The sequence below is a fragment of the Streptococcus sp. HMSC074B11 genome, assembly GCF_001808705.1.
Taxonomy (GTDB): Bacteria; Bacillota; Bacilli; order Lactobacillales; family Streptococcaceae; genus Streptococcus.
In genome coordinates this window covers 25066-81972 of record NZ_KV794288.1, presented here as the reverse complement: position 1 = coordinate 81972, position 56907 = coordinate 25066, and the positions used below count along the sequence as shown (strand labels likewise).

Genomic DNA, 56907 nt, shown 5'->3' with positions numbered 1-56907 from the left:
GCACAAAGCGTAAAAGATCCAGTTTCAGCGACTGTTACTTTCTTTATAGCCGTCCTGTTGGTAATTGTTGCGACCTACCTCTTATTCAATGCGGGTATTACAGTTTTCTTACACTTACTCAAGAAAAACAAGCGTTATTACTACCAACCAAATAACCTCATCTCTGTTTCTAACCTTATCTTCCGTATGAAGAAAAACGCTGTCGGTTTAGCAACCATTGCCATCCTCTCCACCATGGTTTTGGTTACTATGTCAGCAGCAACCAGTATCTACAACGGTTCTGAAAATATAAAAAATATCATGTATCCTCATGATTTCGATGTTAAGGCTAAGGGAAATAATATTGAAGTTGAGAATTTAGACCAACTATTGACTCAATATGCCAGTGAAAAGAACTTGACGATTAGCAATAAAGACGTTCTTAGCTATGCTAGCTTTGGCCTTTCTAGTCAAGATGGAACTAAATTAACCATCATGACTAAAGAACAAATCACGGAATTACCTAAGACAGTTTTTCTAGTATTTGATCAAAAAGACTATGAAAAAATGACTGGACAAAAGCTAAATCTTACTGGTAATGAAGTAGGTCTTTGGGCTAAAAATAACCAACTAAAAGGTCAGAAATCATTTAGTCTTAACAGTCAGGAGTATAGTATCAAGCAAGAAATCCAGCAAGATTTTTTAGCTAACCATGTTTCCAATCTCTATATCCTTTTAGTTTCAGATTTTAACTACCTAGTTGTACCAGATCTTCAAAGCTTTTTGGATCAGTACCAAGATTCTGCTGTCTACACTCAGTTCTACGGTGGTATGGATGTCACCGCAAGTCTAGAGGAACAATTAAAGCTATCTGATGATTTTGATGCGTATGTAAATAATTTTAGCCATAATCTCAAGAGTGAAGATGCTATGGTTTACGGGGGTAATGGTTCAAGTGATGCAATTGCCCAAATGAATGCTCTCTATGGAGGTGTCCTCTTTATTGGTATTTTCCTCTCTATCATCTTTATGATAGGTACTGTGCTGGTTATCTACTATAAACAAATCTCAGAAGGTTATGAAGACCGTGAACGCTTTGTCATCCTGCAAAAGGTTGGTTTGGATCAAAAACAAATCAAGCAAACCATTAACAAGCAGATCTTGACTGTCTTCTTCCTCCCTGTAATCTTTGCCTTCCTTCATCTAGCATTTGCATATCGTATGTTAAGCTTGATCCTCAAGGTCATTGGTGTAGTAGATACAGCTATGATGTTAAGCGTAACTCTTACCATTTGTGGTATCTTTGCTTTAGTCTATGTACTAATCTTTATAATTACTTCAAGAAGTTATCGTAGAATTGTTCAAATATAATAAAAAATATTTGTCAAGGAGTCTTAGTATTAACCCCAACGAATATTTGGGGAACGTTAAAGTTCACGATAAAAAGATTATAGATAGACATTTCAAGAAAAAATCTTGAAACAATTTTCGCTTAAATGCATATTGAGATTATTATAGATTTTAAAAATAATTTATGAAAACAAGAGAGCCGATTATAAGATGGGGTCTTTTGTAATATGGTAAGTGCTTATGAAATTAAAATTATGTATCATTGGATTCTTCTTTTGTTTGATTGCTGCAATTGGTTTGGTCACTATCAGTGATACTGAAACCCCCATACCTTTACCAATTGATGGTGCTTTTTCTATTCAAGGGAAAAGCAATCTTTCTAATAACGAAATATACGAAATGCTTCGTGACTTATCAAAAACGGAAAAAGTTATCATTTACAAGCCAATCGTTCAGAGTTCGGGTCAGTTTAAGTATGTAAATTTCGATGATGAAAACAGTGAACAGTTAAAGTCAGTACCGATAATAGGGATGTATTACACCCTTGGGAAAATGGATGTAGACACTTTGAAACCACTTACGATGACAGGGCTGCAAACAGTATATATGTCTTATCCTTGGTATATAGGAGGAATGTTACAATTCACTGGAACTTTAAGAATACTGTTAATGAGCTCCATTTACTTAACTTTATTAGTTGTGTTATTTGTAGTTAGAACGAGGCAGATTAAAGAGGGAGTGATACGACGTTCTTTGGGATTGCCTGTATACGATCTAAGAAGAGAGTATGGCATTTCTCTTATTTTTGAACTGATTATGATGGCTTTATTGATGGTTTTTTACAGTTCTTTTTTGGGAAATGGTTTCTTAACCTATAGTTCTAAGTTATTTTTCTCTCTGCTTTTAACGAATTTTATATTATTTCAAATCATTGATCTCATTACCTTTGTTTTATTTTGGTTGACGATTCAGATTGAAAAGCCCATTGAAATTATCAAAAACAAGGCGAAAAACAAGCTTATTTTTGTCGTATGGCTTGCCATTATTTCGATTATTATCGTTGTATCAGGAATTTTTTTACAAGAAACAAAGAGTAGTCAATCCAGTATCAACATCCAGATACAGAATTTAGTACCATGGGACACAGTAAAAGACTGGAGAAGGATTGAGTTCCTTGGAATTGAAAATAACTCTGCTAAAAATGGAGAAGTAAGTGATTCGGATGGTCAGTATCTACAGATAGCTGCTTCCTTAAAAAACTTAGATTATTTATATATAGAACGATCCTCGGCCTATGTTCCAGATTTTATGAAAACATCTCATGCTTTAGAAGACTTTTCTAAACAATTAGAAAATGACGGAATAACGAATCCAGAAATAAATAAAGAGTTGATTTATATCAATCAAGCAGGTGCTAACCTACAAAATAAAGTGAATGGAACAAACTATCATCTTTTAGATAATAAGATAGCAACCATCTATATTCCTGAAAAATGGAAAGAAAACCAGAAATCCATTGAGAATACAGTTGTAGCAGAACAATTTATTGGAACAAACTATACAAAAGAAGAGCTTGCAGTACAAATAATTCCTGATGGTAATAAAATTTTTTATTTCAATGAGGATGCTGATATCGATCATAAAAATAAAGATTTTTTACCAATGGCAAGTCTAGCAGATAGTAAAGATAACATTGTTGTTGTGTTAGATACAGACAAAATGATCGAAAACAACAAGTTTACTTTGGCTAGTAATATAACTAATAAGTCTCTTTTTAGTCCTGAGGCGGTAAAGAAAATAAATGAGATGGCTACCCAGTTGAATGTTTCAATGAATCCAGTAGATGTTTATCAAATTGTGAAATTAAAGATCCTGTCCTTAGAGCACCAAATTCTACTTTCACAAATCTTGCAGAAGATAATTTACAGTATTGTCTTTATACTCATTTATCAATATGTCCAACTTTATATTGCCCTAAAACAGAATGAATATGTGAAAAAAATCATTTTGGGTCTGTCAAAAACATATATAGCAATTTCAAGTCTCAAGTATTTTATGATTATTATTACAATGGTTATCCTATTTACATTTCTTATGACAGGTCAAATAGAGTTGCTGTATATTGGTCTTGCTTCTATACTAGTTTTGATGTTGTCAATCATAATGAGTTTTAGAAAATTATCTGAAAGCTACACTAAAATTTTAAAAGGAGATGAAACATGACAATTGACCTTTTGAACGTTTCAAAAAGTTTTGGATCAAAAAAGATTTTTACAGACTTAAATTTAAAATTTGAATCTGGAAAAAGCTATGCATTGATTGGAGGTTCTGGCTCTGGTAAGAGTACTCTTCTTAATATTATAGGAAGATTAGAAAAAATTGATAGTGGGAACGTTTTAGTTGATAAACAGGATATTTGGAAGATAAAAGAAAGAACCTTCTTTAAAAATACTGTTGGATATGTATTTCAGAATTATTCTTTAATCGAAAACAAAACAGTATATGATAATTTGAAACTTATCACTAAAGACAAAAAAATAATAACTGATGTACTTGAAAAAGTAGGACTGTCGAGCGACCATTTACATCAAAAAATATATGAATTGTCTGGAGGGCAGGCTCAACGTGTAGCTATTGCCAGAATGTTAATGAAACCACGTAAAATTATCTTAGCAGATGAACCCACAGGAGCTTTAGATGGTGAGATTGGAAAAGAAATTATTCGTTTATTATTAAATGAAAGAGATGAAGACAAATATGTTATAATAGCGACGCATGATCCAGCTGTCTATAACAAAGTTGATGTGATCATTGATATGAAAGATATAGGGGATAATGTATGAAAAAGATAATTTATATCGCTTTGATCTTTGTAGCTGGGCTACTTGCTATTTTCTTCTTTGGAAAACAAATGATCATAAAAGAAAATACCAATAAACCAACACTGGAGTTAACAGTTTATACGGTTTCTTCTAGTGATACAGAAAAATGGAATAAAGTGAAAAAAGTAGAAACAGAAGAAGCTACATACTTCATAACTGTAAAAGAAGTAGCGTCTTCAGAAGAAGTATTTTCAAACATCATTGCAAATGGAGCTGCTATGGGGTTCGGAGTTCGTGAAGAAGAGGTGAAGCAATTTAATAATAATTTAGGAGACACTATTGAGGACTCTAAGCATAATAAACTCATTGGAATAGAATTTTTTACTTTTTCTAATGCTGACGAGGGATTTGTAGTAGCAAATTTTGACTACGGTAATGAAGAGTTGAATTCTCAGAAAAAAGATATAAAAGTGGTATATAAAAAAATATATGAATCTTTTAAAGAAAAAAGTAAGTGATTGCGATTTATTTGCCTGTTTTGATAGAAAAAAGTCAATTTTTAATTCTAATATCTTATCTTGATGATTGCGTCTTTAAGTTGGTAATGGTTACAGATTATACCATAAATCAGTTAAGTTTGGAAGTAATTCTGTTCTGTGATATTCTAACAACTCATGAATATTAAATGATTAGTTTATTTGTTGACAGTATCCCAAGTCAAATGTTTCTATAGGAAAATTCTCATACTGGTTACCCTAGATTTCATCCAACTATGCTTATGAAGATGCACTGTTCGCCTATGCTCTTTAAGTGTTCTATGGACATAAAATCGTACAAATGAACCCTGAAAATGGTAGAGCATAGATTATTTGTTGCTTTAGAAGAGTGCGTGTTAGGAACAAACAAGTCGTCGAAACAGAGATAGGATTCACCTTCGTGACTATGAATCTCACAAAATTAGTCAAGAGTCCAGCCTCTAAAATATCTACTATTCAAAAACCACACAGTATTTCTTTCTTCTTGATGGAATTCAAGACTGAAATCACTGTGTGGTTTTATTTTATACTCAATGAAAATCAAAGAGCAAACTAGGAAGCTAGCCGAAGGCTGTACTTGCGTACGGCAAGGCGAAGCTGACGTGGTTTGAAGAGATTTTTGAAGAGCATTAAAGCTAGTTTTTGCCCAGTATCATTTTGTCTCTTAAATACTAAACAACTGACCAAATAGGTAGGTAACTCCCATTGTTAAAAGACCGATAAAAAGGTTACGAATCATAGCTGTTTTGGTTGGGGCTTTTCCGAGTTTAGCACTGGTGTAACCTGTAATCAATAGAGAAATTGCTACGATAAAGACAGTTGCAGGAATTCTGAATTCGCTTGGGAAAATAATAATTGAAAGCATTGGTGGTAGGCTACCAAGTACGAAGGCAATAAAGCTAGATGTAGCAGCATGCCAAGGATTAGTAAACTCTTCATACTCGATTCCGTATTTTTCCTCAACTAAGGCTTTAAGTGGATTTTTTAAAAAGGCTTTGTTGACTAAAAGTTGAGCTGAAGTGTCACACTCACCATTTTGAAGATAAGCAGCATAGAGGGATTTCTTTGCAGCTTCGATATCCTTATCCAAGAGTAGTTGTTCACGGGCTACAGCGGCTTCCTCAGTGTCTTTTTGAGTTGATACTGATACATACTCGCCTCCAGCCATTGAGAAGGCTCCTGCTAAGATTGCTGCTAAACCTGAGAGAAAGATAATCCAGATATTACTGGTTGCACTGGCAACCCCGATAACAACTCCAGCGATGGAAATGATACCGTCATTGGCTCCAAGCACACCAGCACGCAAGATATTTAAACGCCCTGCAAAGTTTGAATCAATTTCATGAGTAATTTCTGTCATAGTCTTCTCCTTCATATTCATTATAAAGTATGGGAGAAGTGAAAACAAATATTTTAAACTATCTGAAAAAAGTTCTACAATTCTAATAAAAGATTGCTATTTTTCTTAATCAGGCATAGCCATAGCTATTGCTTATGCCAATATATAACAAAGTTGTATTTGTAACTGACTGTCATAGATGATACAATTAATTTAATGAAATCTTTGGAGGTCTGATGATGACTCGCGAATTTAAATTTGAAACTCTTCAATTGCATGCAGGACAAGTGGTAGACGCTACTACCAAGTCTCGTGCTGTACCAATTTACCAAACAACATCCTTTGTCTTTGAAGATACACAAGAAGGTGCAGAACTTTTTGCACTTCAGAAGGCTGGTAATATCTATACTCGTATCACAAACCCAACAACTTCAGCCTTTGAAGAGCGTATTGCAGCTCTTGAAGGTGGTGTTGGTGCTCTTGCCACAGCATCTGGGATGGCGGCTCTTACTTATACTATCCTTGGACTTGCTCATGCAGGAGACCACGTGGTTGCAGCTTCAACTATCTACGGTGGTACCTTTAACCTCTTGAAAGAAACTCTTCCTCGCTATGGAATCACCACAACTTTTGTTGATATTAACAATTTAGAAGAAGTAGAGGCAGCAATAAAAGATAATACCAAACTTGTTTTGATTGAAACCTTGGGTAATCCGGTTATCAATATTCCAGATATCGAAAAGATTGCTGAAATTGCTCACAAACATCAGATTCCTTTGGTTGCTGACAATACCTTCGCAACACCTTATCTCATCAATGTCTTTTCTCACGGTGTAGATATCGCAGTTCACTCAGCAACTAAGTTTATCGGTGGACACGGTACAACTATTGGCGGTGTTATCGTTGATAGTGGCAAATTTGACTGGGCTGCTTCAGGAAAATTCCCTCAATTAGTCGAAGAAGATCCAAGCTACCACAATATCAGCTATACTCGTGATGTTGGTGCTGCAGCTTTTATCGTGGCTGCTCGCGTGCAATTGCTTCGCGATATGGGAGCTGCCCTTTCACCATTTAACTCATTCTTGCTCTTACAAGGTCTTGAAACACTTTCTCTTCGTGTTGAACGTCATGTTCAAAATGCTGAGAAAATCGTTGATTTCCTTGTGAACCATCCAAGAGTTGAAAAGGTCAACTATCCAAAACTTCCAGATAGTCCATACCATGCCTTGGCTGAAAAATACTTACCAAAAGGTGTTGGTTCAATCTTTACCTTCCACGTTAAAGGTGGAGAAGCAGAAGCTCGTAAGGTGATTGACAACTTAGAAATCTTTTCAAACTTAGCCAATGTAGCAGATGCTAAATCATTGGTCGTTCATCCCGCGACTACAACACATGCTCAGTTGTCTGACTCAGATCTAGAAGCAGCAGGAGTAACTAAAAATCAAATCCGTCTCTCAATCGGGCTTGAAAATGCTGATGATTTGATTGAAGATTTACGACTAGCGCTTGAAAAAATCTAAAAATAACTAGTTTTTATCGAATTAAGCATCCTTCTCACGAATAATAAAGTGAGGAGGATTTTTATGTACAGTATTTCATTTCAAGAAGATTCGCTCTTGCCAAGGGAACGCTTGGTGACAGAAGGAGTAGAGAGTTTGAGTAATCAGGAATTACTAGCCATTTTATTACGAACAGGAACTCGTCAATCTACTGTTTTTGAAATTGCACAGAAAGTATTGTCTCAATTAAACAGTTTAACTGAGTTAAAAAAAATGACCTTGCAAGAACTGCAGAGTTTATCAGGAATCGGGAGAGTAAAAGCTATTGAACTGCAAGCTATGATTGAGCTTGGAAGTCGTATTCACAAACATGAAACCATTGAGGCAGAGAGCATTCTGAGTAGTCAAAGACTGGCTAAAAAGATGCAACAAGAATTGGGAGATAAAAAACAAGAGCACCTAGTGGCGCTCTATCTGAATACACAAAATCAAATTATTCATCAGCAAACCATTTTTATTGGATCTGCTACTAGAAGTATTGCGGAACCAAGGGAAATTCTCCATTATGCCTTAAAGCATATGGCAACATCCGTGATTCTGGTTCATAATCATCCATCTGGTGCTGTTATGCCAAGTAGAAATGATGACCATGTTACGAAACTTGTTAAAGAAGCCTGCGAATTAATGGGGTTGGTCTTATTGGATCATCTTATCGTCTCACATTCCGATTATTTTAGTTACCGTGAGAAGACGGATCTGGTGTAAAAAACCTGTATATGATACAGGTTTTACAATTCATTGACGACATAGTCGAAAAGTGTTTTATCTTTGGGGCGATTTTCAAAGAGAAATTCTGGATGCCATTGAACACCGAGGTAAGGGAAACCATCCGTTGTTGTAACAGCCTCGATAATTCCATCTTTAGGATCATGAGCTACAACCTTGAGATTTGGAGCTAGATCCTTAATACTCTGATGGTGGAAAGAGTTGATATGGGAGATTTCTCCATAGATTTCTCGAAGAATAGTATCAGGCTCGGTGACTAAACGTTGAGTTGTATACTCGGCTGAAGTATCCTGCCAATGGTCTTCAATATCTTGATAAAGAGACCCACCCATAGCCACATTAAAGAGCTGGGTGCCTCGACAAACAGAAAAAATTGGTTTCTTCTGTCTAATGGCTTCTTTTATAAGAGCTAACTCAAAAATATCTCTCTGAAGGTTGTAGTCATCGCTATCGATCGTTTTTGATTCATCATAGAACTTTGGATCGACATTTTGTCCACCAGTTAAAATGAGTTTATCAATCAAGCCAATGTAGTAACTAGCCATTTCTTGATCACCAATTGGTAGGATAATGGGAATTCCCCCAGCTTCCTTGACTCCTTCAACAAAGCCTTTCGCAGCATAGCTCATCATAAGCTCATCATCAGGATGAGCATTTTCGTTTCCTGTAATCCCAATAACTGGTTTTTTCATAAATGCTTTCGCTTTCTAATCCTCTTTTCTCATGAAATAGAGGAGAGTTTGCAATTCACTAGTTAAATCTACATACTGAGCTACCACATCTTTTGGTAGTTGGAGATGAACGGGTGAAAAGCTTAAAATTCCTTTAATACCTGCTTCGACAAGGAGATTAGCTACTTCTTGTGATTTGACACTCGGAACTGTTAAGATTGCAGTTTTAACATCTGCATTCTTTATTTTATCCTTGATTTGGGAAATTCCATAAATTGGGATTCCATCAGGAGTTTTTGTCCCAACTTCAGGATGATCATCCAAATCAAAAGCCATAATGATTTTCATTTTGTTTCGTTCGTGGAAACGATAGTGAAGGAGTGCATGCCCCATATTACCAATACCCACCAACATAACATTTGTAATAGAATTATCATTTAGAAGATCTGCAAAAAACGTCATTAGTTTTTTGACATCGTAGCCAAATCCACGGCGGCCAAGTTCACCAAAGTAGGAAAAATCTCGTCTAACAGTAGCAGAGTCAATACCAATGGCCTCGGCAATTTGTTTTGAGTTGGCTCTTTCAATTTTTTCTGCATGAAATCTTTTAAAGATACGATAATAAAGAGAAAGTCTCTTTGCTGTTGCTTTTGGAATAGCAGACTGTTTTTCTTTCACAAAATCACAACCTTTCTAAATACTATTTTATAGAAAGATTGTGAAAAAATCAACAAAAACAAGAAAAAACTAAGAAAAATCTTAGCTTATCTTCGTAAAATCATAGTGAGATAGAAAACGATAGAGATTTCCCAGAAGCCCCTGATAGATTTCTTTTCCATTATAGGTCAGAGAAGTAATGACAGTAGTATCTGGAAGAGTCACACAGCCTGAAAGTGATAGCATGAGTGCTTCATAATCTTCGTATTCTAAAACGCGATCGACTTGATAGGTGTCTTTGTAAGTTAATCGAAACATGATTGCCTTCTATCTTTCGCTTTTAGTAAAGACATCACGTTCAACAAGACTATCCATCAAGAAGTAAAATTTCTCTTGGTGGATATGAGTTTCTTCTGACTTAAAGATATCGACTAAACGTAGACCAAATTTATCAGTGATGTTGATTTTTGCACCTGTTAAGTCTTTGTTGATGATAATCTTAAGTTGGAAACCTTCCCCACTATTTGGAACTTTTTCAAGAAGACGTGTTAGTTCATAGTTACCAACCTTAGTTTCAAAAAAAGTGTTATCTTTTAGAGTGAACTTTTTGACGGTTGGGCTAAGTGTGTAATCATAACGGCAATTTTTAAGACTAATGGTTTTTTCGAATGCCATTGAGTTAACCTCCAATGATTTCTTTTAGAGTTTGTGCGAGAGTGATTATTTCTTGCTCTGTATTTTGAGGTGAAATGCTGACGCGAACGGATTCGTGTAAGCGAGGAGAGTCTTCACCGTAGAAAGCCTGAAGAACATGACTAACCTGAACGACACCTGCAGTACAAGCAGAGCCAGTTGAAATAGAAATACCTTCAAGATCTAGACGAAGGAGTAGTAGATCATTACGTTGACCTGGGAATCCAATATTAAGGACATAAGGTAGCTGGTCTTTCCCTTGATTGAGATAATAGTCTGTGTCAGCCATTTCCTTTAAGAATGTTTCTTTTAGTTTTTGAACCTTTTTAAAGTTTTGTTCCTGGTTTTCAAGATCATCATTTAGAGCTGCTACCATTCCCACAATGGCAGGAAGATTTTCTGTTCCTGCTCTTTTTTTCTGCTCTTGATCGCCACCATGAAGGTAGGAGTCAAAATCTGTAGATGCAGCATAGAGAAAACCAACTCCTTTTGGACCATAAAATTTGTGTGCAGAAGCGCTAAGAAAATCAATTCCCAATTTTTCGGGAAGAATCTCTAATTTACCAACTGCCTGAACCGCATCGACATGATAGACGGCTGGATGATTTTTTAGAACTTCACCAATTTCAGCAATAGGTAAAAGTGTACCAGTTTCATTATTTGCAAACATAGTAGAAACAAGAATGGTATCTTCACGCAGTGCATTTTTGACCTGGTCTGCAGTAATTTCTTGATTTTCAGGCTGTAAAATAGTCACTTCAAAACCGAAATTTTCAACCAAGTATTTGATGGGTTCTAGAACAGCATGGTGCTCAATCGCAGTAGTGATAATGTGCTTTCCACGATTTTGATGGCGGAGGCAGTAGCCGATGATAGCAGTATTATTGCTTTCAGTACCACCAGTGGTAAAGAATATATGTTGTGGCTTTGTTCCTAGTAAACTTGCTAGTTCTTGACGAGCTTCTCGTAATAGTTTACCTGCTTGGCGCCCATGTCCATGAATACTAGAAGGGTTGCCATAAGTTTCTTGCATGACTTGAGTCATTGCTGAGATAGCTACTGAAGACATCGGAGTCGTTGCAGCATTATCCAAATAAATCAAAAACTCACCTAATTTCTATTTAAATAGTGGACTAACTGGTTTTCTTTCATGAATTCGAACCATAGCATCACCAATCAATTCGCTAGCAGTGATATATTGTACGTTTTTAGGTTTTCTACTTTCTGTCAATACAGAATCTGTAACCAAGATTTCCTTGATATTTGCTGCATCTAATAACTCTGCTGCACCGTTAACGAATAGTCCATGACTTGAAACCGCATAGATTTCAGTTGCACCGTCACGTTCTAAGATTTTAGCAGCTTCAGAGAAGGTACGGCCAGTGTTCAGAATGTCATCGATCAAGATTGCCTTTTTACCTTCGACATCTCCGATGATGTAACCTTGGCTGCGTTCAGAATCATCTTGTGCATAATCAATGATGGCAATTGGAGCATCTAGGTATTCTGCAAGACTACGCGCACGTTTTACACCAGAGTTTTTAGGACTGACAACAACCACATCTGAACCAGTCAAACCTTTATCGCAGTAATGTTTTGCAAAAAGTGGAATTGTATAGAGGTTATCTACAGGAATGTCAAAGAATCCTTGAACCTGAACGGCATGGAGGTCAAGAGTCAATACACGACTAACTCCAGCTTTGACCAACATATTTGCAACCAGTTTTGCTGTAAGTGGTTCGCGTGAAGAAGCGATACGGTCTTGGCGAGCGTAGCCGAAGTATGGAAGTACAACGTTAATGGTATTAGCGCTAGCACGAACACAAGCATCAACCATAATCAAAAGTTCCATCAAGTGGTTATTTACTGGATAACTAGTTGATTGGATAATATAAACATCGTATCCACGAACACTTTCCTCAATATTAACCTGGATCTCACCATCTGAAAATTGGCGTGATGATACTTTTCCAAGTGGAACACCTGCAGCATCTGCAATTCTTTGAGCAATTTCCTGGTTGGAAGATAGTGCGAAAAGTTTCATGTTTTTTGTATCTGACATCGATAAACCGTCCTCTTTAAACTAAGTGAATAGCTGTAGTGAAACACTTTTAGTGATAAATGCTCTCTACAACAGATTCCATTATTTTTCATCCCTTTTATTTTATCAAAAAAAGAAGATTATTTCAGTATTTTTTCATATTTTCTATAAAACGAACCAATTTGGAAGGAGCTTTTTTGTAATGGATTTCATTGGCTTGTAAAAATTCTTGGAAATCAAGACTTCCTTGGTTGCCATCTTCCACTTCTAATTCAAGCTCATAGTCAACAATATCAAAGTATTGGCTTTGATCAAGAGCCATGAGTCCGATAGGAGTTTGCTTTTCGTAACGAACTGTAGTTAGGCAACCTAGAACTACCCAGCCACTGGTTGAAAGTCCATGGCTAGTCAATTCGTCAAGAATCATTCCTTGTGGAAGTTTACATTCTTTAAGACAATGGTTTGCTTCCTCAAGGCTGAGATCTTGATTATACTCCATATTTCCAACTTTTTGTGGGATTTTTATGGTCAATTCAGCGCTATTTTCAAAAGTACGAATGCGCATAGCGATTTTATGTTGGCGAAGGTAAAAATCAGGCGTGTCTAGGTAGTAATTTTTTTGTGTAATAGGTGTGACTCCTGAAAAGTGCTCCTGCAATCTTTGATATTCATCCTTGTTTAGAAGTGTTTTCATTTCAATTTCTAAATGTTTCATTTTTTTTACTTTTTCCTTATCTTTGAAAGTGATTGTATGGTATAATAAGCATTGTATTTATTGTATAAGATTTTTCCTAGAAAATCAAAAACTAGATAAATCGAAGTGTATAGAGAATTGGATGAAAAAGATATATGATTACAGAATGGGAAGAATTTTTAGATCCTTACATTCAGGCTGTCGGAGAGCTGAAGATAAAACTCCGAGGTATTCGAAAACAATATCGCAAACAAAATAAACATTCTCCAATTGAGTTTGTAACTGGTCGAGTCAAACCGATCGAAAGTATAAAAGAAAAAATGGCTCGTCGAGGGATTGGATACGATACGTTGGAACAGGACTTGCAAGATATTGCAGGTTTACGAGTCATGGTTCAATTTGTGGATGACGTGAGCGAGGTTGTTGCCATCCTTCGTAAGAGGCAAGACATGAGAGTTGTTCAAGAACGCGACTACATTACTCATCGAAAGGCTTCAGGCTATCGTTCTTACCATTTGATTATTGAGTATACAGTTGATACGATCAATGGGGCAAGAACGATTCTGGTGGAGATTCAGATTCGTACCTTGGCTATGAATTTCTGGGCTACCATCGAGCATTCTCTCAATTATAAATATCAAGGGGATTTTCCAGAAGAAATTAAGAAACGCCTGGAAATCACAGCAAGAATCTCTCACCAATTGGATGAAGAAATGAGTAAAATTCGTGATGATATCCAGGAAGCACAGGCACTCTTTGATCCATTGCATAGAAAGTTAAATGACGGGGTGGGTAATAGTGACGATACCGATGAAGAATACAGGTAAACGAATTGATCTAATCGCTAATCGCAAACCTCAAAGTCAACGAGTCTTATATGAATTAAGAGATCGACTTAAAAAGAATAACTTTATATTAAATGATAAACATCCCGATATCGTGATTTCCATAGGTGGGGATGGGATGCTTTTGTCTGCTTTTCACAAGTATGAAGACCAGCTGGATAAGGTTCGCTTCGTTGGTGTTCACACAGGTCATTTAGGTTTCTATACGGATTATCGTGATTTTGAACTAGATCAATTGCTTACTAATTTACAGTTGGATACTGGGGCTCGTGTGTCTTACCCACTGTTAAATGTAAAGATATTTTTGGAAAATGGAGAAGTGAAAATTTTCCGAGCTTTGAATGAGGCTAGCATTCGGAGAGCTGATAGGACCATGGTTGCCGATATTATCATTAACCAAGTGCCATTTGAACGTTTTAGAGGAGATGGCCTGACGGTATCGACGCCAACCGGGAGTACAGCTTATAATAAATCTCTTGGTGGAGCGGTTTTGCCCCCTACTATTGAGGCCCTACAATTAACAGAAATTGCGAGTCTCAACAATCGTGTCTACCGAACCTTAGGTTCGTCTATCATTGTGCCTAAGAAGGATAAGATTGAATTGATACCGACTCGCAATGATTATCATACGATTTCTGTTGACAATAGCATTTATTCTTACCGTAATATTGAAAGAATAGAATACCAAATAGACCACCACAAGATTCACTTTGTCGCAACACCAAGCCATACTAGTTTTTGGAATCGTGTCAAGGATGCCTTTATTGGTGAGGTGGATGAATGAGGTTTGAATTTATTGCTGACGAACATGTCAAGGTAAAGACCTTTTTAAAAAAACACGAAGTCTCGAAAGGTTTACTTGCCAAAATCAAGTTTCGAGGTGGAGATATTCGCGTAAACGGTCATCCACAAAATGCAACCTATCTCTTAGATATTGGGGATGTGGTTGTCATCGACCTTCCTCCTGAGGAAGGTTTCGAGACACTGGAAGCCATTGATTATCCACTGGATATTTTGTTTGAAGATGATCATTTCTTGATTTTAAACAAACCCTTTGGTGTGGCCTCGATTCCTAGTGTCAATCATTCCAATACCATCGCTAACTTTATCAAGGGCTATTATGTGAATCAGAACTACGAAAATCAACAGGTCCACATTGTAACCAGACTAGATCGAGACACTTCGGGTCTCATGCTTTTTGCTAAACACGGGTATGCCCATGCTAGACTAGACAAGCAGTTGCAGAAGAAAGCTATTGAAAAGCGTTATTTTGCTTTAGTTAAAGGAGAAGGGTTTCTGGAGCCTCAAGGTGAAATCATTGCACCGATTGCTCGAGATGAAGATTCCATTATCACTAGACGAGTGGCAAAAGGTGGTAAGTATGCCCATACTTCCTATCGTATAGTGGAGTCTTATGGCAATATTCATCTTGTTGATATTCAACTACATACAGGAAGGACCCACCAGATTCGTGTCCATTTCTCTCATATAGGTTTCCCTTTGCTTGGCGATGACCTATATGGTGGTAGTCTTAAACATGGCATAGAGCGTCAAGCTCTACATTGCCATTACTTATCGTTTTATCATCCTTTTCTTGAAGACCAGTTGGAGATGGAGAGTCCACTGCCGGATGATTTTAAGAATCTTATAACTCAGTTATCAAATAATAATTTATCTAAAAAGGAGTAAAAACTCATGGAAGTTTTTGAAAGTTTAAAAGCCAACCTAGTTGGTAAAAATGCACGTATTGTTTTGCCTGAAGGTGAAGAACCACGTATTCTTCAAGCAACAAAACGCATCGTAAAAGAAACAGAAGTTATTCCTGTCCTACTTGGAAATCCTGATAAAATTAAAATCTATCTTGAAATCGAAGGAATCATGGATGGTTATGAAGTAATCGATCCTGCACATTACCCTCAATTTGAGGAAATGGTAGCATCACTTGTAGAACGTCGTAAAGGAAAAATGACTGAAGATGAAGCTCGCGATATCTTGGTTAAAGACGTGAACTATTTTGGTGTTATGTTGGTATACATGGGCTTGGTAGATGGAATGGTTTCAGGAGCTATTCACTCTACTGCGGCAACTGTTCGTCCAGCCCTTCAAATCATTAAAACACGTCCAAATGTTAGTCGTACTTCAGGTGCCTTCCTTATGGTTCGTGGCACTGAGCGTTACCTATTTGGTGACTGTGCCATCAATATCAATCCTGATGCTGAAGCTTTGGCAGAAATTGCGATTAACTCTGCTATCACAGCTAAGATGTTCGGTATCGAACCAAAAATTGCAATGCTAAGCTATTCAACTAAAGGTTCTGGTTTTGGTGAAAGCGTAGATAAAGTTGTTGAAGCAACTAAGATTGCTCATGATCTTCGTCCCGACCTTGAAATTGATGGGGAATTGCAATTTGATGCTGCCTTCGTTCCAGAAACAGCTGCTCTTAAAGCACCAGGAAGTAAGGTTGCTGGACAAGCAAACGTCTTTATCTTCCCAGGTATTGAAGCAGGGAATATTGGTTACAAGATGGCAGAACGTCTCGGTGGATTTGCAGCGGTTGGTCCAGTATTGCAAGGTTTGAACAAGCCAGTTAATGACCTTTCTCGTGGATGTAATTCAGACGACGTCTTCAAGCTTACTCTTATCACAGCAGCCCAAGCTGTACACCAATAAAATACAAGATAGCTCCTTTTCTGTTAAAGGAGCTTTTCAAGTAGGAAGAATTCAAACTGGTTATTAAAAGGTGATAGGAATATCGGCTTTTGTTAATACTTGGTGAAGTTTATAGATCAAACCTATAGATACCCAAAGACCTAGTTGAGACCATAGTCAATACTGCCAGTTCAATAGAAATTAGCTCCTGCAATCTTTTGAATGACTATTTATTTTTTACTCACTTAATGTTCAGAAAGGAGCATTTAGATTTGAAATATAAGTATTTACTCTTCGACCTCGATCACACACTACTTGATTTTGATGCTGCAGAAGATATTGCCTTATCGCAACTCCTAAAAGAAGAAGGAGTAGTGGATATACAAGCCTATAAAGATTACTATGTACCAATGAACAAGGCTCTTTGGAAGGATTTGGAACAGAAAAAAATTACAAAGGCTGAGTTAATTAACACACGTTTTGCAAAATTGTTTGCTCACTTTGGCATTGAAAAAGATGGGGCTTACTTAGCAGAGCGCTACCAGTTTTTCCTATCAAAACAGGGACAGACTTTCCCAGGTGTCGAAAATTTATTAAAAAAATTGATAAGTAAGGGCTATGAACTCTATGCTGCGACAAATGGAATCACCTATATTCAGACAGGTCGTTTGGAACAATCTGGAATTACACCATTTTTCAAGGAAATATTCATTTCAGAGAAACTCCATACCCAAAAACCAGATGCTAAATTTTATGAAAAAATTGGAGCTCGAATCCCTAACTTTGATAAAAATCAGACCCTTATGATTGGTGATTCTTTGTCAGCTGATATTCAAGGTGGAAATAATGCTGGCATCGATACCATCTGGTACAATCCTCATCATCTGGAAAATAAGACACAAGCTCAGCCAACTTATGAAGTCGACTCTTATCAGGCTCTGCTTGATTGCTTGGGGCTCCTTTAAAAATCACAAAATATAAAAGATTCTAGAAAACCTGGAGCATGGAGTGCAAGAAATTTTGGTATTTTTTGAAAACGTTTTATTTTTTTGATATAATAAATCATACTAGGATATAATGACAAGAATATTGTGATTGTCATCTACCGTTAAGTTGTATATGGATATCAAATTGGTAGTACAGTTAATCAAGTAGGTATTGAAAAAGAAGCATCTAAACTAGTCAATAAATTATCTATTCATCTGTTTGAACGTCTTAAATTGGTATAAAAAAGCTATATAGGAGCAAATCAGTATGATATTAAAAAGTAATAAAAGAAACATAAACTTCATGTTGATGTTAATAAGTGCTTGTTGCTGCCTTATTTGTCTAAGTGCCTGTCAGTCAAATAAGGTAAATTCGGTAGATGATTATAAAATGGCTATCTGGGATAGCGATAAAATAGCTGTCTTTGATGATTATGATTTAAATGAGTTCAAGGTTAATATATCTAGAAAAGAGAAATTTATCTATTGGGCAGAAAGTTTTTCGGAAGCAGGATCCTATTCAACTGCAAAAACAAAAGATACCTCAGGTCTAAAAAGATATGTCTCTAGAATTAATAAGGAAAATTTAAGTGAAACGTTTAAATTAGCAGAAGGAAATGATGCATACGCATCTATAACAGATGGGGATTATTTATATGCAACTGCTGTCTTTACAGATAGAATTGAATTTTATAAATATGATAATAATTTAGAGGTTATTACTAATGTTACCGTGAAAAATGATGGTCAGTTAAATGCCAGTCAACAGTTTGTTATTGTAGATAATTATTTATACTTACTTGTAACCACATTGGATTTATCAACCCAAGTTCCTAATACGGAAATTTGGAAAATGGATAAAGAGTTCAACATCGTGGAAAAATATAATCTTGACGAAACATCAGCATATATGAGAATGGTTAATGTAGATGATGTCTTGTATATTGTGGAAGCACTCAGTGGGCGCAATTCTGATGGAGAATATAAGTCGGGAAATAAAATAATGGTTTTTGATTTAAAGAGTCAGAGCAAGAATTATATCGATATTCCTGATAAGTATCCAACAAATATTCACTATGATGCTAAAAATAATCAATTGATTATAGAGAATGAGGGATTATATAATGGCGAATTTTCCTTTACTACAGTCAATCTAGACAATTTAGAAGAAGATATTATTCATCTGGAAGGCTTTAGTACAGAGCAATATATTGCACCGTATTTTACATTTAAAGACAACATCTATTATTTTTTATTTAATGATTCTCTGGTTAAATATGATATTGTTGATAAGAAACAAACAGTTATCAATCTAGAAAATTATAAGATAAAAGATGCACATTATTTGATTGTTAAATAGTTTATTTATTGGGTGAAAGTCAAATAATAGAAATTTAATCTTTAAGATGTGCTTAAGTATAGTTTTAGTAATCTCTCCTTATCTCTGGCTAAGGGGAGATTTAATCTAGTTTGTTGTCAGCATAGATTTAGAAGGTATTTGAAAAGTCCTGCAAGGAAAAGATTTGAAAGATATCATGATAGTTTTTTTTATAATGATCAGTTATCTTTCTGAGTATTCTGAACAATAGATTCTTTGCAAAACCTTGTAAAATATTTAGAACTTTTTAAAAGTAGATAGGAGTCTTGAAATTATGGGCACATGGGATGCAACGATTTTTGGAAATGACACCTCCTTAGATATTAAAGAAGAATTCTTCGAGAGATACAATCAAGGAGAAGATGCAAATACAATTAAAAATGACTTGACGTCGGATTTATACGATGACGATATGTATGATGTCTTGTTCGCCTTGGCACACTGTTTATGGGAAGTTGGGCAATTAGATGACGAATTCTTGCTTGAAATTAAAGAAATCATTCTCAACAAAGAGGATTTAGAACTTGCCCAAGAATTGGGTGCAGATAGTGAATTTTTAGAACAAAGAAGTGAAAATCTAGAAAAGTTTTTAGAAAAAATTAGTATAAAAAAAGAAAATCCCAAAAAGAGAATTGCTCCGCCTGTTCCTGTAGAAAGCAAATATAGGAACGGTGCTGTGATTGTTTTTCAGTATGAAGATGGCATATACGGTGCTTTGATAGCAGTAGATGGAGCTTTCTTTGATAAGGAAACCTATTATGCTTATCTGCAGACTGATATTAAAATGCCCACAAAACCCACTATGGAAGATGTGCTATCAGCACGAATTCTCGATCCAAGTTTTCATAGTGCAGAATACAATTCATTTCGTGACTCTAAGTATTACTACTCTTTTGTAAATTGTATTTCAGGTTATTTAAAAAGTACAGCAACTAAAAAATTTGAAAAATACAATGATAGTGTTTTTGAAATAATAGGCTATCTTTCAGATTGGGGGAGCTGCTGTAGCGCGGCTTCTGGAGGATTTGATTACTATAAACAAAAATCAAGTGATGAGTTTAAGATAAGCGTTGTAAAGGAATTGAATAAAAGATTTGATGAAAAACTTAATACTCGAACAGAATTGATTATTGATGAAATCGACAAAGAATTTATCCTTTCTAACACGAGAAAAGGTGGTGAATAAAGGCTCTTTAGTATAAATTCTCTATAAAACTTCTCAAATCTCAATAGATACTTTTAAAAGTGGTTTAGATAGCCACTTTTTGTTATAATAGAGGCAGTATAAACGAAGGAGTTGACTATGCAACACTCATCTTGGCATGCTTTGATTAAAGAGCAATTACCTGAGGGTTATTTTGGGAAAATCAATCACTTTATGGAGCAGGTTTATGCCCAAGGAACTGTATATCCTCCTAAAGAAAAGGTTTTTCAGGCTCTTATAACAACTCCTCTGGAAGAGGTTAAGGTGGCGATTCTAGGCCAAGATCCCTATCATGGGCCTGGTCAAGCTCAGGGCTTGAGTTTTTCAGTTCCAGATTCTATTCCAGCACCTCCTTCCTTGCAAAATATTCTAAAGGAACTTGCTGATGATATTGGTCTAAAAGCTTCACATGATTTGACTACTTGGGCCGAGCAGGGGGTCTTGCTTCTCAATGCTTGCTTGACGGTTCCTGCTGGTCAAGCAAATGGTCATGCTGGGCAGATATGGGAACCTTTTACAGATGCTGTGATCAAGGTTGTCAATAATATTGATAGACCCGTAGTTTTTGTACTTTGGGGTGCTTATGCACGTAAGAAGAAGTCCTTGGTTACAAATCCTCAGCACTTGATTATCGAATCAGCCCACCCAAGTCCTCTTTCAGTTTACAGAGGATTTTGGGGTTCCAAGCCTTTTACCAAGGCCAATGCATTCTTAAAAGAAAGTGGACAAGAGCCAATTGATTGGCTTAGATAAGGAGAGAATATGCCCCAGTTAGCGACAATTTGCTACATTGATAATGGAAAAGAATTGCTCATGCTTCATCGCAATAAAAAGCCTAATGATGTCCATGAAGGGAAATGGATCGGTGTAGGTGGAAAGTTAGAACGGGGGGAAACTCCACAAGAATGTGCTGCTCGTGAAATTCTTGAAGAAACTGGTCTAAAAGCAAAACCAGTATTAAAAGGAGTTATCACCTTTCCAGAGTTTACACCAGACCTTGACTGGTACACCTATGTATTTAAAGTAACTGAGTTTGAAGGTGAGTTGATTGACTGTAATGAAGGAACCTTAGAATGGGTTCCTTACGATGAGGTTTTAAGTAAGCCGACCTGGGAAGGGGACCATACCTTTGTAGAGTGGCTTTTAGAAGATAAACCCTTCTTTTCAGCTAAATTTGTCTATGATGGTGATAAATTATTGGATACCCAAGTGGATTTCTACGAATAAAGGAGTAAAGCGATGTTAGTAATCAAAAACGGCCGTGTAATGGATCCTAAGTCTGGTTTGGATCAAGTCAGTGATATTTTAGTTGAAAATGGAAAAATCCTTAAAATCGCTCCTCGAATCGATGTTGAGGAAGTTCAAGTAATAGATGCTACTGGTCTTGTAGTTGCGCCTGGATTGGTGGATATCCATGTTCATTTCCGTGAACCTGGTCAAACTCATAAAGAAGACATTCATACAGGAGCACTAGCAGCAGCTGCAGGTGGATTTACAACTGTCGTTATGATGGCTAATACTAATCCAACTATCTCAGATATTGAGACTTTGCAGGAAGTTCTTCAATCTGCGGCAAAAGAAAAGATCAACGTTAAATCTGTAGCAACAATTACCAAGAGCTTTAATGGCCAAGATTTGACTGACTTTAAGTCGCTTTTAGAAGCTGGAGCTGTTGGATTTTCTGATGATGGGATTCCACTTGAAAGCAGTAAAGTGGTCAAGGAAGCCATGGAAGAGGCTAAAAAGTTAAACACCTTTATCAGTCTGCACGAAGAAGATCCTGGACTGAATGGTACGCTAGGTTTTAATGAAAACATCGCTAAAGAACATTTCCATATCTGCGGTGCTACCGGGGTTGCAGAATACGCTATGATAGCTCGTGATGTCATGATTGCCTATGCAACCAAGGCTCATGTTCATATCCAGCATTTGTCAAAAGAAGAAAGTGTCAAAGTTGTTGAGTTTGCTCAAAATATGGGAGCAAACGTAACTGCAGAAGTAGCTCCCCAGCATTTTTCTAAGACTGAAGCTCTTCTTTTGACTAAAGGAAGTAACGCTAAGATGAATCCACCTCTTCGTCTGGAGTCTGACCGTCGTGCAGTTATTGAAGGGCTTAAATCTGGAGTCATTTCTGTCATTGCTACTGACCACGCGCCTCACCATGCTGACGAAAAAAATGTTGAGGATATTACCAAAGCTCCATCAGGTATGACAGGTTTAGAAACTTCTTTGTCACTCGGTTTAACTTACTTAGTAGAAGCTGGTGAGCTAACCCTGATGGAATTATTAGAAAAAATGACAGTAAACCCTGCCAAATTGTATAATTTTGAAGCAGGATATTTGGCTGAAAACGGCCCAGCTGATATTACAATTTTCGATGATAAAGCTGACCGAATTGTTGATACGCATTTTGCTTCTAAAGCAGCTAATTCACCATTCATTGGTGAACAATTAAAAGGGCAGGTTAAATATACTATTTGTATGGGACAAATCGTTTATCAAGCAGATTAGGAGCTTGAGGATGAATTATTTTCGTAAACTTAGAAATCGTAAATGAAATGCTTGCCATGGAGTATATTGTCCAGCCGCTAACCGTGCTAAAATTCAGTATGAAACCAAGGAAAAAGCTGATCATGCTGTAGAGTTTGATAATGGTGGCTTGGTTAGAAGCTATTATTGCGCCTCATGTAATTGCTGGCACACGACATCAAAAACTAGTAATCCACCTTTGAGCTTGAGAAAATACGGCTTAAAGCTTTTTGGCTTGGATGAAAAGGAGTAGAAAGAGTAGGTATGCATTCAACAGAAACTATTAAAGACAAAATCATCTTATTTTTAAAAATTTTCTTTCCTATTTTAATTTATCAATTCTCTAATTATTCCGCATCTTTTGTCGATACCACGATGACGGGCCAATATAATACTCTCGATCTAGCGGGTGTTTCAATTGCAACTAGTTTATGGAATCCTTTCTTTACCTTTTTGACTGGAATTGTCTCAGCCTTGGTCCCTATTATTGGTCACCATTTGGGACAAGGAAAAAAGAAAGAAGTTTCTTCGGATTTTTATCAATTTCTTTATTTGGCTTTAGCCTTATCTATCGTACTTTTTGTCTTGGTTTTCTTTTTAGCACCAATTGTGTTACAATTCATGGGACTGGAAGTGGCTGTATCCAGCGTTGCCATACGTTATCTATGGCTCTTAGCCATCGGTATTATTCCTCTCTTACTCTTTAGTGTTATTCGTTCGTTACTGGATGCACTAGGACTGACAAAATTGTCTATGTATCTCATGCTACTTTTACTTCCTTTAAATAGTGGATTTAACTATTTACTAATATATGGAGCTTTTGGTTTTCCTGAGTTAGGAGGTGCAGGAGCAGGTCTGGGGACTTCCCTTGCCTACTGGGCTTTGTTGCTGATTTCGGTTTTGGTCTTGTTAAAGCATAAAAAGCTCAAGGAATATCAACTCCAAAGACCTATGCCCCTACAAATCAAAAAAATCAAGGAAGCTATTTATCTTGGTCTACCAATAGGTGGAACTGTATTTGCAGAAGTTGCTATTTTTTCAGCCGTTGGCTTGATTATGGCAAAGTTTTCATCATTGATAATAGCTAGTCATCAGTCTGCTATGAATTTTTCTTCTCTCATGTACGCCTTTCCTATGAGCATTTCAACAGCAATGGCTATTGTGATTTCTTATGAGGTAGGAGCTAAACGTTTAGACGATGCTAAACAGTATATCCATATTGGTCGTTTAACAGCGATGGTGTTTGCAGTTTTAACACTTAGTTTTCTCTACATCTATCGTGAAAATGTAGCCAGTCTCTATGGTCATGATCCAGAATTTATCCAACTAACAGCTTCTTTTATGACCTATAGCTTATTCTTCCAGTTAGCTGATACCTTTGCGGCACCTTTGCAAGGAATTTTAAGAGGTTACAAGGATACGATTGTTCCTTTTTGCCTTGGTCTTCTTGGATACTGGGGTGTAGGGATTCCGCTTGGCTTATATCTTGATTATTCGACTAGTTTAGGTGCGTACTCCTATTGGATTGCTCTCATCATTAGTTTAATGGTAAGTGGAATTCTTTATCAGTGGCGTTTACAAGTTATTATGAAAAGATTCAAATAATTTGTTGAAAAATGATGAAAAAATAACTTGTGAAATTTGTATTTTATATAAAGAAAAGTCTTGATTTTACTGACTTTTCTTTTTTTATATTGTGAAAAATTGCAGGCATATTTTTTGACACAAATTAACCTATACAGTAAAATAGAACTATAAGAATTTAAACTTAGAAAGGCAAGATTATGTCAACTTTAGATAAAAATCTTTTGCTTGAGATGTTCCGTAAGATGGAAGAAATTCGTCGTATGGACTTAAAAATTGCTCAATTAGTAAAAAAAGGAAAAGTGCCAGGAATGACGCACTTTTCTGTTGGTGAGGAAGCTGCTAACGTTGGGGCTATGTTGGCTCTAAACGAGGATGACCTCATCACCTCAAATCACCGTGGTCACGGGCAAGCCATTGCTAAAGGAATCGACCTCAATGGGATGATGGCTGAAATTCTTGGTAAATACACTGGAACTTGTAAAGGTAAAGGTGGATCTATGCATATCGCAGACCTAGATGCTGGTAACCTTGGTGCCAATGGTATCGTAGGTGGTGGTATGGGGATTGCAGTAGGTGCAGCCCTTACTCAACAAATGAAAAACACTGGTAAAATCGTTGTCTGCTTCTTTGGTGACGGTGCAACAAACGAAGGTGTTTTCCACGAAGCTGTTAATATGGCTTCAATTTGGAATCTTCCGGTAATTTTCTACTGTATCAATAACGGTTATGGAATCTCTGCTGATATTAAGAAAATGACAAATGTCAAGCATATCCATGAGCGTAGTGCTGCTTACGGTATTCCTGGAATGTTTATCGAAGACGGTAACAATGTTATCGATGTCTACGAAGGATTTAAGAAAGCAGTCGACCATGTTCGTTCTGGTAAAGGCCCTGTCTTAATCGAAAGTGTGACCTACCGTTGGCTTGGACACTCATCATCAGACCCTGGTAAATATCGTACACGTGAAGAAGTCGATATGTGGAAGGAAAAAGACCCAATCGAAAACCTTCGCAAGTACCTTGTTGAGAATAAAATTGCTAGTGCAGAAGAACTTGAAGAAATTCAAGCACAAGTTAAGGAAGCAGTGGAAGCATCTGTTAAATTTGCTGAAGAGAGTCCATTCCCTCCACTAGAATCAGCTTTTGAAGATATATACGCAGACTAAGGAGAAGTAGAGAAAATATGGAAACTAAATTAATGTCTTTCCGCGATACCATTATCCTTGCAATGTCTGAGGAAATGCGTCGCGATGAAAATGTACTCTTGATGGGTGAAGATGTCGGTGTCTTCGGTGGAGACTTTGGTACATCTGTAGGTATGCTTGAAGAATTTGGACCAGAACGTGTACGTGACTGTCCGATTTCCGAAGCAGCGATTTCTGGAGCAGCTGCTGGTGCTGCTATGACTGGACTTCGCCCAATCGTTGACATGACTTTCATGGACTTTTCTGTTATTGCCATGGATAATATCGTCAACCAAGCAGCTAAAACTCGTTACATGTTTGGTGGTAAAGGTCAAGTACCAATTACAATCCGCTGTGCCGCTGGTAATGGAGTAGGTTCTGCAGCGCAACACTCACAATCATTGGAATCTTGGTTCACACACATCCCTGGATTGAAAGTTGTTGCTCCAGGTACACCAGCTGATATGAAGGGACTTCTTAAGTCTTCTATCCGTGACAACAATCCTGTTATCATTCTTGAATACAAATCAGAATTTAACCAAAAAGGTGAAGTTCCTGTTGATCCAGACTATACTATCCCACTTGGTGTCGGAGAAATCAAACGCGAAGGAACTGATGTAACAGTAGTAACATACGGTAAAATGCTTCGTCGTGTCATGCAAGCAGCTGAAGAATTGGCTGAAGAAGGGATTTCAGTTGAAGTAGTAGACCCACGTACTTTGGTTCCACTTGATAAAGACATCATCATTAACTCAGTTAAGAAGACTGGAAAAGTAGTTCTTGTCAACGATGCCCACAAGACAAGTGGTTTTATCGGTGAAATTTCAGCTATTATCTCAGAATCAGAAGCATTCGATTATTTAGATGCACCTATTCGCCGTTGTGCAGGTGAGGATGTACCGATGCCTTACGCACAAAATCTTGAAAATGCAATGATTCCAACAGTTGAAAGCATCAAAGATGCTATTCGTAAAACTCACAACAAACAATAATACATAATATAAATTATGTAAACAAGACTTATTAGAGATACGTTTTGTATCTAAGTAAGTTGAAAAGTTGCGACAGGAGAGAGTCGGGTCGATATTAACCGACGAACGACTTAGTAAGTCTACTAGGTTAACCGCCTTATAGCGGCAACCGTAGTAACTTGAGATACGTTTCGTATCCAAGTTACTTGTAGAGTTGTAACTGAATCCGGACGGAGGACTGTGAAAAAAAGATAGATTTCCTTGTGTTCATCGAACACATCGTCAATCTCCTATTTTTTCATTGCCCTCTTCGTCCTTAATATCTTATAATAGAATAGGAGAGGTCATGGCTGATGATAAGCTAAGAGCGACTCCTGCAGCTAGAAAATTAGCGGATGATTTAGGAATTAATCTCTACGATATTTCTGGCTCAGGCGCAAACGGTCGTGTCCACAAAGAAGACGTGGAAACATATAAAGACACAAACGTGGTTCGCATTTCGCCACTTGCAAAACGAATTGCCCTTGAACATAACATTGCATGGCAAGAAATTCAAGGAACTGGTCATCGTGGTAAAATCATGAAGAAGGATGTTTTAGCCTTCCTTCCTGAAAATATCGAGAACGAAACAATCAAGTCACCTGCTCAAATCGAAAAAGTGGAAGAAGTCCCAGAAAACGTAACTCCTTATGGGGAAATCGAGCGTATTCCAATGACACCGATGCGTAAGGTTATTGCTCAACGTATGGTTGAATCTTACTTGACTGCACCAACCTTTACACTTAACTACGATGTCGATATGTCTGAAATGCTTGCCCTTCGTAAGAAAGTTCTTGATCCAATCATGGAAGCAACTGGTAAGAAAATCACTGTTACAGACTTGCTTTCACTTGCGGTTGTTAAAACTCTTATGAAACACCCATACATTAACGCTTCATTAACTGAAGATGGTAAGACAATTATCACTCACAACTATGTCAACCTTGCGATGGCGGTTGGTATGGATAATGGATTGATGACACCAGTTGTCTATAATGCAGAAAAAATGAGCTTGTCTGAGTTGGTAGTTGCCTTCAAAGATGTTATCGGACGTACTTTGGATGGTAAACTAGCTCCTAGCGAATTGCAAAATTCAACCTTCACCATCAGTAACTTGGGAATGTTTGGTGTTCAATCATTCGGTCCAATCATTAACCAACCGAACTCAGCAATTCTTGGTGTTAGCTCAACAGTTGAAAAACCTGTTGTAGTCAATGGTGAAATCGTGATTCGTCCAATTATGAGTCTTGGTTTAACAATTGACCACCGTGTCGTAGATGGTATGGCTGGTGCTAAGTTTATGAAAGACTTGAAAGCTTTAATTGAAAACCCAATCTCAATGTTGGTTTAAAGTATTTGTTTTAGAAATATAGATAGAGGAAGTAAGATATGGCCTTAGAAGTAATTATGCCAAAAGCCGGCGTGGATATGACAGAAGGACAAATCGTCCAATGGAATAAAAAAGTCGGAGAATTTGTAAAAGAAGGAGAAATCCTTTTGGAAATCATGACTGACAAAGTCAGCATGGAATTGGAAGCAGAAGAAGACGGTTACTTGATCGCTATCCTAAAAGGGGACGGCGAGACTGTTCCTGTTACTGAAGTTATCGGTTATCTTGGTGAAGAAGGGGAAAATATCCCAACAGCTGGAGCAGCTGCACCAGAAGCTAGCCCAGCACCTGCAGCAAGTGCTTCGAACGATGATGGTAAGAGCGATGATGCTTATGATATCGTTGTTATTGGTGGTGGACCTGCTGGTTATGTTTCTGCCATTAAAGCAGCTCAATTAGGTGGTAAGGTTGCTCTTGTTGAGAAATCAGAACTTGGTGGAACCTGCTTGAACCGTGGATGTATCCCAACCAAGACTTACCTTCACAACGCTGAAATCATTGAAAATATCGGTCATGCAGCAAATCGTGGTATCGTGATTGAAAACCCTAACTTCACTGTTGATATGGAAAAACTTTTAGAAACTAAATCTAAAGTTGTGAATACTCTTGTTGGTGGTGTTGCAGGACTTCTTCGTAGCTACGGAGTTGATGTTCATAAGGGTATCGGTACTATCACTAAAGATAAGAATGTTTTGGTAAACGGTTCTGAATTACTTGAAACTAAGAAGATCATCCTTGCTGGTGGTTCAAAAGTCAGCAAGATCAACGTCCCTGGTATGGAATCTCCACTTGTCATGACCAGTGATGATATTCTTGAAATGAATGGAGTTCCAGAAAGCCTCGTAATCATCGGTGGTGGCGTTGTCGGTATTGAACTCGGTCAGGCCTTCATGACATTTGGTTCAAAAGTGACTGTTATTGAAATGATGGACCGTATCGTTCCAGCTATGGATGCGGAAGTTTCTAAGAATCTTCGTTTGATCCTTGAACGTAAAGGAATGACCATCTTAACAGGTACTAAACTGCAAGAAATCATTGAAGAAGATGGCAAACTCCGTATCAAAGTTGAAGGAAAAGATGATATCATCGCAAATAAAGCTCTTCTTTCAATCGGTCGTGTTCCAGACCTTGAAGGTATCGGAGATGTTGAATTTGAATTAGACCGTGGTCGTATCAAGGTTAACGAGTACATGGAAACTTCTGTTCCAGGTATCTATGCACCAGGTGATATCAACGGTACTAAGATGTTGGCTCACGCTGCCTTCCGTATGGGTGAAGTTGCTGCTGAAAATGCCCTTAAAGGAAATCACCATGTTGCTAAATTGAACTTGACTCCTGCAGCTATCTACACACTTCCAGAAGTAGCAGCAGTTGGTTTGACAGAAGAGCAAGCACGTGAGAAATACGATGTTGCTATCGGTAAATTCAACTTTGCGGCTAACGGACGTGCCATTGCTTCAGATGCTGCTCAAGGATTTGTTAAAGTCATTGCAGACAAGAAATATGGTGAAATCCTTGGTGTTCATATCATTGGTCCTGCTGCTGCAGAGTTGATCAATGAAGCGTCAAGTATCATCGAAATGGAAATCACTGTTGAAGAAATGCTTAAGACAATCCACGGTCATCCAACATACTCTGAAGTTATGTACGAAGCATTTGCTGATGTTCTTGGAATGGCTATCCATTCACCTAAGAAAAAATAAAAATAGATAGACTAGACTGGAATTATTTTCCAGTCTCTATCGTATTAGAAGGTATCTTATGAAATACATTATCAATCATTCAAACGACACTGCCTTTAATATTGCTTTAGAGGAGTACGCTTTTAAACATCTCCTTGATGAGGATCAAATCTTCCTTCTTTGGATTAACAAACCATCTATTATTGTAGGACGTCACCAAAACACTATCGAAGAAATTAACCGTGATTATGTTCGTGAAAATGGAATTGAAGTAGTGCGTCGTATCAGTGGTGGTGGAGCTGTTTACCATGATTTGAACAACCTTAACTATACTATCATTTCTAAAGAAGATGAAAATAAGGCTTTTGACTTCAAGAGCTTCTCTACACCAGTTATCAATACTTTGGCAGAACTTGGTGTTAAAGCTCAATTTACAGGCCGTAACGACTTGGAAATCGACGGTAAGAAATTCTGTGGAAATGCACAAGCCTATATCAATGGCCGTATCATGCATCATGGTTGTCTTCTCTTTGACGTGGATTTGTCAGTCCTAGCTAACGCACTTAAAGTGTCTAAAGATAAGTTTGAATCAAAAGGGGTTAAATCAGTCCGTGCTCGAGTAACTAATATTATCGATGAGTTGCCAGAAAAGATCACTGTTGAAGAATTCCGTGACTTACTTTTGGAATACATGAAAAAAGAATACCCTGAGATGACTGAGTATGTATTCTCAGATGAAGAATTGGCTGAAATCAATCGCATCAAAGAAACTAAGTTTGGAACTTGGGACTGGAACTATGGGAAATCACCTGAATACAATGTCCGTCGTGGAACTAAATTCCCAAGCGGTAAGGTTGAAATCTTCGCTAACGTCATTGAATCCAAGATCCAAGACATCAAGATTTATGGAGACTTCTTTGGTATCGAAGACGTAGCAGCAGTAGAAGATGTCCTTCGTGGCATTAAATACGAACGTGAAGATGTTCTTAAAGCCCTTCAAACCATTAACCTAGGCCGTTACTTCGCAGGAATTACTGCAGAAGAAATTGCTGAAGCTATTGTTGAATAAAGTAAAAGATATCCATTTAACATGGATATCTTTTATCTTAGACTTGATATTCAAAAATAATGAGAGTAGAATAAAGAGGAAATCTGAACAAAAAGGGGATCATATTCGATGATGAAAATTCCAATGGAAAAACTTGGTCTATTTGAACAGTTAGATCGTATAGTAGTGGCTTTTTTTAGCAAGCAACAACCTTCAAGTCCATATGATTTGAATATCAGTATTACACAAGAACACCTTGACCAGAAAAAGCAAGAGCTAGAACCATTAGGCTATCAGGGTGTCCAACTACCATTAGGAATGGCTTTAGATAATATCATCCAGCAACCTCATTATAAAAGCTTAATCATTGGTGGACTTGCTTCTGACGAAATTATAGTCAGCAAAGAAGAATTAATGCCTTTGAAAGATATTGTGGACAGTTTTTGTATTATGTACGCTGCAGCGAATAACAGACTGGAAAATAGTAAGGCTTATGAATTAATGAAAGATAAGACAGTTTATTTTATTGGAAAACTATTTACAGATACTCCAAATGCCGGTGATGAAATTGCTTATTTAGGAATTGATCGAATAGCGGGCGATGGTACACCATATGAAGCTGTTAAATGCTTTCTAACGGAAGAGAGTGCAGAGAAATTCAATGATGAAAAAAGACCGGTCACCCCTGCAAACTTGGCTTATCTAAAATCATTTTGGGGAAAACCAGTCATTATTGAGCCACATCGTAATTATTGGATCGAATTTTTATAGAAAGAAAAAAAGAGCGTAAGATTCGATAAAAAAATCTACGCTCTTTTTTTACACTAATACATTACATAATTTATATTATGTATCTTATAAACTATCCAAGGCGTTTTTCTGTTCGTCATTGACAATATGGGTATACAGGTCGGTGACTTGTGTGCTAGCATGTCCTAGTTGATGACTTACCAAAACCTGTGACTTGGTTGCATCATAGAGACGGGTTGCAAGCGTATGGCGTAGTTTGTGGGGAGTTACGCGGACTTTAAAGTCTTCTGAATACTTGGCCACCATCTTTTCAACACTAGAAGCATCGATACGGTTTGGAACACCTCGATACAAGGTTAAGAAGAGGGCTGTATCGGTCTTTTCTGTCTTATAACGTTTGTCTCGAATAGCGAGATATTGCTCTAAATAAGGCTTAGCAAAGGCAGCCACATTGACTGAGTCTCGTTTTCCACCTTTTCGAGTGACGTCAATCACCATCATTTTAAGGTTGAGATCTCGAAGATCTAGGTTAACTGCCTCAGAAAGACGGACACCAGAGGCAAGAAGAAGTGCGATAATGGCTAAATCTCGCTCCTTATTCTTGTTAAAGGACGATAAGGCTCGATTTGAGAGAGTTTTAGGGTATTCCTCATCTATATAATTCAAAAATCCCTCTGTTTCATCACCTAAAAAGAGCTTTTGCTTGATATTTTCAGCTCGCGCAGCCAAGGTTTCTTTCTTTTTCTTGGTAGCAACCTTCTTCATGACATTACGATAGAAATAAGGTTCCCCTTGCTCGTTTTCAACTTCCTCAGTTAAATACTTATAAAGACTAGAAAGTGCCGAAAGGGTACGGTTAATGGTTGTTTGAGAAACCCCGTTTTTCGTCGTATTGGCATTGAGCAGTGGACGTTCACGCAAGTAAAGAATAAAAGATTCCATGTCTTTCTTGGTCATGTGCTCCAGAACGTCTAAGGGAATATTGACCATGGTGTCAGCATCTGATATGCCAGATTCTAAAACCCAGGTGAAAAATCGATCGTATTCCTTTAAGTATTCGTATAAGGTCGTAAAACTGTACGGAACAGCCAGTTTTGATTGGTAATATTCTAAGACGTACCAAGGCATGACTTGTTTGAGTTTATCGATACGTTCTAATAAGATCTCGCGTTTCATGTTTTTCTCCAAATCTTTCTATACTAGTAGTATAGCATAGCTAGATATATTTTTCAAGAAAATTTTAGTTTTTCGGAAAGATGTTATAGGGGCTATATAGGAATGGATAACTTAAAAACCAGTAACCAAAAATTTTTTTAGAGCTAATTATACTCAATTATGTACTTTATTTAAGTGAAAACTAAAAATTGTTCAAATGTACATTAACTTTTAGTTTTTCTATCAATGTTTAAATAACTTTTACATAAACTTATAATTTTTTCTAAAAACAATAAAATCCAAATCAACAAAGTGATTTGGATTTTTAACTATCTATTAAATGTTCAAAATTATTCTAAATACTATTTAATATGTTTTATACTTAACTTTGCTAGACATTACTAGATAACATGATGCAACAATAACAATAATTCTGATTAGATACATTCCGTAATGGTCGTCACTCATAGTCAATTGAGAAAATACATTAATCATTGAATGTGTCATCACACAAATCCAGAGATTTTTTGTTTTTAAATAAAGAGATGAAAGAATAAACGAATTTGTCAGCAACCCAAATAAAAAAGGTACTATTTGAAGGATGGCTAGAGAACCATCTATATAAAAGAACAATAAATGCCAAATTGACCATATGATAAATGTTAAAATTGTCGCTTGAAAATAGTGGAACTTTTCTTGTAAAAGTGGCTGAAATACATATCTCCAACCAATTTCCTCCAAACCTCCAAATACAATAAACTTTAAAAACATCAGAAAAGGAAGATACCAGATAAATTGTACGATTTTCCCCCAAAAAAATAGAAAAGAGAAATCAAGAATAATAAGAAAAAATGCTAATAAATAATGTTTGTAACTGGTCTGAATGTTAAAAAAATCTTTTATTATTTTCTTTAAGTCAATCTCATAATAGCAAATGGCAACAATGCTACCCCATAAGGCTGTAGAGATTCCACCAATCATTACTCCGAAAACATTTACTAGAACAGAATGAACGCCATAATGATTGCAGAAAAATACAACTAAACAAACTAATAATAGTTGACTAAAAGTCCCAAGTAAATAAACTGCAAGAGCTTTATTTCTACTCATAGCATCTCCTTTTGGTTATAAAAAACAGTCTAAGAGTTACATTTTGTGCATAAATAAAATTATGTAATAGATATATTTTCAATCTTTTTATTACTAAATCTACATAACTTAAATTATGTTTTTATAGTAGTAAATCTTTCACTTTTCCAATTTCACTTTTTGGAATCACGAGATGAATCATATCACCTAGATACATCCTTGTAGATCCATTAACTGTCTTACTTTTGCCATTATGTACTTGGGTTGTGATGAGTACGTTGTGTGGTAAATTGAGTTCATGTACTTGCTTACCAGCTATTTTGTCTGATACTGGAATTTCAATTAGGGTAATTTCTCCATCATTAGTTGCTGTTTCAGGTAGCATTTTCTCCAGCATGGCTTCATAGACGGGCGCCCCTTTGAGCAGATCCATAACAATATAAGCAACTAGGGTAACCATCCCTAAAGGCATTAGATTTCGGATATCACCGACCATCTCAGTCACAAGAATCATAGCTGTCAAAGGTGCTTTTGAGATAGCACCAAAATACCCACTCATTCCAAGAATCACAAAGATAGGAAATTGCTGTTGGCTAACAAGGCCAAGATTGACACAAATAACACCGACTAGAGCACCAAGTAAGGATCCTAAAGCTAAAATTGGTAAGAAAATACCACCTGGTAGTCCACTTCCATAACTGATCATGCTCCAGATAAAGCGAATGATGAAGTAAAGGAAGAGAATTTTAAAACTAAAATCCTGTTCTGTTAAGGATAAAACAACTTGATTTCCGCCACCAAGTATTTGTGGTAGGAAAATTCCTACTGGAATGATAAGGAGAAAGGCTAGAATAGGATAATAGGCCTTATCCAGATGAATCTTTTGACCAATCCAATCATATACTTTTCCGATATTCAGAACGGCTTTCTCATATAGATATCCAGAAACTCCAAGAAATATCCCCATCACCAGATAAATCCAATATTGACTCAAACTCATTTGAGGAATATTGTCCGGCATATCAAGTACAGGTGTTAAACCAAAGATGAGAAGAGAAACGAAGTTTGCTACTAGACTAGCAGCCAAGGTAGAAACCCAGAAAAATCGTGAAAAATGATGGTAAACTTCTTCTACTACAAATAGGAGTCCTGCAATAGGTGCATTAAAAGCTGCAGCAAGTCCAGCAGCAGCTCCGCTAGCAATCAAAGATCTCTCCTCAACAGGGCTAGACTTGAGCCATTTGGCAATTCCTTTTCCTCCAGCGGCACCTAGCTGAATACTGGGACCTTCACGACCGAGCATGAGCCCACTCGCAATTGCTAATATACCTAAAATATATTTTTTCCAGAGAATACTCCACCATTTGAGAGACATGAGACCTTTTAACTCTGCCTCAACTTGAGGAATACCAGAACCTTTGATATCTTTTTCTGAGCGTGTTAATTTGGCACTAACTAAGCAAATTAGCATATAAAACAATAAAATAATCAATAGATTCCGTATCAGATTCTCTTGGTCATGATAAAATCCTTGAACGATATGAAAGCCTTTTTCGATCAAAAATCGAAATGATCCTACAATAATTCCTACGACTAATCCGACAATAATACCTCGCCCTACTTGAGCTAAGATCGTACTGGACGCGAAGGCAAATTCTTTCTTGGAACTAAGTATTTGCGACTGTTCCTCCATAATTCTCTCCTTTAATTATCTTTTACTAGTTTCTGAAACGATCGTTTTAATCGGTTCAAAACTGGTGCGATGAATAGGTGTGATACCGTGCTTTTCAATTCCTTCTAGATGCTTAGCAGTTCCATAGCCAGCATTTTGAGCAAAATCATAACCTGGAAATTCTTCGTCATAGTTAGCCATGATCTTATCTCTGGTAACTTTAGCTATAATCGATGCTGCTGCAATAGATAAGGAGTTGGCATCTCCTTTGATGATGGATGTCTGAGAAATCGGCAAGTCCAAATTCATAGCATCAATCAAGAGGTGCTCTGGTTGAGGCTCAAGCTGATAAATAGCTTCTTTCATGGCTAGTTTCGTCGCTTCATAGATATTGACTTGGTCAATGACATGATTGTCCATAATACCAATGCCAATTGCTAAAGCATTGTTCTTAACGGCTTGAAAAATCTCTTGATGTTTTTTCTTTGGGATCTTTTTACTGTCATTCAAGCCTTTAATCTTACAATTTTTGGGAAGAATGACAGCTGCAGCAACCACTGGACCAGCCAGAGGGCCACGTCCAACCTCATCTACACCAGCAATGAAGCTTATTCCATTCTCGTAAAGCTCTTTTTCATAGCTAAGCATGGCTTCTAAGCGAAGATTTTCATCAATGTCAGATTGAAGGGCCTTTTTACGCTTTTCAATTTCCTTTTGGACACCTGAACGAGAATCTTTTTCAAATTCCTTAAACAAGGGACTTTCAAGTTCAGTTATCTTTGCTAACTTCTCTTTTATTTCTTTAATCGTTGCCATTGAGATCATCCAATGTATCTAAGGTATAGTTACCAAGTTTTCCATCACGAACCTCTTTGACAAAGAGATTGTAAAAACGATCGTAATCATCACGGAAACCAAGGATACGAGTCATATCCATGATAATTTCAGGAGCTTCATCATCCAGATTCATTTGTTTAAAACGTTCTTGAAGCTTATCGGGATAATGGGTTTTAAAGTAGTTGAGACCGAAAATCGTCACTTCATCCATCGGAAGCAACTGGTCTTTGATAGCTCCAGTCAATGCGAGTTTAAGGGCAACCGTTTCATCTTCGAATTTTGGCCAAAGAATCCCTGGAGTATCCAAAATTTCTAAATCCTTATTGGTTTTAAGCCATTGCTGGCCTTTTGTCACACCAGGCTTGTTTCCAACTACAGCAATTTTCTTACCAGCTAAACGGTTCATCAGAGTAGATTTTCCAGCATTTGGAATGCCGATAATCATGGTACGTAAGGTTTCGATTTGAATACCACGTTCTTTTTGACGGGCAATTTTATCTGCCATAAGTTTCTTGGCAGCGTCTGTTACGACTTTAACTGTAATTTGCTCTTTAGAGTTGATAGCAAGTGTCTGAATGCCTTGTGATTCAAAGTGCTGACGCCATTCTTTTGTTAATACTGGGTCCGCTAGGTCTGCCTTGTTTAGAATCAATAGCCTTGGTTTGTCCCCAATGATTTTAGTCAGCATTGGATTTTGGCTAGACAAGGGCAAACGTGCATCTACTAAAACTGTCACAAAATCAACAAATTTTAAATTTTCCTGGACCTGACGACGCGCCTTGGACATATGTCCAGGAAACCATTGAATAGTTGCCATTCTGTAAAATTCCTTTCTTTTATTGGATTTGTATCTATTTTTTCATATTTAAAAATTAAATAGATATCCTTTTTCTAAAAATAAATCACTATCTTTTATTATAACATGATTTCTCATATTTGACGCTTGATTCAATGCCGATTGTAAAATGTTTTCTAAGTCAATCAGTCAAAAATTAAATTCCTCATTGTCTAAAACAATTGAAAAATAATAGTGTTCACCATGATCTTTAACATAGTTGCTGATATATTTTTCTGTTTGAATAATGGATTTACTGCTATCAATGGTTGGATCTTGTTTCTCGTAATACCAATGATCATAAGTATGTTTCAATTGGCCATTCTTGTAGCAAAAAACATCCCCACCTAGTATAATTTGATTATTGGCTTTGAGATTATCAAGTATGTCTGGAATTACTAAATAATCATAAGCGTATGCGTTGATCCCTATGTGATTTAAATTTATCCCTCTTGTATGTATATGTTCAAAATTCTGCTTCATAAAGTTCATTTCTCAAGTTTCTCTTGATAAGCAAAATCGATAACCACTTTGCAGTTGTTATCGATTTTAATGATTTTTAATCTTTTTCACCTAGCTGACTGTTGATTCTCATCATGATACTTGCAATTTTTTCTCCCCAGTATGGATCTGATGCATAAAGAACATTCATCCCTGACGCTTTATTTCCAAGGTATGTTCTGCCATTATCGATGTAATTTTCGCGGATCCACTTGGCTGCACCTAAGATACCCTTATCAACATCGTCAAAGCTTTTTGCTGAATCATATGGTGTTGTATCATAAGCGGCAATACCAAAGAAGTTGTTTTTATCCTTGGCAATTTGGCTACGTCCCCATGAACTTTCTATAGCACTATGGGCGATTAGATAGAGAGCGTTGATCTGATAACGTTCTTCAGCTTCTTTAAAGATTGCTCCCTTACCTGCCAGACGACTTCCTTTGATATTCATAAGAGAATAGACCTTATCTAATTCTTCAGCTGTGTAATTGGTTGGTTTTCTTAAATCTCTAAATAAGAAAGGATTTTCAACTGTAAAGTTTTCAAAGTTCATGCCATCAGCTGAATAGTATTTTTTACCAATTGTCATTGATGAACTATGAGGTGCTACACGAATACTTGCGTAAGGTGATAACTCATGGTAAAGATAATTACCGTCAGTGGCATAGTGAGGAATGAAGTCACTATCTGAGCTGACTGCTACTAGATCACTCTTGTTCATATAGCCTGAAAGGCCAGAAATTTTGACCGGAAGTCGACCGTCTTTGGCTTCAGCTCCATCAATCGCTACAATACTTCCTTGCGAAATATAGCTAAGTTTCTCACCAGAAGCACTATATACATTTGCTGTAATTGGTTTTACTTTATAGTATGAGGCTGTATCAGTAATCCATTTGCCGTTGCTTTGGAAAGTATAGTCTTTTCCATTAATGGTGAAGTTACCAGTTACATAGACTCCATCTTCTTTTAGATAATACCAAGCGTTGTAGTCCTTATCGAAAATCCATTCATTTTTGGCCATATAACCAAAAGATTTGAGATAGTAAGAACCTACCCATTGATTTTCAGCATAGGTACCGTCCGACTTGAGGTAGAACCAACTCTTGTATTTTTCATCGAAAATCCATTCGCTTTTAGCCATGGCGCCACTATCTTTTAGATAGTATTTCTCTTTCCATTGGCTACTTAACATGACACCGTCTTTATTAAAATAGTACCATGAACCGCTGATTTTCTCCCACTTATCGCGAATAATTTTTCCTGATGCTGTAGTATAATACCACTTATCTTCGAGTTTTGCCCAGGCATTTTCTGCCATAGATCCATTAGTCTTGAGAAGAAAGTCTTTATAAATAGTAGCACTTAACATGACACCAGATTCATCAAATCGATACCATAGGCCATCAATCTTTGCCCACTTGTCACGATTGATTTTACCTTCTTGATTCCCATAATACCATTTATCAGCAATTTTTACCCAGCTATTTTCAGCTAAGGCTCCACTTGATTTGAATAGATAGTCATCGTAAACAGCATTGCTGATCATGATACCATTTTCATCGAATCGATACCAAACACCAGCTATCTTTTTCCAATTATTACGAGTTACTTTCCCATCCTCAGTGGCATAATACCATTGGTTTTCAATTTTTACCCAAGAAGATTCTGTCAAAGCACCGCTATTATTCAATAGGTAATCATTAAAGATAGTATTACTAAGCATGATACCATCTTGATTAAAATAGTACCAAACACCAGCTATTTTTTTCCAATTCGAAACTGGTTGATTATTCTCATAATAACGCCATTGGTTATTTTCTTTTTGCCAACCTTCTTTGTTAACTACTTCTACTACTGCTTCTTTTGAAGGTTGTTCTTTTGTCTCTGGAGTTTGAGAAGTTGCTTTTTCAGCTTCGCTTTGATTTTTCTTTTCATTGCTTACTGTATTCGTAGCAATCTTTTCTGATGATTGAACATTATTGGTAGCTTGAGAATCCTCGGCATAGACTGTCGTTTTTGCAAAACCTGCCATAGAGAGGGCAACTGTACTTGCCAGCAATATTTTTTTCATTCTTTTCTCCTTGCAAATACCTAAATAGTGGATTTGATGTTTCTATATATTGTGTAAAAAACAGTAATTATCCACTATATTATACAATATTCTGTTAAATATAAAAGTAGTATCTTTCAGAAGAAAAGAACTTGTAATATTTTTAAAATATTTTAGAAATAAAAGTCAATAAAAAGTAGTCGAACATCAGCTGAACGACTACTTTTTTATAAAATTATGCTTGACCATAGACTTCTTTGCGATTTGTTTTGGTTGCTTTAGTAGAATTCTTCCAAAGGTTTGGATTGATGAAAATAGTGACGATTGCTAGTATTGCAAAACCAATCCCAACATACCAGTAGGGTGTATCCAAGGTTGTAGAGCGTCCTGAAAGATTGACAATTCCTCGGAAAAGTGTACCCGCTGTAATAATCGCTACTGCCGAATTCCATAGATTTAGACTAATACGAGAGAAATGAGGGAGAACCTTGAGAAAGATTGCAAGTAGAATTCCCCCGATAAGAGGTACTGCAAACAAATAGTGCATATGAACAGAGGTTTCTCCAAAACTAAAAGCTTCATAAATTCTAGAAAATGCAAAGAAGAAAATAGTGATTAGTGTATAAGAAATGACTGTTTTCTTAAAACGTTTTTTGCCAAGATTAGTAACCGATGTAGACAATGTCACTCACCGCCCTTTCTGAAATTTTGTTTCCACCAGTCGTTGGTTTATTGATAACCTGACCGTTGAAATAAAGTGTAGATGATCCACCGCCATCAAGGTTATAGGCAGTCTTTGCACCATAAGATTTCATGACCTCAGCTAGCTGATAAAGAGAGAGTCCTTCACTTTCTGATGTACGTCCGTCTGAAACTACAATAATATAGTGGTTTTCATCGATAATACCAATAGCTGTACGAGGATTTGATGCCATGGCCTGTCCTACTTCTTGGTTTGTTCCTACTGAAATTTCTCCATTTTCAACCAAGGCTGGTCCAAAAGCCAAGAGATTGACGACACCATCATTGACTAGTTGCTCAGCTGAAATCTGGTCTTCGTAAATAATCTTGAAAGAACCATCTTTATAAATAGCTAAGTCACCATTGCTAGAATCTTCACGAATAGTATCACGATAAACAACACCATTACGGATAACATAGCCTGTAGAGTTAGCACCATAGTAGTCCCCATTTACCGCTAAAATGGCATTGTTGTCAGCTGCGGTTACAGAGGTTTTTGCAGTTACATTTGTCCCATAGGCATTTTGTGCAAAGGCTGTTTTTAGATAATCTGATGAATTCATAGTAACATCTGCAACGTAGACTTGCGTGTTATTGACTGTCGTTTCAATCAAATTAATGGAAATATTGTCATCTTTATAACTGGAATCTGTGACGCTAGCTGTCTTGGCAGCTTGACTTGCTGCTGTAGCATTAGAACTTGTGCTCGTTGTAGCGACTGTTGAGATAGTCTCAGCAAGGACAAAAGTTTTTAGCATGGAATAACTAAAGGATCCTGTCAAGACTAAGCCGAGAACTGAGGCGTAAGCATAACGTTTCTTTAAAAATTTCATAATACAGTTGATGTCCTTTCCTTAAAGATGAATTTCTTCTGCACTGTCCAAGAGACAGCGAAGAGAAGGATGCCGACGATAACTTTAGCAATCAGAAGGTTGATACCAAAGACTGTAAAGAAGAGACGAATCAGTAGCGTGTCTAAGACAAAGAGTCCGACTGCTAGACCAAAGTATCCCATCCCTGTTTTCACAAGGCTATCGTCATTTTTAAAGACTAGTTTCTTATTTGTAGAATAGTTGAAAATAGAGCTAGTCACACGAGCGACTCCGTTTGCTAGAAAGATTCGTAGACTCGTCGGAACTGTCGGCAAAATCAAGATTGCTAGGGCGTAAACGACATAGTCTACAACAAAGCTACTGAGAGATGATAAGGCAAATTTAAAGATATTTTTATAAATCATGAGCCCGTCTTGGATTGGACGGAAGTGTGAAGCCTCATTATCGTTGATATAGACAGTTTCAATAGGCACTTCTAGAATCTCGTATTCTTTCGTTGCCTCGAGCAACATATTCATTTCATATTCATAACGTTGGCCTTCAATCTTAAGCATAAACGGTATCAAGTTTGTCGTAAATGCACGAAGTCCAGTTTGCGTATCTGTTACTCCTACTCCTGTTTGAAGCTTAAAGAGAGCTTTGGTTAAGCTGTTACCAAAACGGCTATGAAGGGGAACTTTTCCAGAAAAGGCACGTACACCCAAGATTAGCTTGTTTGGATTTTCGGAAGCTTTATTAGCCGTGCGGAAAATATCCCATACCTTGTGCTGTCCATCCGCATCTGCTGTGACAACCGTACCATAAATGTTTTGTTCTTGGATATAAGTAAAGGCTGTTTTTGAGCCTGCCCTTTACCTTGGTTCACTTGGTGACGAATGACAGTTGCATATTGTTCTGCTTTGTCAAAGATTTTTTGGCACTCAGATGAACTGCCGTCGTCTATGACTAAGATATGAAAATCACTCTTTTCGTGAATTTTTTCGATGAGTTTGATAAGTTTATTATCTGGTTGATAAGCTGGAATGACTATGTAGTTCATATTGATACCTCTTTCTTCGATGATGGTATAACTATACATAACATCGCTTAAAGATAGCTTATATCAGTTTTCTTTAAGAAAAAGTTTAAAAAACTTTAAGCTGAAAGAAAAGGAATTATCAGTTCACGAGGAATGGAGTTTGAATTTTCAGATAAAAATAAATATACAAAAATCCTCAAATAGCAACTATATTTGAGGATGAATCTTATCATACAATGAGAGTACTTAGTCTATTTTCTCTCTTAATCTTTCAACAAAGAGATAGGCTGCAGGACAAGTTAAAGTGTTTTTGATCGTTAGATTATTGATTTGGTAAATCTTCTTACGGTCAGTATGTGGAAATTCACGACAGGCTTTGGGACGGACGTCGTAGATGGAACAGAGATTATCGCCTCCTAAAAATGGACAGGGCATAGATTTGAAGACCTTATCTCCATCCTCGTCTACCTGCAAAAACTCAGCTTCAAAGGCTGGCAATTTCATTTTAAAATACTTGGCAATACGTGTGATATCTGCTTCTTTGAAGTCTGGACCAAGACTCTTGCAGCAGTTAGCGCAGGCTGTACAATCAATTTCATTAAAAACTTCTTGATGGATTTCAAGCGCAATTTTATCTAAATTTTTAGGAGCTTTCTTCTTTAGATTTCCTAAAAACTTACGATGCTCTTTTTGTTTTTGCAAGGCTAGTTGGTGATAATATTCGATATCGATTTCTTTTGACATAGTTTCTTTCTAATTTTTAATGTTGATACAAACATTTTTATACATAAATAAAATTATGAAAATGATTTAGAGACATAATTTTAACAATAATGAGTTTCTCCATTCAGGACAAAAACTACCGCTATACTATCATTCTTTCTAAAAAAGGTTTGATGCAGTTGGTTAAAATGCCTTCTATCCAAGATTTTTGAGCGGACGATAGATTTTCTGCATCTAAACATTCCTTAAGAAAATCACGTACCTGATCAGGTGCTATTTCAAATTCAAAAGCCTTCATTTTGTAGAAAAAGTCAAACAAAGTGTTAGAGAGATAGTCAGTTGAAAATGGAATTTCTCCAGTTTTTCGATACATGATTAGAAGTCGGGAAAATCGAGCTTTTTCTTCGGGTATATCCTTAAAATACGAGTTAAGCAACCAGACTTGCTTTTGTTTTCTTTCAAGAGGATCTTGACTAGCAATGCGTTGATCCTTTTCGAGTTCTCTTTGGTACTGTTTTGATTTTATAGAACGTTCTGTCCGATTTTTACCAAAGAGAATCTTTTCCCACTGGCGTTCTTCTAGAGTCAGTGTTTCGCTCAGTCCAAAGTAATCTTGATAGGCACGTTCAGCTGGTCCCATTGCTAGAACCAGGTTATCCGCATATTGTTTTGCAATCTTGTCTCGCTTCTTTCGTTCCTTTTCAGCCTTGATGCGAAGTTCCTGCTCATAGTCAATTTTTTCTTTTCCTAGTTTAACAAGATAGAGTTGATCGTCAGATTTTCCAAGTAGAAAGGGTTTGATAAATTTCTCAAGGACTTCTTCCATACGAGCTTTCTTCAAAGGCTCTGCCTTAGTCCAACTTCCACCTTGAAATACCTCCAAAAAGAGTTGATAATCCTTTTCTGGTGAGAATTGATTACCTCGATTTGACTTAAAAGCTCCCTTTTTCCATAGCCAGTTGATCAGTCGCTCATCAAAATCTGTTTTATTAACTCGAATGGTTTCTTTTTTCTGGACCTTTCTGGTTAGATTTTCAAGCTTTCTGAGAAGTTTTTCCTCCTCTTCTAGCTGTTGATCTAGGTTAATTCTCTGGAAATGGCGAACACAGTCACTCCCAATGGGAAAGAGACGTTTGCCAGTAACTCCGTTAAAAAGTTCATAAGCATACTTAATAGCATTACCGCAGACACAATTGCTTCGACCGATTCCATTAAAAATCAAGGAAACTTCACTCCATTCTTTGGTAGCTTGTTCCCAAGTATCGGCTTTAGATGCCTCTAAAACTGCATCATATAAGTTTTTTCTAACAGGAATGGACATGATGTCTCCTTTTTTTTTAGAGTTTAACGACTTCTACTTGGTCTTTACCAAGTAGAATCAAATATTTCTCAACTGTTTCTATCTGATAAGAGCGAGATAGAGCCTCTGCATAGAGATCCAATTGTCCTCGATAGCGTTCAACAAGCTGACTAGCATGCTCATAACGATCTGTCTTGTAGTCAAAGAGAACAATTTTATCCTCATAGAGGAGATAACCATCTAAGATTCCACGAACAACAAAGTCTTCCTGACTCTTAGCATCTCTTTTTAACATAGAGAAGGGCTGTTCTCGATAAAGTTTATCTTGATTTGCAAGAATCTCTTGACCTAGAGCTGTATCAAAGAAGGACAAAATTTTTCCTAGATTGATTTTGGATTTGACATCCGAACTTACTTGAACTTGCTCTAAAGCTTCTGTCAAGGTTTCCAATGTAGGTTTTTTATCGAGATTGATTCGTTGCATGAGTTCATGGGTAGCACTACCAATTTCAGCACCAGTAACTTTATTAGTTTTAGAGAAATCAGGAAGGTTGAATTGAACAGTGCTTTCTTTTAGTTGACTTTGACCAGCCACTACTACGCCTTCCATATCCATGACGGGTTCATAGAATTTTTTAATCTGACTTGGCGTTTGAACACTTGGAAGATTAATTGCTGCTCGGTGGACTTGATTATAGACTTCCACTTCTTTCAGCATTTCTAAAGCTTCCTTAATGGTATCAGATTGACGGTTATCTGCTTGAGATTGATCTTGAAGCTTACTTTTATTTTCCAAGACTCCGATAGCTTCCTTGGTTAAGTCTTCTTCACCCTCAAAAAGTACAGTGAAGTGCAAATCATCTTTCGTAAATGCTTGGTAAATCGCCCAAATCCAGTCCTGGAAATTAGTAGCATCTAGTCTAGTTTCTCGAGTCAAAAGACCTTTTCCATTTGTCGGATATTCTTTAGACTCCAACTTTTCTCGAGATCCCTTTCCGACTAGATAGAGCTTTTTCTCAGCCCGAGTCATGGCTACATAAAGTAAACGCATCAACTCAGAATAGCTTGCTAATTGGAGCTCTTCCTCATTTTGAGTATAAGTCAAGCTTGGGATGGATAACTTAATCGTAGATGGGACATATTCCTCTTTTGCATTTGTAGCAACTCTAGCTACGTACTTAAGACCAAGACCATTTTTTCGACTTAGGATAACATCAGACATGGAATCTTGCTTGTTAAACTGCTGATCGATATTGAGAATAAAGACATAAGGGAATTCAAGCCCCTTACTCTTATGAATACTCATCAGCTCGACAGCATCCTTAGGTGGAGCTACAGCGACACTAGCAAGGTCATGCTGGGCTTCCAAGACTTGATCAATCATAGCTATGAAGCGTGATAAACCTTTAAAATTACTCTTTTCAAACTGATCAGCTCGTAGTGCTAGGGCATAGAGATTAGCCTGTCTAGCCTGACCATTTGGCAAGGCACCAACATAATCATAGTAGAAACGTTCGCTATAGATTTTCCAAATAAGGTCATAAAGTGAATGCGTTTTTGAGAACAAACGCCAAGAATTAACAGTTTCCATAAAAAAGTTGAGTTTTTTATGGAGTTCAGATGTTATCAAATCCTTTTGAGGACTAGTATTCGCTTGAGCATTGACTAATTTTTCATAAAAATTCTCTTGAACCTTATCCTCAGAATTTTGAAGAGCTAGACGAGCTAATTCATCCTCATCAAAGCTAAACATCGGAGACTTCATTAAAGCTACTAACGCGAAATCTTGAAGAGGGTTGTGGATGACACGAAGAGTATCCAACATAACCTGGACTTCTAGGGATTGCAAATAGTTTGATTGGGCGCCATCTGTCTTAACTGGAATACCATACTCAGACAAGGCAAGTAGGACCTGGTCATTGCGACTTCTGCTGGCAGTTAAGAGAGCCATATCCTTGAAAGGGACACCTTTATCATTGTGGAGATGCAGTATCTCCTTAAGCACCATGCGCATTTCACCAGTCAGTTTGTTGGTTGCAAGTTCCTCCTCATCATCAGAATCGCTATCATCATCCTTATCGTACAAGAGAACTTCTGCCTTGTTTTCAGGATTTGCTTGAATATCAGTATTTCCAAAAACAAGTTGATGCAAACCATCATAAGAAATCTCCCCAACTTCCTCGTCCATAAGATGTTTAAAGACGTCATTAGTAGCATCCAAAACTTCGGAACTACTACGGAAATTTTCTTTAAGCAGAATTAACTGACCTTCTTTGCCATCTTGAGAAAATCTATGAAATTTTTCGTTGAAGATTTGGGGATCTGCCTGTCTAAAACGATAAATAGACTGCTTGATATCTCCCACCATAAAACGGTTATAGCCATTTGAGAGGAGTTCTAACATTCTTTCCTGGATATGGTTGGTATCCTGATATTCATCGACCATAACTTCGTGGAAGCGTTCCTGATATTCTTGTCGAACCTGAGGGAAGTTTTCTAAAATCTCAATGGTATAGTGGCTAATATCAGCAAATTCAAAGGCATTTTCTTCACGCTTCCGTTGTCGATAGACATCAACAAAATCCCTCATGAAGACTTGGAAAGTCTTTGCCAAGTCCCAAGAAGCTTGATGGTAGTCTTCTTGGAATTTCAATAAGGTGATTTGGTCATTGAGTGCAATCAATTTTTCAAACTTTGCTTTTCTCTCTTGGTTGTAGGTTTCTTTCAAGTCTTGCAGTTCGGCCTTACGACTGGCATTTGTAAGAGAACGACCTCCCTTATCCTTAGAGATACTAACAACTCGGTCTAGCACTTTTTGGATATTGTCAAAGGTTGATTTATGGCTTAAAGAACCGATCTCATCAAGAACTTGCTGGACAGATTCTAGGTAAGCTGCTTTGCCAAATTCCTTGGCATCATTCTCTAAATGGTAACGGAAGAAACTTTCTAAATCCCAAAGTTTTTCTTTTATAGCATCTGCGAGTTTTTCTTTGGAAACTGTAAAATCAGCCTCTTCAAAGCCTTTTAGAAAAGTATTTTCTAGCCAAGCCTGAGGATTACTTGTAGATTGCAAAAAGTCATAAATCATGTAGACCTGTTTACGCAATCCACGTGCATCCTTGCTTTTACCTGCAAAGTTCTTGACCAGCTGACTAAACTTGACTTGTTCTTTACCTTGGTAGTGACTTTCAAAAACTTGACGAAACACTTCGTTTTTTAAGATAAGTTGCTCACTTTCATTCTCAAGAATCCGAAAATTTGGGGCGAGGTCAATCAGATAACCATGTTTAGCCAGGAACTTCTGAGTAAAAGAGTCCATAGTTCCAATGGCAGCGTTTGGTAAATCAGCTAATTGTCTTCCAAGATGTTTTTTTAGCTCCAAATCTTGAGTCTCTTGGATTTGTTGGCTGATTTTCTTCTCCAAGCGTTCTTTTAACTCGGTTGCTGCCTTTACCGTAAAGGTTGAGATAAAGAGTTGGCGAATTTCTACACCACGCGCTAGTTGATCAAGAATTCGTTCAGCCATGACAAAGGTTTTTCCTGAGCCAGCTGATGCTGAGACCAGAATGTTTTGACCAGAACTGTAAATAGCTTGAATTTGCTCAGCAGTTTTCTTTGGTTTCTTGTCAGAATGAGCTTCTTCTATTTGCAACTTTTCAATCTCTTCTTGGGATAAAAATTTCATCGCTCCAACTCCTCTCTTATTTTATTAAACCATGTTTCCTTATCATTGCTCTTTGCGACCTTATCTAATAATCTAGCCTGACCCAGATGGTAATTGGCTTCAAAACCTGTAATAGCTTGATATTGTTGAACATAAGGTGCAATGCTTCTACCGTTTTCTGTATAGGGATTGATCGCAAATTCACCAGATAAAATCTTCTCTGCTGCTTTCTTATAAATAAGGGCGTTATAGTCCAGCAATAACTGGAATTCCTCATCAGACAACTGATAAGTCTTATTTTTATTGTAAAACTCTCCTAGGTTTTTTATCTCTTTTTCGAGAAATAACCCTTGATATTTCATACTCTTAGTCGTTTCTGCTAAAGCCTTTGAAAGAGTTTTAACAGTTTGTAAGGACTGAACTGGCTCAGCCATCTCTAAATACATAGCACCAAAGAAATCGGTATTTCCTTCTTTCTTAAGAGCAGCTAGATAGGTTGGTAATTGTGAATTAAGGCCGTTATAGAAGAGAGGAAACTTAAACTGAGTCAAAGAAGACTTATAATCTACAACACCGATAGCTCCATCTGATTTTAGACGGTCAATACGATCGACCTTCCCACGGACATAAATATTACGACCGTTATCTAACTGAACAAAAGCTTGTTCCTTACCACCAAATACTGCCTCTTCCTGAATGGTTTCAATTTCAGAATTGTGACGCAGAATGTGTCCAGTTGCACGAGCAACATCCAAAAGAACTTCCTTGATTAATTGGGCTTCCAAACTTTCTTGATAAATGGCTTGAAATTCTCGCTCTTGACTGGTTTCAGAGATTGCTTGTTCTAAACGACGATCAAAAGGTGTATCAACAGGAAGTTTCATAGCTCGTTCAAAAATACGATGCAAGAAATTTCCATGACTTCGTGCATCAGGTCGTAGACGCAATTCTTCCTGTAAGCCTAAGACATATCGAAGGTAATAGCTGTATTCATTACGATAAAACTCTGTTAATCCAGAAGTTGATAGATAGAAATCCTGACCTTGAGGATACAAGGCATCTAAAGTATCTGCTGCTAAAGTCTTACTTCGTGGACTTGTAGGCAGAACTGGATTATCCAGACCTTTACCCTCCAACTTTTTACCCATAACACGGGCTAAAACTTTGACAAAGGTTAAGTCTTGCTCACTTGTTTCCATCTCACCTTGCTGATGATAGGCAACCAGACTAGACAAAAGACTGTGATAAGAACCGATATCATCCTTTGTTAGGTTTTTTCGGTCAATTCTCTTTTCAATCTTGGTAAAACCAAAGTCTTGTAATTCTTTCAGATATACCGACTCTTTACTCTCGTTTTCATTGAGTAAACTTGGTGCCGATAAGACCAATTCCTTCCTAGCAGAATTGACCAAAGAAAGCATGGTATAGCGATTCTTCTTAAGATTTTCATGACTAGCAATCAATAATTGAGAGCCTTCTTCAGTACCTTGGTTTAAAACTTCTCTTTCTTCATCACTTAAAAGACTAGTATTTTGGGTGATTTTAGGTAGATGGTCCTGGGTTAAGCCAAGTGCATAGATGTAATCAGAAGTCAAAGGCGAAATCAAATCATAACTTTGCACTAGAACCGTATCTACCGTTGCTGGGATTGTACGATAATTTGATAAGGACATCCCTGAATGAAGAAGAGCCAAGAAATCATCTAAAGCGACCTGAGAACCTTCAAATACAGTCGCAAATTGCTCCATTACGTGGCAAAATGCCTTCCAGACCTCCTCTTGTCTTTCTTGCTCTGTCGCATCCATCGTTTCGGATAAGGATTGTAATTGCTTGGTCACAGATGCATCCTTCAAAAAGTTGTTCCATTTTGTAAGGATATTTTCAGTCTTTTGCTTACGACTTCCTAGTAAATTTTCTAAAGGTGTAATGATACGAAGTCGAAGTTCATTTAATTTTTCTAGATCAAACTTTCCGTGATGTGACTTTGTAAACTCTTGTTTAAAATTAGAAAGACCATCAATCCCCAGATAGCGGAGATATTGTTCAAGGCTATCAATTTCCTCTTGACTAAGGTCCGTATACAAGTTAGTTCGTAAGAGATTAATCAAATCTTCTTGACGGAAATTGTATCGTTTCAAACGTCCAATGGATTCTACAAATTGAGTCAAAGGATGATGAGCCATGGACTCACTCTTGCCCAGATAAAATGGAATCTGGTATTGATTAAATATTGTCTGCAAAGACAGTTTATAAGACTCTACATCTCCTAGCAGGATTCGAAAATTCTTATAACTAAGTTCTGAATCTTGATGCAATTTCTGGCGAATACTACGAGCAACTAACTCCAACTCTTCTTTTTGTGTTAGACAAGACCAGATTTGAAAGTCCTTTCTATCTTCGTCATTCACATCTAAACTAATTTCGGAATAATCATAGGCACTTTCGAGAAGTTTTGAGGCTTTAGCAAAGGCATCAAGATTTCCGTGTTCTTGACATGCATTTTCTGCCTTGGTCTGATATTTAAAAGCTAAATGGCGTAGAAACTCAACACTGGCTTGGTAGAGGTTCCCTTCACTAAATGGGCTAGTATAAGATTTCTTAGACGCATATACACCAATAACAATCTCAACACCCTTACGATAAAGTAGATCCACTAGGTGTTCTTCTTCTGAAGAGAAACGAGTAAAACCATCAATAACTAAGGCAATCTGGCTAAAATCACTACTTACTTTGTTTTCTTCTATAGCATTGATCAGATAGGATAATTGACTCCCTTGCGAAACTTGACCTTGATTCAGATAAGCTGTTACCTTTTCAAAAATCAAGAGTAAATCAGAACGTTTATCAGCGTCAGATAGACTTTCTAAATCCAAAAAACTCATCTTTGCAGTTGAAATTTCATGATAAATCTCAATCAGTTGCTGGATGAATTGCGGATCTTGCTTAATAGCTCCGTAAACACGTAAATCCTTAGGGTCAATCTCGGACAGACATTTATAGAAAGCCATACCAAGACCGATATCATCGAGACTTGACCTCTCAGGAATATCATTTAAAACTAGATAGCGAGCCATTTGAGCGAAGCGCGTGACTGTGATAGCGAAAGAAGCCTGCTGGCTTAAACATTCCAGCACGGCACGTTCCTTTTCAAAAGAAAGAGAGTTAGGGGCGATATAAAAGACTCGTTTGCCTTGGGCAACCAGTCCTTGAGCCTCCTTGGTTAGGATTTCTGTCAAAGAAGTCCGAATATCGGTATAAAGTAGTTTCATCTCTGCCTCGTTTGTTTTTGTCATTACCTTTTATTATATCATTTTTTAAGTCAAAACAGATTGATATAAAGTCCTAATTTTAACCTGTCCCATATCAAAAAAGTCGGAATAAAATCCGACTTTTTATAGTTATTAACTACCAGAAAACAAGAGTACCCATAATTCCCAAAATGCAGTAATGTTGATCATGATATGAAGCAAAATGGGATAATAGAGAGAATGAGTTTTTCGGTAGAGGAATGCACAAATTGCTCCTCCACTTGCATAGGTGAAAAAGGCGAGTGGTGTTAAACCTGAACTGACATGCACATAGCCAAAGACACAGGCTGATAGCAAAACATCTCCATACCATTGTGAATCTTTCAGAAATGTATTCATCAGAACTCCTCGATATACCAATTCTTCTGTAATTGGTCCTAGCAGACAAACAATAAGTAAAAGATAAGGTAACTCTTGTCGCCCTGTCATCTCAGTCAATTCATTTAAAGCCATTTGATTGGACGTTGCAGGGGTTAAAAAGGAAAACACAATATCTGAAAGATAACTGACTCCATAAGCAAGAAGCAAATAAACTGGATATCTCCATTTCCACTTCAACTCAAAAATTCTTCTACCTTCGAATACTAGTAAATAAAGAATAGCTATAAAAGTAACGATGAGCTCTAAAAAAGCAAGAATTTGAAAAAATTCTCTACTAGCAGGTACAAGCCTACCTGCAAAATGATTAAAAATCCACCAAAACCATGTCTTTCTATAAATAATTACTAACAAGGCTAGTAAAATCTGTACTGTTCTTTTTTTCATGCCAAGTCCTCTGATTTTTTATCCATTATCAGCATAATATTAAATATATTACTAATTTAGTATATCATATTTTTGTTATCTATCCACTAAAAACCTAAATAGAAATGGCATTTCACTTAGCTTTAGACTTATTTGCCTCAAAATATGCTATAATATAGGCAAAACACGTGAAAAGGAAATACTATGATTAAACTACTTGCTCTAGATATGGACGGTACTCTACTCAACGAAGCCAAGGAAATTCCTCAGGCTCATATTGATGCTATTCATAAAGCTATCGAAAAAGGTGTCAAACTGGTTCTCTGTACTGGTCGTCCTCTCTTCGGAGTCCTCCCCTACTACAAGAAACTCGGTCTTGATTTGCAAAATGAATACGTTATTGTCAATAATGGTTGTTCCACCCACCAAACCAGTGACTGGAGCCTTGTCGATTGGCGAGAACTTAGCAAATCTGACATCGAATACCTCAATGACCTTGCTGAAAAGAGTGAGGTTCAGTTGACTCTCTTTGATGAGGAACACTACTTCGTACTCGGAGGCAAACCAAATCCTATCGTTCAATATGATTCCACACTTGTCTTTGCTGACCTGACTGAAATCTCACTGGAGGAGGCTACCAGTGGTAAATATCGTATGTTCCAGGGAATGTTTTTAGGGACAAAAGAACAGACAGATGACTTTGAACAACGTTTTTCTGAAGAGCTTTGTCAAAGATTTAGCGGTGTTCGTTCTCAACCTGTTATCTATGAAGCAATGCCACTCGGTACAACTAAAGCCTCTGCTCTTTCTCGTTTAGCTGAGATTTTGGATATCCAACCTTCTGAAATCATGGCTATGGGTGATGCCAATAACGACATTGAGATGTTAGAGTTTGCTGGGCTGGGGATCGCCATGGGAAATGCCAGTGACCACGTCAAATCTCTCGCTGATGCCGTAACTGCTAGCAATGAAGAAGATGGTGTTGCACGCGCTATTGAGAAATATATTTTGTAGAAAATAAGCCCAGTCAACTAGTATTTCTAGCCAACTGGGCTTTTATTTTTTTAAAAATTTAAAAACTTTAGAAACTCTTTAGAAATGCTTGACGATTCTTTGATATCTATGCTTTATACTAGAGTTATAAAAATAAAACATCTTATACTCTTCGAAAATCAAATTCAAACCACGTCAGCTTCGCCTTGCCGTACTCAAGTACAGCCTGCGGCTAGCTTCCTAGTTTGCTCTTTGTTTTTCATTGAGTATTAAAGGTTAAAGGAGAAAACTATGAAAACAGTCCTCGAAATCCATGGCTTGTCCAAACAATTTGGCAAACAACCTATTCTACAAGATCTTAGTCTCTCGGTAAAAGAAGGAGATATCTATGGACTTATCGGAAAAAATGGTGCTGGTAAAACAACTCTGATTAAAATCGTTACACAATTATTATCTGCTGACCAAGGAACTATTTCCCTCTTTTCTAGTCAAGGGTATAAGGAGTGCACAAAAGCCCTATCTCGAGTAGGTTCAGTCATTGAATCCCCAGTAGCTCACAATCATTTAACAGCCTATCAAAATCTAAGATACTATTGTACTATTCGACATATCCCAAATGCTGATCAAGTCATTCAGGATACATTAAAGTATGTGGGGTTAACAGATACAGGTAGAAAAGTTTTTCGAGATTTCTCTCTTGGAATGAAACAACGCCTAGGCATTGCTATTGCCCTCCTATCAAAACCAGACTTTCTCATCCTTGATGAACCTATCAATGGACTTGACCCAATCGGTATCAAAGAGTTTCGTCAAATGATTCAACGTCTGAATCAAGAACTAGGAATAACAATTCTCATCTCTAGTCATATCTTGTCAGAACTCTATCTGGTTGCCAATCGCTTTGGAATTCTTGACCAAGGGAAAATCATTCGAGAAATCAGTAAGACCGAATTTGAGACACTTAATGAAGACTATATCGTTCTAAAAACAAGTGACAAAGAAAAAGCTAGTCAAATCTTAAAAGACAAAGTGCATCTTGAATTTAAAGTTGTTAATTCAGAAAATGAGATTCATATTTTTAGTCATGAACAAGATATCAAACGCATTCTTAAAGAACTTACGCTAGCAGATGTTGACGTGGATGAGATTTACTATGCTCGTCAAAATCTTGAAGAATACTTCACACAATTAGTAAAATAGGAGATAAACCATGATACATACAATTCAAGCAGACTTTTACCGTCTTTTCCGTTCCAAAGGATTTTGGATTACAGAGCTCGTTCTCTTTGCACTCATGTTAATGGGGGCTACTTTCGGAGCTACAGGACAGATCATATCCGTCAGTACAAGTACAAACGCAGAAACCGAACTGCCAAGCAAGGGATGGGATGGTATACAAGCCCTTATTAACACCTCTAGCAATAGCTCAAACCTAGTTTTCCTCTGTATTATCCTTGCTTGCCTAGTTCTAGGAGTTGATCTTATCGGAAAACTCTATAAAAACAGTTTGACAGTGGGTGTTTCTCGCACAGAATTCTTCCTAGCTAAGTTTGTTGTATTAGCAAGTATCGCTCTAATGCAAATTCTTGTTAGCCTAGTTATTGCTTTCGTACCAGCGACTATCCTAAACGGTCTTGGTACGATGCCAGAAGGATTTATTGGCAATCTCCTTCTAACAATTTCTCTTCAATTTCTCTGCATTCTAGCTTGGCTATCTATTGTTTCCTTCATTCTCTATGTGACTCATTCTTATTTGGCTGTTTTCATTGGCTATTTAATCAGTTCTACCTTGCTTTCATTGCCGATGCTTATCTACCCAGATATCGAGATTTTGCGCTATTTATCCTTGAACTTTACCTATGCCATGACTGACTATAGCCAGGCCATTCTATACACCGTTATCGTTACTGTAACCATTATTCTACTCTTTACCATTAGTGGACTTGCTATTTTCAAGAAGAAAAGCCTATAAAAACAACCTCCTCTATTCAAAAAGAGGAGGTTCTTTGCTTTAAAAGAGAACTCTAACTGTAAACCAAGAACCATCTGTACTTAGTTGTAGTTCTGCACTAAGTAGATGGGATAATTCTTCTGTAATATAAAGACCTAAACCTGAGGATTCTTCAGTATCTGAGAGGTTTTCAGAGTAAAATCGTTGACTGAGATTTTCAATTTTACGAATGGGTTGTTTGACCAGATTAGCAATTTCCAAACAAATGTGATTGTCCACTTCCTTCAAAGAAAATCTCGCTTCATCCTTACCATGTTTTAGAACATTGCCAATAATATTTTGTAACATACGATCTAATAAATCTGGATCTGTTAATAAATAGAGACCAGGTTCCACTTGAAAATCAAGGTTAATCTTTGCCGTCTGAAAAGAATCATAATAGGTCAGTAATTTTTGTGTTATAAATGTTGAAACTTCTAACTCAGATAAGTCAGCTTTAACTGCTCCTTCCATTAAACGACGATAGTCCAAAAGAGCCTCTAGACGTTTTGAAACTTGATTGAGATGATGGGAAATTTTTTTTAAACTCTCATACTCAGGGTTTTCTGTTTTAAGCAATTGCTGAGTATAACCTGACGCAATCGTTAAAGGTGTTCGAATATCGTGTGCAATATTGCTGATAGCCATGTCCAAAGTCTGCTTTTCACGCTTCATAATCAATCTCGACTGTTCAACTTCTTGAAAGAGTTGATTAATTTGCTGGTAGAGATGTAAAAAATCCTTGGAGAAAGTAGATACTCCGATTCTCTTCATACTTCCAGTATAAATCTTGTCTTCGATTTGTTGGCTCAAGTTCACGAGTGCTAAATGATAGCGAATCAACCCTATCGTCAATAGGATAATAACCAGCAGTAGCAAAGATAGTAAAATGTAGATCATTGCTCATCTCCTTTTAAGCGAACACCAACTCCCCAGATAGTTTCAATATACTCTTGCTCTGGATCCAGTTGGCTTAATTTTTTACGGAGATTACTTAAATGAGTGTTGAGAGTATTGTCACCTGGTAAATAAGTATCCTCCCAGACCAATTCAAAGAGTTCTTCTTTCGTAAAAATCTTCTTAGGATGTCTCAACAAGGTTTGGAGAATCAAGCATTCTTTCTTAGCTAGGCGAATAATTTCCTGGCTATTTTTGATTTCAAAACTATCTGGATCAAATTGAATATTTTTTAACTGGTGAATCAACTTGTCTGGATGTTCGATTTCAACTGGTTGCTTGTCACTATTTTGACGCAATTGTACCATAACCCTAGCAAAAACTTCATCCAAATCAAAAGGCTTTACAATATAATCATTAGCACCATCTAAGAGATATTGACTGATAAGCTTTTTATCGCTTAGGGCAGTTAGCATGATAACAGGAACTGAACTATCTTGTCTAATGGCTTTTAAAACCTGATCACCATTTTTACCCGGAAGCATAATGTCTAACAAGATTAGATCAATGCCGCCTTGTTCAAATCGAATCATTCCTTCGGTACCAGAAAAAGCCTGAATCACCTCATGTTTCTCAGAAAGAAGAGTTCTCAAAATTTCTTGAATCTCATTATTATCTTCAACGATAAGTATTCTAGCCATAAACACCAACCTTTCTAATAGTATTATATCATGTTTTTTTAGGAATTTCGGATAAAGAAAAACTCTCCTTCATGATTAAATATGAAGAAGAGTTCACTCTATATATTTAAATTAAAGCTGTCAATGCGGTAATAATCCCAAAAACGATACCTGGAGCATTGGCTGCTGCCAAAGGGATATCTCGTTCTTTTTTAAAGAGACCGTAGTATACCCAAAGACTGCAGTTAAGTGCAGCTACTGCTGGTTGGATAAAGTTTCCTTTTTGACCCGCAAGGTTATTCATAATTTGAGGAATATAAGAGACATACATCATTACAGACATAAAGGTTGCAATCCAACCTAAAGTTTTCATTTGTTTTTCAGTCATTTTCTTCTCCTTTCAAAAACAGTTTCCATTATACACTTTTTTTAAAAATAGTGAAGTTTAAAAGCTATTTGTTAAAAACTTGTAAATTATCACAAGATTGTGATAAGAGTATTCGTAAAAATGGCGGTGGGACAGAAATCGATAGACAATGTCTCGATTTCGTAGTCCCAGCCCCGCGAG

The 56907-nt window shown here is 37.0% G+C and carries 52 protein-coding genes and 2 pseudogenes; 27 read left to right on the top strand and 27 right to left on the bottom strand.

Translation table 11 applies throughout. The features are described from left to right. The 5 genes and pseudogenes from HMPREF2619_RS07605 to HMPREF2619_RS11620 all read left to right on the top strand — a co-directional run. Window positions 1-1350 (top strand): ABC transporter permease (locus HMPREF2619_RS07605; protein WP_070460486.1); only part of this gene is annotated, 1350 nt, incomplete at its 5' end. A gap of 219 nt (window positions 1351-1569) precedes the next feature. After that, window positions 1570-3552, top strand: a complete 1983-nt coding sequence (locus HMPREF2619_RS07600; RefSeq protein ID WP_070460482.1) for an ABC transporter permease — start codon at window positions 1570-1572, stop codon at window positions 3550-3552. Further along, window positions 3549-4172, top strand: a complete 624-nt coding sequence (locus HMPREF2619_RS07595) for an ATP-binding cassette domain-containing protein (RefSeq protein WP_070460480.1) — start codon at window positions 3549-3551, stop codon at window positions 4170-4172. The genes HMPREF2619_RS07600 and HMPREF2619_RS07595 overlap by 4 nt, the downstream gene beginning before the upstream one ends. Further along, complete coding sequence (locus tag HMPREF2619_RS07590; protein ID WP_070460477.1) at window positions 4169-4669, top strand: hypothetical protein; 501 nt, start codon at window positions 4169-4171, stop codon at window positions 4667-4669. Before HMPREF2619_RS07595 ends, HMPREF2619_RS07590 begins: the two co-directional genes overlap by 4 nt. A gap of 86 nt (window positions 4670-4755) precedes the next feature. Further along, window positions 4756-4958 (top strand): annotated as a pseudogene (locus HMPREF2619_RS11620) (IS5/IS1182 family transposase); the annotation flags it as partial. Between the two features lie 393 nt (window positions 4959-5351). Here HMPREF2619_RS11620 and HMPREF2619_RS07585 read toward each other — a convergent pair. Continuing rightward, complete coding sequence (locus tag HMPREF2619_RS07585; RefSeq protein ID WP_070460474.1) at window positions 5352-6047, bottom strand: VIT1/CCC1 transporter family protein; 696 nt, start codon at window positions 6045-6047, stop codon at window positions 5352-5354. Window positions 6048-6265: 218 nt separating this feature from the next. On the opposite strand from HMPREF2619_RS07585, the gene HMPREF2619_RS07580 reads away from it, so the two are divergent. Next, complete coding sequence (locus HMPREF2619_RS07580) at window positions 6266-7546, top strand: O-acetylhomoserine aminocarboxypropyltransferase/cysteine synthase family protein (protein WP_070460673.1); 1281 nt, start codon at window positions 6266-6268, stop codon at window positions 7544-7546. A 63-nt stretch (window positions 7547-7609) separates the two neighbouring features. Next, window positions 7610-8290 carry a RadC family protein gene (radC, locus tag HMPREF2619_RS07575; RefSeq protein WP_070460473.1) on the top strand — a complete coding sequence of 227 codons (681 nt, stop codon included), beginning with the start codon at window positions 7610-7612 and terminating at the stop codon, window positions 8288-8290. A 23-nt stretch (window positions 8291-8313) separates the two neighbouring features. Here radC and HMPREF2619_RS07570 read toward each other — a convergent pair whose 3' ends face one another. From HMPREF2619_RS07570 to HMPREF2619_RS07540, 7 genes are all read right to left on the bottom strand, one after another. After that, window positions 8314-9003 (bottom strand): gamma-glutamyl-gamma-aminobutyrate hydrolase family protein, encoded by a 690-nt coding sequence (locus HMPREF2619_RS07570; protein WP_070460471.1) that lies wholly within the window; start codon window positions 9001-9003, stop codon window positions 8314-8316. Between the two features lie 15 nt (window positions 9004-9018). Beyond that, the gene (locus HMPREF2619_RS07565; protein WP_000660647.1) at window positions 9019-9660 is read right to left on the bottom strand and encodes a redox-sensing transcriptional repressor Rex; all 642 of its coding nucleotides are present in this window, start codon (window positions 9658-9660) and stop codon (window positions 9019-9021) included. An 81-nt stretch (window positions 9661-9741) separates the two neighbouring features. Next, complete coding sequence (locus HMPREF2619_RS07560; RefSeq protein ID WP_070460469.1) at window positions 9742-9957, bottom strand: DUF4649 family protein; 216 nt, start codon at window positions 9955-9957, stop codon at window positions 9742-9744. Window positions 9958-9966: 9 nt separating this feature from the next. Then, a complete protein-coding gene (locus tag HMPREF2619_RS07555; protein WP_049526341.1) occupies window positions 9967-10314 on the bottom strand; it encodes a DUF1831 domain-containing protein in 348 nt (115 codons plus the stop codon). A gap of 4 nt (window positions 10315-10318) precedes the next feature. Next, complete coding sequence (locus HMPREF2619_RS07550) at window positions 10319-11434, bottom strand: cysteine desulfurase family protein (protein WP_070460466.1); 1116 nt, start codon at window positions 11432-11434, stop codon at window positions 10319-10321. Window positions 11435-11449: 15 nt separating this feature from the next. Then, entirely contained in the window at window positions 11450-12394 is a 945-nt protein-coding gene (locus HMPREF2619_RS07545) for a ribose-phosphate diphosphokinase (RefSeq protein ID WP_070460463.1), read from the bottom strand. A 124-nt stretch (window positions 12395-12518) separates the two neighbouring features. Continuing rightward, complete coding sequence (locus HMPREF2619_RS07540) at window positions 12519-13088, bottom strand: CYTH domain-containing protein (protein WP_070460462.1); 570 nt, start codon at window positions 13086-13088, stop codon at window positions 12519-12521. A 134-nt stretch (window positions 13089-13222) separates the two neighbouring features. Between HMPREF2619_RS07540 and HMPREF2619_RS07535 the strand changes: the two genes are divergently transcribed. The 5 genes from HMPREF2619_RS07535 to HMPREF2619_RS07515 all read left to right on the top strand — a co-directional run bounded on the left by HMPREF2619_RS07535 (window position 13223) and on the right by HMPREF2619_RS07515 (window position 17526). Continuing rightward, window positions 13223-13894: a GTP diphosphokinase gene (locus tag HMPREF2619_RS07535; protein ID WP_000627444.1), complete on the top strand. Its 672-nt coding sequence runs from the start codon at window positions 13223-13225 to the stop codon at window positions 13892-13894. Then, the gene (locus HMPREF2619_RS07530) at window positions 13878-14696 is read left to right on the top strand and encodes an NAD kinase (RefSeq protein ID WP_070460455.1); all 819 of its coding nucleotides are present in this window, start codon (window positions 13878-13880) and stop codon (window positions 14694-14696) included. The genes HMPREF2619_RS07535 and HMPREF2619_RS07530 overlap by 17 nt, the downstream gene beginning before the upstream one ends. Further along, window positions 14693-15601 carry an RluA family pseudouridine synthase gene (locus HMPREF2619_RS07525; protein WP_070460454.1) on the top strand — a complete coding sequence of 303 codons (909 nt, stop codon included), beginning with the start codon at window positions 14693-14695 and terminating at the stop codon, window positions 15599-15601. The genes HMPREF2619_RS07530 and HMPREF2619_RS07525 overlap by 4 nt, the downstream gene beginning before the upstream one ends. Before the next feature lie 6 nt (window positions 15602-15607). After that, window positions 15608-16582 (top strand): phosphate acetyltransferase, encoded by a 975-nt coding sequence (pta, locus tag HMPREF2619_RS07520; RefSeq protein ID WP_070460451.1) that lies wholly within the window; start codon window positions 15608-15610, stop codon window positions 16580-16582. Between the two features lie 251 nt (window positions 16583-16833). Continuing rightward, a complete protein-coding gene (locus HMPREF2619_RS07515; RefSeq protein ID WP_070460448.1) occupies window positions 16834-17526 on the top strand; it encodes a pyrimidine 5'-nucleotidase PynA in 693 nt (230 codons plus the stop codon). A gap of 102 nt (window positions 17527-17628) precedes the next feature. On the opposite strand, the gene HMPREF2619_RS11810 is transcribed toward HMPREF2619_RS07515, so the two are convergent. Further along, on the bottom strand, window positions 17629-17691 hold the full coding sequence (locus tag HMPREF2619_RS11810) for a hypothetical protein (protein WP_398578145.1): 63 nt from the start codon (window positions 17689-17691) through the stop codon (window positions 17629-17631). A gap of 247 nt (window positions 17692-17938) precedes the next feature. Between HMPREF2619_RS11810 and HMPREF2619_RS07510 the strand changes: the two genes are divergently transcribed. The 12 genes from HMPREF2619_RS07510 to HMPREF2619_RS07455 all read left to right on the top strand — a co-directional run bounded on the left by HMPREF2619_RS07510 (window position 17939) and on the right by HMPREF2619_RS07455 (window position 31330). Then, the gene (locus HMPREF2619_RS07510; RefSeq protein WP_049509215.1) at window positions 17939-18907 is read left to right on the top strand and encodes a hypothetical protein; all 969 of its coding nucleotides are present in this window, start codon (window positions 17939-17941) and stop codon (window positions 18905-18907) included. 292 nt (window positions 18908-19199) lie between these two features. Next, entirely contained in the window at window positions 19200-20111 is a 912-nt protein-coding gene (locus HMPREF2619_RS11615; RefSeq protein WP_070460445.1) for a hypothetical protein, read from the top strand. 117 nt (window positions 20112-20228) lie between these two features. Then, entirely contained in the window at window positions 20229-20882 is a 654-nt protein-coding gene (locus tag HMPREF2619_RS07500; protein ID WP_049509671.1) for a uracil-DNA glycosylase, read from the top strand. A gap of 9 nt (window positions 20883-20891) precedes the next feature. Next, the gene (locus HMPREF2619_RS07495) at window positions 20892-21356 is read left to right on the top strand and encodes an NUDIX hydrolase (protein WP_001135775.1); all 465 of its coding nucleotides are present in this window, start codon (window positions 20892-20894) and stop codon (window positions 21354-21356) included. Window positions 21357-21368: 12 nt separating this feature from the next. Continuing rightward, window positions 21369-22640 carry a dihydroorotase gene (locus HMPREF2619_RS07490; RefSeq protein ID WP_070460444.1) on the top strand — a complete coding sequence of 424 codons (1272 nt, stop codon included), beginning with the start codon at window positions 21369-21371 and terminating at the stop codon, window positions 22638-22640. Between the two features lie 282 nt (window positions 22641-22922). Further along, window positions 22923-24263 (top strand): MATE family efflux transporter, encoded by a 1341-nt coding sequence (locus HMPREF2619_RS07485; protein ID WP_070460441.1) that lies wholly within the window; start codon window positions 22923-22925, stop codon window positions 24261-24263. 179 nt (window positions 24264-24442) lie between these two features. After that, window positions 24443-25411 (top strand): thiamine pyrophosphate-dependent dehydrogenase E1 component subunit alpha, encoded by a 969-nt coding sequence (locus HMPREF2619_RS07480; protein ID WP_070460439.1) that lies wholly within the window; start codon window positions 24443-24445, stop codon window positions 25409-25411. A 17-nt stretch (window positions 25412-25428) separates the two neighbouring features. Further along, on the top strand, window positions 25429-26421 hold the full coding sequence (locus HMPREF2619_RS07475) for an alpha-ketoacid dehydrogenase subunit beta (RefSeq protein ID WP_006152177.1): 993 nt from the start codon (window positions 25429-25431) through the stop codon (window positions 26419-26421). Window positions 26422-26746: 325 nt separating this feature from the next. Further along, window positions 26747-27790 carry a dihydrolipoamide acetyltransferase gene (locus HMPREF2619_RS07470; RefSeq protein ID WP_070460437.1) on the top strand — a complete coding sequence of 348 codons (1044 nt, stop codon included), beginning with the start codon at window positions 26747-26749 and terminating at the stop codon, window positions 27788-27790. 38 nt (window positions 27791-27828) lie between these two features. Continuing rightward, window positions 27829-29532: a dihydrolipoyl dehydrogenase gene (gene lpdA / locus HMPREF2619_RS07465; protein ID WP_070460435.1), complete on the top strand. Its 1704-nt coding sequence runs from the start codon at window positions 27829-27831 to the stop codon at window positions 29530-29532. 58 nt (window positions 29533-29590) lie between these two features. Beyond that, window positions 29591-30580, top strand: a complete 990-nt coding sequence (locus tag HMPREF2619_RS07460) for a lipoate--protein ligase (RefSeq protein ID WP_070460433.1) — start codon at window positions 29591-29593, stop codon at window positions 30578-30580. Window positions 30581-30688: 108 nt separating this feature from the next. Then, window positions 30689-31330 carry a hypothetical protein gene (locus HMPREF2619_RS07455; RefSeq protein ID WP_070460432.1) on the top strand — a complete coding sequence of 214 codons (642 nt, stop codon included), beginning with the start codon at window positions 30689-30691 and terminating at the stop codon, window positions 31328-31330. Window positions 31331-31414: 84 nt separating this feature from the next. On the opposite strand, the gene xerS is transcribed toward HMPREF2619_RS07455, so the two are convergent. From xerS to HMPREF2619_RS07380, 15 genes and pseudogenes are all read right to left on the bottom strand, one after another. Further along, entirely contained in the window at window positions 31415-32485 is a 1071-nt protein-coding gene (xerS, locus tag HMPREF2619_RS07450; protein ID WP_048691193.1) for a tyrosine recombinase XerS, read from the bottom strand. 345 nt (window positions 32486-32830) lie between these two features. Next, window positions 32831-33574: a CPBP family intramembrane glutamic endopeptidase gene (locus HMPREF2619_RS07445; protein WP_070460430.1), complete on the bottom strand. Its 744-nt coding sequence runs from the start codon at window positions 33572-33574 to the stop codon at window positions 32831-32833. A gap of 121 nt (window positions 33575-33695) precedes the next feature. Further along, window positions 33696-35246 carry a ClC family H(+)/Cl(-) exchange transporter gene (locus tag HMPREF2619_RS07440; RefSeq protein ID WP_070460428.1) on the bottom strand — a complete coding sequence of 517 codons (1551 nt, stop codon included), beginning with the start codon at window positions 35244-35246 and terminating at the stop codon, window positions 33696-33698. A gap of 15 nt (window positions 35247-35261) precedes the next feature. After that, window positions 35262-36041, bottom strand: coding sequence for a ribonuclease HII (locus HMPREF2619_RS07435; RefSeq protein WP_070460426.1), 780 nt, complete (start codon window positions 36039-36041; stop codon window positions 35262-35264). Continuing rightward, window positions 36028-36879, bottom strand: a complete 852-nt coding sequence (gene ylqF / locus HMPREF2619_RS07430; protein ID WP_070460424.1) for a ribosome biogenesis GTPase YlqF — start codon at window positions 36877-36879, stop codon at window positions 36028-36030. Before ylqF ends, HMPREF2619_RS07435 begins: the two co-directional genes overlap by 14 nt. A gap of 168 nt (window positions 36880-37047) precedes the next feature. Further along, entirely contained in the window at window positions 37048-37380 is a 333-nt protein-coding gene (imm40, locus tag HMPREF2619_RS07425) for an Imm40 family immunity protein (RefSeq protein ID WP_186821496.1), read from the bottom strand. 76 nt (window positions 37381-37456) lie between these two features. Then, window positions 37457-39469, bottom strand: coding sequence for a glucosaminidase domain-containing protein (locus tag HMPREF2619_RS07420; protein ID WP_070460420.1), 2013 nt, complete (start codon window positions 39467-39469; stop codon window positions 37457-37459). 214 nt (window positions 39470-39683) lie between these two features. Next, a complete protein-coding gene (locus HMPREF2619_RS07415; RefSeq protein ID WP_070460671.1) occupies window positions 39684-40130 on the bottom strand; it encodes a hypothetical protein in 447 nt (148 codons plus the stop codon). Further along, the gene (locus HMPREF2619_RS07410) at window positions 40111-41022 is read right to left on the bottom strand and encodes a phosphodiester glycosidase family protein (RefSeq protein ID WP_070460418.1); all 912 of its coding nucleotides are present in this window, start codon (window positions 41020-41022) and stop codon (window positions 40111-40113) included. Before HMPREF2619_RS07410 ends, HMPREF2619_RS07415 begins: the two co-directional genes overlap by 20 nt. Next, window positions 41019-42061, bottom strand: a pseudogene (locus HMPREF2619_RS07405) (glycosyltransferase). Before HMPREF2619_RS07405 ends, HMPREF2619_RS07410 begins: the two are co-directional and overlap by 4 nt. Window positions 42062-42286: 225 nt before the next feature. Further along, window positions 42287-42784: a YkgJ family cysteine cluster protein gene (locus tag HMPREF2619_RS07400; RefSeq protein ID WP_000031465.1), complete on the bottom strand. Its 498-nt coding sequence runs from the start codon at window positions 42782-42784 to the stop codon at window positions 42287-42289. 121 nt (window positions 42785-42905) lie between these two features. Then, entirely contained in the window at window positions 42906-44084 is a 1179-nt protein-coding gene (locus tag HMPREF2619_RS07395) for a hypothetical protein (RefSeq protein WP_070460416.1), read from the bottom strand. 16 nt (window positions 44085-44100) lie between these two features. Next, window positions 44101-47748 (bottom strand): helicase-exonuclease AddAB subunit AddA, encoded by a 3648-nt coding sequence (addA, locus tag HMPREF2619_RS07390; protein WP_070460413.1) that lies wholly within the window; start codon window positions 47746-47748, stop codon window positions 44101-44103. Further along, window positions 47745-50996: an ATP-dependent nuclease subunit B gene (gene rexB, locus HMPREF2619_RS07385; RefSeq protein ID WP_070460411.1), complete on the bottom strand. Its 3252-nt coding sequence runs from the start codon at window positions 50994-50996 to the stop codon at window positions 47745-47747. Before rexB ends, addA begins: the two co-directional genes overlap by 4 nt. A gap of 132 nt (window positions 50997-51128) precedes the next feature. Next, window positions 51129-51800, bottom strand: a complete 672-nt coding sequence (locus tag HMPREF2619_RS07380; RefSeq protein ID WP_070460409.1) for a CPBP family intramembrane glutamic endopeptidase — start codon at window positions 51798-51800, stop codon at window positions 51129-51131. 183 nt (window positions 51801-51983) lie between these two features. On the opposite strand from HMPREF2619_RS07380, the gene HMPREF2619_RS07375 reads away from it, so the two are divergent. The 3 genes from HMPREF2619_RS07375 (at window position 51984) to HMPREF2619_RS07365 (ending at window position 54744) form a co-directional block, all read left to right on the top strand. Next, window positions 51984-52793 (top strand): Cof-type HAD-IIB family hydrolase, encoded by an 810-nt coding sequence (locus tag HMPREF2619_RS07375; RefSeq protein WP_070460407.1) that lies wholly within the window; start codon window positions 51984-51986, stop codon window positions 52791-52793. Window positions 52794-53063: 270 nt separating this feature from the next. Continuing rightward, window positions 53064-53972, top strand: a complete 909-nt coding sequence (locus HMPREF2619_RS07370) for an ATP-binding cassette domain-containing protein (protein ID WP_070460405.1) — start codon at window positions 53064-53066, stop codon at window positions 53970-53972. A 10-nt stretch (window positions 53973-53982) separates the two neighbouring features. Next, complete coding sequence (locus HMPREF2619_RS07365) at window positions 53983-54744, top strand: ABC transporter permease (protein ID WP_070460404.1); 762 nt, start codon at window positions 53983-53985, stop codon at window positions 54742-54744. Window positions 54745-54783: 39 nt separating this feature from the next. On the opposite strand, the gene HMPREF2619_RS07360 is transcribed toward HMPREF2619_RS07365, so the two are convergent. The 3 genes from HMPREF2619_RS07360 to HMPREF2619_RS07350 form a co-directional block, all read right to left on the bottom strand. After that, complete coding sequence (locus tag HMPREF2619_RS07360) at window positions 54784-55662, bottom strand: sensor histidine kinase (protein WP_070460402.1); 879 nt, start codon at window positions 55660-55662, stop codon at window positions 54784-54786. Then, complete coding sequence (locus HMPREF2619_RS07355) at window positions 55659-56360, bottom strand: response regulator transcription factor (RefSeq protein ID WP_004253665.1); 702 nt, start codon at window positions 56358-56360, stop codon at window positions 55659-55661. The genes HMPREF2619_RS07360 and HMPREF2619_RS07355 overlap by 4 nt, the downstream gene beginning before the upstream one ends. A gap of 106 nt (window positions 56361-56466) precedes the next feature. Continuing rightward, window positions 56467-56727, bottom strand: a complete 261-nt coding sequence (locus tag HMPREF2619_RS07350; RefSeq protein WP_070460401.1) for a SemiSWEET family transporter — start codon at window positions 56725-56727, stop codon at window positions 56467-56469. Between the last annotated feature and the right edge of the window lie 180 nt (window positions 56728-56907).

Bases quoted from the DNA above. Each gene is read 5' to 3' on its own strand.
- HMPREF2619_RS07495 (WP_001135775.1), top strand. From the start codon at position 20,892: ATGCCCCAGTTAGCGACAATTTGCTACATTGATAATGGAAAAGAATTG.
- HMPREF2619_RS07455 (WP_070460432.1), top strand. From the start codon at position 30,689: ATGATGAAAATTCCAATGGAAAAACTTGGTCTATTTGAACAGTTAGAT.
- HMPREF2619_RS07485 (WP_070460441.1), top strand. From the start codon at position 22,923: ATGCATTCAACAGAAACTATTAAAGACAAAATCATCTTATTTTTAAAA.
- HMPREF2619_RS07500 (WP_049509671.1), top strand. From the start codon at position 20,229: ATGCAACACTCATCTTGGCATGCTTTGATTAAAGAGCAATTACCTGAG.
- HMPREF2619_RS07420 (WP_070460420.1), bottom strand. From the start codon at position 39,469: ATGAAAAAAATATTGCTGGCAAGTACAGTTGCCCTCTCTATGGCAGGT.
- HMPREF2619_RS07555 (WP_049526341.1), bottom strand. From the start codon at position 10,314: ATGGCATTCGAAAAAACCATTAGTCTTAAAAATTGCCGTTATGATTAC.
- HMPREF2619_RS07475 (WP_006152177.1), top strand. From the start codon at position 25,429: ATGGAAACTAAATTAATGTCTTTCCGCGATACCATTATCCTTGCAATG.
- HMPREF2619_RS07480 (WP_070460439.1), top strand. From the start codon at position 24,443: ATGTCAACTTTAGATAAAAATCTTTTGCTTGAGATGTTCCGTAAGATG.
- HMPREF2619_RS07395 (WP_070460416.1), bottom strand. From the start codon at position 44,084: ATGTCCATTCCTGTTAGAAAAAACTTATATGATGCAGTTTTAGAGGCA.
- HMPREF2619_RS07560 (WP_070460469.1), bottom strand. From the start codon at position 9,957: ATGTTTCGATTAACTTACAAAGACACCTATCAAGTCGATCGCGTTTTA.
- imm40 (WP_186821496.1), bottom strand. From the start codon at position 37,380: ATGAAGCAGAATTTTGAACATATACATACAAGAGGGATAAATTTAAAT.
- HMPREF2619_RS11615 (WP_070460445.1), top strand. From the start codon at position 19,200: ATGGGCACATGGGATGCAACGATTTTTGGAAATGACACCTCCTTAGAT.
- HMPREF2619_RS07410 (WP_070460418.1), bottom strand. From the start codon at position 41,022: ATGAAATTTTTAAAGAAACGTTATGCTTACGCCTCAGTTCTCGGCTTA.
- HMPREF2619_RS07400 (WP_000031465.1), bottom strand. From the start codon at position 42,784: ATGTCAAAAGAAATCGATATCGAATATTATCACCAACTAGCCTTGCAA.
- HMPREF2619_RS07380 (WP_070460409.1), bottom strand. From the start codon at position 51,800: ATGAAAAAAAGAACAGTACAGATTTTACTAGCCTTGTTAGTAATTATT.
- HMPREF2619_RS07585 (WP_070460474.1), bottom strand. From the start codon at position 6,047: ATGACAGAAATTACTCATGAAATTGATTCAAACTTTGCAGGGCGTTTA.
- HMPREF2619_RS07375 (WP_070460407.1), top strand. From the start codon at position 51,984: ATGATTAAACTACTTGCTCTAGATATGGACGGTACTCTACTCAACGAA.
- xerS (WP_048691193.1), bottom strand. From the start codon at position 32,485: ATGAAACGCGAGATCTTATTAGAACGTATCGATAAACTCAAACAAGTC.
- HMPREF2619_RS07365 (WP_070460404.1), top strand. From the start codon at position 53,983: ATGATACATACAATTCAAGCAGACTTTTACCGTCTTTTCCGTTCCAAA.
- addA (WP_070460413.1), bottom strand. From the start codon at position 47,748: ATGAAATTTTTATCCCAAGAAGAGATTGAAAAGTTGCAAATAGAAGAA.
- HMPREF2619_RS07510 (WP_049509215.1), top strand. From the start codon at position 17,939: ATGGCTATCTGGGATAGCGATAAAATAGCTGTCTTTGATGATTATGAT.
- HMPREF2619_RS07435 (WP_070460426.1), bottom strand. From the start codon at position 36,041: ATGGCAACGATTAAAGAAATAAAAGAGAAGTTAGCAAAGATAACTGAA.
- lpdA (WP_070460435.1), top strand. From the start codon at position 27,829: ATGGCCTTAGAAGTAATTATGCCAAAAGCCGGCGTGGATATGACAGAA.
- HMPREF2619_RS07570 (WP_070460471.1), bottom strand. From the start codon at position 9,003: ATGAAAAAACCAGTTATTGGGATTACAGGAAACGAAAATGCTCATCCT.
- HMPREF2619_RS07355 (WP_004253665.1), bottom strand. From the start codon at position 56,360: ATGGCTAGAATACTTATCGTTGAAGATAATAATGAGATTCAAGAAATT.
- radC (WP_070460473.1), top strand. From the start codon at position 7,610: ATGTACAGTATTTCATTTCAAGAAGATTCGCTCTTGCCAAGGGAACGC.
- HMPREF2619_RS07445 (WP_070460430.1), bottom strand. From the start codon at position 33,574: ATGAGTAGAAATAAAGCTCTTGCAGTTTATTTACTTGGGACTTTTAGT.
- HMPREF2619_RS07535 (WP_000627444.1), top strand. From the start codon at position 13,223: ATGATTACAGAATGGGAAGAATTTTTAGATCCTTACATTCAGGCTGTC.
- pta (WP_070460451.1), top strand. From the start codon at position 15,608: ATGGAAGTTTTTGAAAGTTTAAAAGCCAACCTAGTTGGTAAAAATGCA.
- HMPREF2619_RS07370 (WP_070460405.1), top strand. From the start codon at position 53,064: ATGAAAACAGTCCTCGAAATCCATGGCTTGTCCAAACAATTTGGCAAA.
- HMPREF2619_RS07470 (WP_070460437.1), top strand. From the start codon at position 26,747: ATGGCTGATGATAAGCTAAGAGCGACTCCTGCAGCTAGAAAATTAGCG.
- HMPREF2619_RS07580 (WP_070460673.1), top strand. From the start codon at position 6,266: ATGACTCGCGAATTTAAATTTGAAACTCTTCAATTGCATGCAGGACAA.
- HMPREF2619_RS07600 (WP_070460482.1), top strand. From the start codon at position 1,570: ATGAAATTAAAATTATGTATCATTGGATTCTTCTTTTGTTTGATTGCT.
- HMPREF2619_RS07595 (WP_070460480.1), top strand. From the start codon at position 3,549: ATGACAATTGACCTTTTGAACGTTTCAAAAAGTTTTGGATCAAAAAAG.
- ylqF (WP_070460424.1), bottom strand. From the start codon at position 36,879: ATGGCAACTATTCAATGGTTTCCTGGACATATGTCCAAGGCGCGTCGT.
- HMPREF2619_RS07460 (WP_070460433.1), top strand. From the start codon at position 29,591: ATGAAATACATTATCAATCATTCAAACGACACTGCCTTTAATATTGCT.
- rexB (WP_070460411.1), bottom strand. From the start codon at position 50,996: ATGAAACTACTTTATACCGATATTCGGACTTCTTTGACAGAAATCCTA.
- HMPREF2619_RS07530 (WP_070460455.1), top strand. From the start codon at position 13,878: ATGAAGAATACAGGTAAACGAATTGATCTAATCGCTAATCGCAAACCT.
- HMPREF2619_RS07590 (WP_070460477.1), top strand. From the start codon at position 4,169: ATGAAAAAGATAATTTATATCGCTTTGATCTTTGTAGCTGGGCTACTT.
- HMPREF2619_RS07360 (WP_070460402.1), bottom strand. From the start codon at position 55,662: ATGATCTACATTTTACTATCTTTGCTACTGCTGGTTATTATCCTATTG.
- HMPREF2619_RS07525 (WP_070460454.1), top strand. From the start codon at position 14,693: ATGAGGTTTGAATTTATTGCTGACGAACATGTCAAGGTAAAGACCTTT.
- HMPREF2619_RS07540 (WP_070460462.1), bottom strand. From the start codon at position 13,088: ATGAAACATTTAGAAATTGAAATGAAAACACTTCTAAACAAGGATGAA.
- HMPREF2619_RS07545 (WP_070460463.1), bottom strand. From the start codon at position 12,394: ATGTCAGATACAAAAAACATGAAACTTTTCGCACTATCTTCCAACCAG.
- HMPREF2619_RS07440 (WP_070460428.1), bottom strand. From the start codon at position 35,246: ATGGAGGAACAGTCGCAAATACTTAGTTCCAAGAAAGAATTTGCCTTC.
- HMPREF2619_RS07350 (WP_070460401.1), bottom strand. From the start codon at position 56,727: ATGACTGAAAAACAAATGAAAACTTTAGGTTGGATTGCAACCTTTATG.
- HMPREF2619_RS07490 (WP_070460444.1), top strand. From the start codon at position 21,369: ATGTTAGTAATCAAAAACGGCCGTGTAATGGATCCTAAGTCTGGTTTG.